The organism is Streptomyces sp. NPDC059866, assembly GCF_042731325.1.
Lineage (GTDB): Bacteria > Actinomycetota > Actinomycetes > Streptomycetales > Streptomycetaceae > Streptomyces > Streptomyces flavusporus.
In genome coordinates, this window is record NZ_JBHWJT010000003.1 from 34,924 (window position 1) to 88,778 (window position 53,855).

Genomic DNA, 53,855 nt, shown 5'->3' on the forward strand with positions numbered 1-53,855 from the left:
GTCCGAAGTGACCTCACTTCGGACAGCGCACGGCCCTGTGTGTGGAGGCCAGGAAGCGCGCCTGGTCAGGACGGGAACCACCGCTCCTCCCTCGCCTTGATGGTGTGACACGCTGCGTCGTACGGCCACCTGTCACGGGCATGGTGTGTGACGGTGTGGCCGGGCTGAGGCTGCACACGGTGTGTCGGTCGCAGGTGCCGCCCCTGGACCTTCTGCCGTATCCGCCGGGTATGCGACTTCCATGGCGAGGTGCGGCCCTGCCGCGCGTGGGCGGGGTCCAGGGGCCGCCGCCGCGGTCCTGGCCGGGCCGATGTCACAGGATCCACGTCTGTCCGGTCTGAGTTGTCGAGCGGACGAATAAGGAGAGCCGCGGCACCAGATCTGCTGAGGCCCCTCTCGAACTTCGATGAGACCGATCGCCCTGGTGGTTGTGGTGTGTGGTGGTGTGAGAGAGGGAGGATGCCGTATGGACCGTGGCGATGACGCGGTACCGATCGCGGAGCTGCTCGACGAGCGGCGGCACCTGCTCGATGTCGCCTACTGGATGCTGGGCAACAGTGTGGAGGCCGAGAGTGTCATAGACGCGACCTACCGGCGCTGGTACGCCCTGTCCGACCCGGTGCGCGCCCGGATCACGACGCCGCGCTCCTGGCTGGCGAAAGTGGCCGGCAGTATCTGCCTGGCCCGCCTGACCCTGCCCGACCGCACCGGCCAGGATCACCCGACCCGCACCGCACCGCAGGCCGCCGAAATCCCCGAGACGCTGGAGCAACAGATCAGCGGGGTGTTGCTGGACGCGCTGGATGCCCTGCCTCCCGCCGAGCGGGCGGCGTTCGTCCTCAACGACGTCTTCGGCATGGCCCCGGGCGCGGTCGCCGACATCGTGCGCCAGAGCGAACCGGAATGCGCCGAACTGGCCGACCGCGCCCGTCGCAGCCTGCGCGCCCGCCGCGCACGGCCCACCCCACCCCAGCAGCACGACGCCCTGGCCCGCGCCCTCCACCAGGCCTGCACCACCCAGGACGAAGCCCTCCTGGCCTCACTGCTCGCCCCCGACGCCACGGCCTTCTTCGACGGCGGCGGCAAGGTCAGGGCCCTGGTCAAACCCGTCCACGGCAACATCCCCGTCGCCCGCAGCCTGCTCACCCTCCTCACCCGCCACCCCCGCACCACCCTCGACACCCACTCCGTCAACGGACGCACTGGCCTCCTCGTACGGTACGACCACCAAGTCGTCGCCATCATCAGCCTCGACATCGCGGGCCCTCACATCGTCCAGGTCTGGATCATCCTCAATCCCGACAAACTCCGCGCCTGGAACCAACCCAGCGCTCCTCCCGGCCCGCCGAGGCCGCACAACGACTCGCCCGGGCAACCCGGGGACTGAGGCCACCAGCAGCGGCGCTTCCGCCACGAACGGGCCGACCGAACGCGGGGCGGCAATTCGGTACGGCAAACCTGTCACAGAGCGGGGATCCACCCGGTCAATGAAGCGGACGCGATCGGAACAGCTGTTACTCGGAGGAACGGAGACAGCAGGATCATGGATCTCGAGTCATCCCCCGCGGAAAGCACCCTGGACGATGCCGTGGCTGTCTTCGTGGAGCTCCGTCCACGCCTTTTCGGCATCGCATACCGTGTGCTGGGAAGCGCGGTCGAGGCTGAAGACGTGGTTCAGGAAGTCTGGCTGCGCTGGCAGAGAACCGACCGCTCGGTGGTGGTCAGCCCTGTGGCCTTTCTGTCGAGTACGACCACCAGGCTGGCCATCAACGTGGCTCAGTCGGCCCGTGTACGCCGCGAAACCTACATCGGCCCGTGGCTTCCCGAACCCGTGGACACGAGCACCGATCCCGAGCTGGGCGCCGAGCGGGCCGAAGCCCTGGAATTTGCGCTGCTCCTCGTACTGGAAAAGCTGACTCCCACGGAGCGGGCCGCATACGTGCTACGGGAGGCGTTCGACTACGCCTATGCCGAGATCGCGGAAATGCTCCAGCTCAGTCTCGTCAACGTCCGGAAGATCGTGAGCCGGGCCCGCAAGCATCTCGCGGCCGACCAGCGGGAGACCGTGGACACGGCGGTGCACCGACAACTTCTCGAAGCCTTCGTCTCGGCAGCGCAGACGGGGAATGTCGCCTCACTGGAGGCCCTCCTCACACCGGATGCCGTCAGCCTGTCCGACGGCAACGGCATCCGGGGCGCCGCTCGCGTCCCCGTTCTGGGCCGCGCACGCGTGGCGAACCTGGCAACGGCCACTCGGCGGTTCTGGGGCGTGGCGGACGTCCGCCCCGTGGAGGCCAACGGACGCAGCGGCGTGCTGCTCTACCGGGACGGCCGGCCCGCGACCTTCATGACGATAGCGGCCTCCCAGGAAGGCGTTCACCAGGTGATGTGGGTGTTCAACCCGAGCAAGATCGCCGCGTTCATCGACTCGCGTACCCGCCACACCACAGTGCGCGGCGCCTGATCACGAGCTGTGGCCACACGGCCTTACGCCTGCCAGCCTGCTGTCGCAGTAGCGCGCTTCTGCCACTGTCTCACGCCCGGACCATTCGGCTCCCACCGGTCGCAGAACTGCCGCAGCGCCTCGCATCTGGTCAGCATGGCGGCCCTGCGGACCGGCCAGGGCGGCACCTCCCCACCGTAGGCCCGGAAGAAGTGGCCGAGTGCATGGCGTGACTCGGGGTGGTGCATCCGCACGATCCACTCGCACCATGCCAGGTCCTCGACCGGATCCCCGAGGTGCGCGAACTCCCAGTCGACCACTGCGGTGACCTCGAAGGTGTCGGGATCGAGCAGCACGTTGTGGGGGCCGAAGTCACCGTGCACGAGCACCTTGCCCGCCCTGTGCGCGCCCACCGTCAGCACGCTCGGTGCGGTTCCGTGGATGCGGCGCAACAGCTTCCCGCAGCTCGCGAGGACCGCCGCAGGTTGACCGGCGTCCAGGAGTTCCTGGCCGGGCACGCCGGCCACGAAGCCGAGCGTAAGGGTGGCCGCGGTCGCTGCGTGTACCGGCGGCACGGGCAACCGGCCCCGGAGCCTGGTCAGCAGTGCGTGTTCGCGACGGAGCCTGAGTTCGGCATCGGGACCTTCATAGGTCTTCTCCACGAGGGCACCGTCGCCGACGGTGCGGTTGGTGTAGCCGTGCTTCAGCGGACGCATCCGCCGATCATCGGCCACAGGCAGCACTTCGGCTACGCGCTGCCGCCCATAGTCACTTGACTGATGCTTCAGGTCTCAACCGGCCCCCAGACTTCTGGCGACCCGATGTACCGGTCGGACACCGATCAGTAACCCTCGGGGCAGGAAGCGGGGAAGGGATGAATCGATGACCAGGAAAGCAGAAGCTGTCCACGGGGGGTGGGTGGACAACCAACCCGAGCTTGTGACGTGCCGGACGGTCGTGCGGCTCATCAGAGGGCAGAGGTATCTGCCGGTCGTAACAGAATTCCACTACGACAGCGTCGACCCGTATTCAGTGTGCGTGATATTCAATGCGCACACCGATATGACCGTCGAGTGGAGATTCGGGCGCGAGCTCCTGTTGTCCGGCCAGAAGCAGCTCAGTGGTGCCGGCGACGTCCAGATCTGGCCTTCCGAAATCCACGGTTCCGGCGTGGTATTCATCTCGTTGCGCTCGGGTGCAGAAATGGACGTTGTGGCCGCGCCGGCAAAGGTGATCGACGCGTTCCTCGAGCGCATCCTGGAACTTGTACCTCTGGGGGAAGAAGAACGTCACTTGGGTATCGACAGCCCTGTCAGTCAGCTGCTGGACGAAATATGACGTGACCATCTGTGTGACTCCGTGTCGTGCACGATCACTCGCCGTGCGACGAGTCGTCGTGCACCGCTCACCCGATGGCGAACACCCATCTGCTGCGAGAAATCGCCGGACGGGTAGCATGTGGCGCGAAGTAAGCCGTTTCAGAGGAACCTCCACATGCTCAGCCCACTGCCCATCGTGCCGACGACCGGACACCCGGCGAGGCCCGCACCCGCGCGATGATCGGCCGTGATGAGGAGCTGCGCAGCCTGCGCGGTCTGCTGACGGACGCGGCGGCCGGGCAGGGCGGCGCGCTGTTGGTCCACGGCACCGCCGGTGTCGGAAAGTCGGCTCTGTTGCGCACGGTCGGCGCCGAGGCGGCCGACAGCGGTTTCAGGGTGTTGCGCACATCCGGGGTGGAGACCGAGCAGTGGCTGCCGTTCGCCGCACTGCAGCTGCTGCTGCAACCGGCCGCCGACGGTATCGAGAACCTGCCGGAGCCGCAGCGGGAGGCGCTGACCGACGCGTTCAGCGCCACGGAGACCGAGCCCCAGGCATTCCGGGTCGGACTGGCCGTACTCGAACTGCTCGCCGACGCAGCCGACCAGCAGCCACTCCTGCTGCTGCTCGACGATCTGCAGTGGTTCGATTCGTCCAGCCGGGACGTGCTGAGGTTCGTCTCCCGGCGCACCCGCGACCTTCCCATCCTGGTCATCGCTGCCGCCCGGATCCACTCCACCGACGAGTTCAGCCTGGGCATGTACCCGGACCTCCATCTGGAACCGCTCGGCCGGGCGGCGGCCGCCGATCTGCTCGATGCCGGCGCGCCCGGCCTGCCCGCGCCGCTGCGAGCGCTCGTCCTGGAGCGTGCCGCAGGTAATCCGCTGGCCCTGGTCGAGCTGCCCAAGGCGGTGCAGGGCATGTCCGCGCAGTGGGACGACCTGCCGCTGACCCAGCGACTGGAGGCCGCGTTCGCCGCGCGTACCGACTCTGCGAGCCGGGAGTGCCGCACCTTCCTCCTGGCCCTGGCCGCCGAGCCGACCGCACCGCTGAGCCGGCTGCTGGAGGTGTCGAGTCGTCTCTGCGGCTCCGCGGTCTCCGTGGACGCGCTGCAGGAGGCGGTCGACGCGGGCCTGGTCACGCTGGTCGGCCGTACCGCCGAGTTCCGGCATCCGCTGATGCGCTCGGCGATCTACACCCGCGCCACGGTCGCCGACCGGCTGGCCACCCACCGCGCCCTCGCAGCGGCGTTGGCGGACACGCCCGGGCTCCAACTCGCCCACGAGGCAGCTGCCACGCTCGGCCCGGACGAGGATCTGGCCGCCCGGCTCGAGCATTTCGCCGACGCGTCGCAGGCCCGGGGCAAGGTGGCGGCGGCCGTCCCGGCCCTGCGCCAGGCGGCCGAGCTTGTGCAGGACGCGCGCCGCCGCACCGGCATCCTGGTCCGGGCAGCCGAGCTGTCCGCCGAGATCAACGACCGCGTCAACGCCCAGATGCTGCTGGACCGTGCCGACATGAGCGTGCTCGGCCCGGTGGAGCAGGCCCGCCTCATGGTGGTGTCCGACAGGACCGCATTCGAACCGGACGAGCCGCACCGACGGATCCAGGACATGGTCACCGCGGCGGCCGGAGCGATGGATGCGGGAGCCGCGGGCATCGCCGAGGACCTGCTGTGGCGGGCCGCCGCACGATGCTTCTTCCAGGACGGCGACGCACAGGTGCGCGCTCAGGCCGCAGCCGAACTCGATCGCTGGAACCCCGATCCGGACGCCCCCCACGTGCTGACGGTACGGGCATACACCGACCCGTACCGACACGGGGCCGACGTGATCGCACGGCTCCGCAGCATCGAGCCGAACCGCCAGGACGGCCGGATCCTGCACTTCCTCGGCAGCGGCGCAATGGTCGTGGGCGAGATCAGCCGCGCCGCCCGGTACCTGTCGCTGGCGGCTGCGTCCTGGCGGTCGCAGGGCAGGCTCGGGCTGCTCGCCCGTTCTCTGGCCGGCAGCTGGCCGCGGGTGTACCTCGGTCAGCTGGACCGGGCTCGAGAGGAGTCCGGCGAGGGGATCGCCCTGGCGGAGGAGACCGGTGAATGGATCGTCTGGCTGGGGGTGAAGGCGACAGCCGGCCTGGTGGCAGCGCTGCGCGGGGAGACCGAGGCCGCGGCGCGGCTGGTCTACGAACTACGCACCCACAGTCTGTTCTCCGGGATGCCGTTCGTCACGGTGATGGCGCAGCAGATCGACGGTCTGCTCGCTCTTTTCGACGGCCGCGCCACCGAGGCGTACGACATTCTCGCGCGCGCGTTCGATCCGGCCGACCCGCACTACCACTCCGTGAGCCGCTGGCTGCTCGCGCCGGACCTGGCGGACGCGGCGGTGGCCGCGGGCACCGTCGAGCAGGCCCGGGGCCTGCTCACCGAACTTCCGGAGCTGGCCGACCGGTTGCCCTCGGAAATGATGGTGGTCGCGCGGGCCTACACCGACGCGGTGCTGGCACCCGACGACACAGCTGAGGAGCGGTACGCCGCGGCGCTCACCGCGCTGCCGGCGGACTGGACGTTGGCGCGTGCCCGGCTGCATCTGCACCACGGCCGCCGGCTGCGCCGGCAGCGCCGCAACGTGGACGCCCGGCACCCGCTGCGACTGGCCCGCGACGAGTTCGAACGGGCCGGCGCGCAGCCCTGGGCGGAGATGGCCCTCGAGCAGCTGCGCGCCGCCGGTGAGTCGAGCGGTCGGCGTCACCCGTACGAGAGCGATCAGCTGTCGGCTCAGGAGATGCAGATAGCCGTGCTGGCGTCGCAGGGGCTGAGCAACCGGGAGATCGGCCAGCGGCTGTTCATCTCGCACCGCACCGTCGGGGCCCATCTGTACCGGATCTATCCACGCCTGGGCATCACCAGCCGGGGCAAGCTCGCCACCGCGCTGGCCGCCCTCCACGAAGAACCCGCGGAATGAGCCGTCGGGCTCCGGCTCGGCGCGGATGATCGCCGCGGGCGGGCGTGGAGTCCGGCGGTGACTCGCACGGGGTTGATCGCCGCACCGGGGCGTATGCCGTCCGACTAGGCGTTTTCCGGGAGTTCGTACGAGCCGTACTCCGGGCGACCCGCCAGGTCGTACGTCTGGATGGACACGCCCGCCGCGGTGATCCGGCCGCCGGTGTGCCGGAAGGCGGTCGGGACGGTTCCCTCCGCGAACAGGCGGCGGCCGGCGCCGAGCACGACCGGGAAGGTCAGCAGGTGGACCGTGTCGATCAGGCCGAGCGCGAGCAGCGACCGGGCCAGCGCTCCGCTGCCGTGCACCTGGAGCTCGCCGTCGGTGCGCTCCTTGAGGTCGGCGACCTCCTTGGCGAGGTCACCGCCGATCACGGTCGTGCCGGCCCAGTCGGGGTCGGTGAGGGTGCTGGAGGCGACGTACTTCGGCAGGGCGTTCAGCGGGCCGGCGATCGGGTCGTCGGGGTCGGTCACCTTCGGCCAGTACGCGGCGAAGATGTCGTAGGTACGGCGGCCGAGGAGGAACGCGCCGACGCGTTCGAAGACCTCGTTGACGAACCGGCCGAAGTCCTCGTCGGCGTACGGAACGGTCCAGCCGCCCTGCTCGAAGCCGTCGCGGGTGTCTTCCTGGGGGCCGCCGGGGGCCTGGTGGACGCCGTCGAGGGTGACGAAGGAGGTGAGGACGAGCTTGCCCATGACGGGTGCCTTCTTCCTGGGTCTGCGTGGGCGGATCCTGCTGTCATCAGGTCGGACCCCACCGGCGCCCGCAACTCATCGGTGAGTCGGAAGTTCCGGCCGTGCGACCTCGGTGTCCGTTCGCCGCCAGCACTCTCGTGGGGCCGTCGGTGGAATGGACGCATGACTTCTCGAGGAATCCTCCATGGCAAGGTTGCCCTGGTGACCGGGGGCAGCCGCGGTATCGGAGCGGCGACGGCGGTGCGGCTGGCGCGTGAGGGCGCCGATGTGGCGATCACCTATGTGCACGGCAAGGAGGCGGCGGACGACGTCGTACGGGCCGTCGAGACGCTGGGGCGCCGGGCCGTGGCTCTGCGGGCGGACTCCGCCGACGCGGACGAGGCTGCGGGAGCGGTGCGGCGGACGGCGGAGGCGCTCGGCGGCCTCGACGTGCTGGTGAACAACGTGGGCGTCGGGCTGCTCGGGCCACTGGACAGCATCGCGCTCGCCGATGTGGACCGAGTGCTGTCCGTGAACGTACGCGGCGTGTTCCTGGCCTCCCAGGCGGCCGCGGCGCGCATGACGGACGGCGGACGGATCATCACCGTCGGCACCTGTATGACCCAGCGGGTGCCGGGGCCCGGCGGGACGCTCTACGCGACCAGCAAGTCGGCGCTGATCGGTCTGACGAAGGCCCTGGCGAGGGAGCTGGGCGGACGCGGGATCACCGCGAACATCGTCCATCCCGGGCCGATCGACACCGACATGAACCCGGCCGACGGCCCGTACGCGGCCGGCCAGGCGGCGATGACCGCGTTGGGACGCTTCGGGACGGCCGAGGAGGTGGCGTCGACGGTCGCCCACCTGGCGGGGGCGTCGTACGTCACCGGAGCCGAGTTCTGCGTCGACGGCGGGCACGCGGCGTGAGCCACGCGGGCGCACCGGTGCGGCCCGGTGCGCCCGCGGGTCGGGTGAGGTCAGCCGCCCAGTTCCTGGTGCCGGGCCGCGAGCCGCGTCGCGCCCTCCTGCGTCAGGGAGCCGAACAGGCGCAGGCGGGAGATGCCTCCGTCCGGGAAGATGTCCACGCGCGCGTGCGTGCCGACGGCGGGCGTGGGCAGGACGAAGCGGTGGTTGGTGTCGGGCTGGAGCCGGGTGCGCGGCAGGATCTGCGTCCACTCGCCGTCCTCGCCGTCCCGTACCGACACCGACGCCCAGCCCGCGCTGTTGCCCTTCAGGTACGCGGTGTCGATCTCGATCGCGCGGATCCGGGACCGGTCGACGAGCCGGTAGCGGATCCAGTCGTTGCCCCGGTCGCGGCGGCGGCGGGTCTCCCAGCCGTCGTCCATCTTGCGGGAGCGGCCCGGCTGGATGGTGTTGGTGGCCGGCGAGTAGAACAGGTTGGAGGCATCCTCGACCTGGCCGCCGTTCTCCAGGGCCACCACGTCGAAGGTGCCCAGCACCGACAGCCACTCGGGGTCCGGGACCACCTCGCCGTACACCCGCAGGCGGGCGATGCCGCCGTCGGGGTGCTGGTTGACGCGCAGGTGGGTGAAGCGCTGCTCCACCGACACGGGGAAACCGTTCGCCGCGTGGCCGCCGACCGGGGTGCGCGGGAGAAGCGTCGTCCACTTCACGTCGTCGGCCAGCAGGTCCTGCGGGGACGGGGAGCCGGGCACCGAGGCGCCCTCGATCGAGACCGCCTGAGGGTAGTTGCCGCGGAAGTGGGCCGTGTCGACCACGATGCCCCGGACGACGCCGGGCGCGCCGAGCCGGACCAGCGCCCAGTCGTGGTCGTCGGGCGCGGGCCAGGGGTGCTCGGCGGAGACGCCGCGGCGGCGTCGGGTCTCCCAGCCGTCCATGATCTTGCCCTTGTGCCCGAAGTGTTCGGGGTCGAACTCGGCGCGCTCGGGCACCAGCAGGTTCTCGCGCTGGGCGAAGAACTCGTCGTTGGCGGCGATGACTCCGGCACCGAGGCGGCGGTCGGCGAGGTTGGCGTACTGGGTGAAGGGGAAGTCGGCGGTGCGGTAGTCCGCGTAGGGGTCGCCGCCGGCGTAGGGATTCGCGTCGCCGGTGAAGGTCGCCAAAGGGAATTGATGCTGCGCCGTCACGGTGATCAGGGCTTCCTTTCGAGAGTGGGGATTCAGGGGGTGCGGGTGAGCAGGCACCCCTTCGGTGCGGTGAACTCGCCGTCCGCCACGATGCGTTCGCCGCGCAGCCAGGTGGACTTCACGACGCCGCTGAGGGTCTTGCCGGCGTACGCCGTGACGCGGTTGCGGTGCTGGAGGGCCGCGGGGTCCACGGTGAAGGTCTCGTCGGGTGCGAGGACGGCGAAGTCGGCGTCCCGGCCGGCCTCGATGGCGCCCTTGTGCCCCAGTCCGACCAGTTCCGCCGTCCGCGTGGACATCCAGCGGACGACGTCCTCCAGGGTGTGCCCGCGCTTGCGGGCCTCGGTCCACACCGCCGCCAGGCTGAGCTGGAGGCCGGAGATGCCGCCCCAGGCGGTGGCGAAGTCGTCGGTCTTGAGGTCGGCGGTCGACGGCGAGTGGTCGGTGACCACGCAGTCGATGGTGCCGTCGGCCAGCGCCTGCCAGAGCAGGTCCTGGTTGGCGGCCTCGCGGATGGGCGGACAGCACTTGAACTCGCTGGCCCCGTCCGGGACTTCCTCGGCCGTCAGGGTCAGGTAGTGGGGGCACGTCTCGACGGTGAGCCGGACGCCCTCGGCGCGGGCCTCGGCGATCAGCGGCAGTGCGTCGCTGGAGGAGAGGTGCAGCACGTGCACGCGCGCGTGGAGGCGCTTGGCCTGCGCGATGAGGTGGGCGATCGCGGTGTCCTCGGCGTCGCGGGGCCGCGAGGCGAGGAAGTGGGCGTACTTCGGTCCGCCCTGCTGCGGGGCGGCGGCGAGATGGTGCGGGTCCTCGGCGTGCACGATCAGCAGGCCGTCGAAGGCGGCGATCTCGGCCAGGGACCGGGCGAGTTGCTCATGGTCGAGGTGGGGGAACTCGTCCACACCGGACGGCGACAGGAAGGCCTTGAAGCCGAAGACGCCGGCGTCGTGCAGCGGGCGGAGGTCCTTGACGTTGCCGGGCAGGGCGCCGCCCCAGAAGCCGACGTCGATGTGGGCCTTGTCGGCGGCGGCCTTCTGTTTCGTACGGAGGTTCTCGACCGTGGTCGTCGGCGGGAGGGAGTTGAGCGGCATGTCGACGAGGGTGGTGATGCCACCGGCCGCCGCCGCGCGCGTGGCGGTCCAGAAGCCCTCCCACTCGGTGCGGCCGGGGTCGTTGACGTGCACGTGGGTGTCGACCAGGCCGGGCAGCAGGACGTGGTCGCCGACATCCTCCACGCGGACGCCCCCGACGGGAGCGTCGTACGGCAGTACGGCTGCGATCCTGCCCCCGGCGACCGCGACCGACGCGGCGCGCGTTCCCTCGGGTGTGATGACGCGCGTCGAGCGCAGCACCAGTTCAGCGTCGGACACCCGGACCCCTCTCTGCCGCCGTTGACTTCCGCGTAACGGAATTCAACTTTCTGTTGAAGGAGTCTTCACCCCCGTTCCTGCGCCGTCAAGGGCACACTTCTCCACGGTGCACCCGACGCCCGCTCTCTGGACGTTTCCACAAAGCGGAATTAGCATTCCAACACGCAGAACGTAGCTACGCACAAGCGGGGAGTCGACCGACTGCCGGGTAGGCTGCTGCCTTTCCCGCCCGTTCTGCCTGTGCCGAAAGGAACGCGCCGTGCCGACGTCCAGCGCCAGCACCACCGACTCCGCCAAGCCCGCAGGCGGCGGCGGTGTCCAGTCCCTCGAGCGCGCCTTCGATCTGCTGGAGCGGATGGCGGACGCGGGCGGTGAGGTCGGCCTGAGCGAGCTCTCCGCGAGCAGCGGGCTGCCGCTGCCCACCATCCACCGCCTCATGCGGACGCTCGTTGCGTGCGGTTACGTCCGCCAGCAGCCCAACCGCCGCTACGCGCTCGGCCCGCGGCTGATCCGCCTCGGCGAGTCCGCCTCCCGGCTGCTCGGCACCTGGGCCCGCCCCTACCTCGCCCGACTGGTCGAGGAGACCGGCGAGACGGCCAACATGGCACTGCTCGACGGCGACGAGATCGTCTATGTGGCCCAGGTGCCGTCCAAGCACTCGATGCGCATGTTCACCGAGGTCGGCCGGCGCGTCCTGCCGCACTCCACGGGCGTCGGCAAGGCGCTGCTCGCCGGTTTCCCGGACGACGAGGTGCGCTCCCTGCTCTCCCGCACCGGGATGCCCGCCGCGACGGAGAAGACGATCATCACGCCGGACGGCTTTCTCGCCGCGCTCGACGACGTGCGCCGCCTCGGCTACGCCGTCGACGACAACGAGCAGGAGATCGGTGTGCGCTGCCTGGCGGTGTCGGTGCCCGACTCCCCCACCGCCGCCGCGATCTCGATCTCGGGCCCGGCGGGGCGGGTGACGGAGGCGGCGACGGACCGGATCGTGCCGGTGCTCCAGCAGGTGGCGACGGAACTGTCCCAGGCGTTGGCGAGTTCCGGCGCCTGAGTCCGCCGACGGGTACGGGTCAGCGGCGCGGCGGCGGGCCGAACAGCTCCACCGCGCTGCGTACGTCCGACAGCCCTCGCGACAGCGCGCTCACGGAGCCGATCGCGCCGGCGATCAGCAGCAGGGAGCGGCGCAGCCGGGGGATCTCGGGGGTGCCGTCGGAGGTCATCGCGGCGAGCGCCGCAAGCTCGTCCTCGGCAACGGCCCGGTCGGGGAACTCGGCAGGGTGCGCGGCGAGTTCGCGACGCAGCCGGGACACGGCGGTCCGCAGTTCCGCCACTCTCGGATCCTCGTCGCTGCCGGTCACTGACCTCTGCCCCAAGCTCCGCAACACAGCTCTCCCCCCTGGCACGCCGTTGTGCGCAGTGATGTCCGATCCCGCCGTGCGGCCCCGTGGCGTTGGGCGGGCGCCGGGGGACGCGGGCCAGTAAACGCCACCCGGTACGGATGCGCCACCGCGGGGACCGAAATTCAGTCCGTGGAGACCGCCGAGTCCACCCGGGGTCAGGTATGCAGGACCCATGACGGATCGCAACGAACAGCCCGTCGCGGGACTGCTCCTCGCCGCGGGCGGTGGACGCCGGCTCGGCGGACGGCCCAAGGCACTGCTCGAACACCGGGGCCGACCGCTGGTCGAACACGCGGTGGCGGTGCTGCGCGCGGCCGGGTGCACCCGCGTGCATGTGGTCCTGGGGGCCGGCGCGGACGCCGTACGGGAGCGGGCGGAGCTGCCCGGCTGTGTGCTCGTGGACAACCCGCGCTGGAAGCAGGGCATGGGCACCTCACTGTGCGCCGGGCTGGACTCGCTCGCCGGGACGACGGCGCGGGCCGCGCTGGTCTCGCTGGTCGACCAGCCCGGCATCGGCCCCGAAGCGGTGGCCCGGGTGCTCGCCGCCCACCGGGGCGAGTCGTCGCTGGCGTCGGCCGCATACGACGGGGTGCGCGGTCACCCGGTCCTCCTGGGCGCCGTCCACTGGGCGGGCATCGCCGCGACTGCGACCGGCGACCGGGGGGCACGCGCCTATCTGAAGGCCCATGAGCAGGAGATCACGCTCGTCGAGTGCGGGGACGTGGCCCGCGCCTTCGACATCGACACCGAGGCCGACCTGGTCCACCTTGAGTGAGCGGGGTGGCACCGAGCGCCACCTTGCCTCGACCCGGAGAATCTCGACATCAACAAACCATTGAACTTCCACCATGAGGAAACTAGTATCCACTGACCAGAAGCGCCCGAGCCGTCCTACGGGCGTCCACCGCCCCCTTCGTGCCCCTGGCACCCGGTGCCACGGCACGGCGGTGATGCACGTGGTTCGCTGAAGTAGCTCGCTGAAGGAAGTGACAGCTCATGTCCGCACCAGCGCCGTCTCCGCTGGCCATCGTCGACGCCGAGCCCCTGCCCCGGCAGGAGGAGGTCCTCACCGACGCGGCGCTCGCCTTCGTGGCCGAGCTGCACCGCCGGTTCACGCCCCGGCGTGACGAACTCCTCGCCCGCCGCGCGGAACGCCGCGCCGAGATCGCCCGCACCTCCACGCTCGACTTCCTCCCGGAGACCGCACAGATCCGCGAGGACCCCACCTGGCGCGTCGCGCCCGCCCCGGCCGCGCTGAACGACCGCCGGGTCGAGATCACCGGCCCCACCGACCGCAAGATGACCATCAACGCCCTGAACTCGGGCGCCAGGGTCTGGCTTGCGGACTTCGAGGACGCATCTGCCCCGACCTGGGAGAACGTCGTCCTCGGCCAGCTCAACCTGATCGACGCCTACACCCGCAGCATCGACTTCACGGACCCGGCGTCGGGCAAGTCGTATGCACTCAAGGCCGATGAGGAGCTGGCGACCGTCGTCATGCGGCCCCGCGGCTGGCACCTGAACGAGCGGCACCTCACCGACCCGGACGGCCGTCCCGTCCCCGGCGCCCTCGTCGACTTCGGCCTGTACTTCTTCCACAACGCCCAGCGCCTGCTCGACCTCGGCAAGGGCCCGTACTTCTACCTCCCGAAGACGGAGTCGCACCTGGAGGCCCGCCTCTGGAACGACGTCTTCGTCTTCGCGCAGGACTACGTCGGCATCCCCCAGGGCACCGTCCGCGCGACCGTCCTGATCGAGACGATCACGGCGGCGTACGAGATGGAGGAGATCCTCTACGAACTCCGCGACCACGCCTCCGGGTTGAACGCCGGCCGCTGGGACTACCTGTTCTCCATCGTCAAGAACTTCCGGGACGGCGGCCCCAGGTTCGTCCTGCCGGACCGCAACGCGGTGACGATGACCGCCCCCTTCATGCGCGCGTACACCGAACTCCTCGTCCGCACCTGCCACAAGCGCGGTGCGCACGCGATCGGCGGCATGGCGGCGTTCATCCCGTCCCGCCGGGACGCCGAGGTCAACAAAGTCGCCTTCGAGAAGGTCCGCGCCGACAAGGACCGCGAGGCGGGTGACGGCTTCGACGGCTCCTGGGTCGCCCACCCCGACCTGGTCCCCCTCGCCATGGAGTCCTTCGACCGGGTGCTCGGCGACAAGCCCCACCAGAAGGACCGCCTGCGCGAGGACGTCGACGTCAAGGCGGAAGACCTCATCGCCATCGACTCCCTCGACGCCAAGCCCAGCTACGCGGGACTGGTCAACGCCGTGCAGGTCGGCATCCGCTACATCGAGGCCTGGCTGCGCGGCCTGGGCGCGGTCGCGATCTTCAACCTCATGGAGGACGCGGCCACCGCGGAGATCTCCCGCTCGCAGATCTGGCAGTGGATCAACGCGGGCGTCGTCCTCGACAACGGCGAGCAGGTCACCGCCGCCCTCGCCCGCAAGGTCGCCGCCGAGGAGCTCGCGAACATCCGCGCCGAGATCGGCGAGGAGGCCTTCACGGCCGGCAACTGGCAGCAGGCCCACGACCTGCTGCTGAAGGTCGCCCTCGACGAGGACTACGCGGACTTCCTGACACTGCCCGCGTACGAGCAGCTCAAGGGCTGAGGCTCACGCGTCACGCCGTTTTGTCCGAGTGGCCCAGGGACTTCTCCGGGGCCACTCGGTCGCGTACGAGCCGCTTGACCGCCGTCGGCTCGGGGAAGCCCTGCTCGCGGCGGTCCCACACCACCTCGTCGTTCACCCGCACGACGAAGACCCCGCCGGTGCCCGGCTTCAGCGACAGCTCGGTCAGCTCGGCCTCGAACGTCGTCAGCAGCTCCTGCGCCAGCCAGGCGGCGCGGGGCAGCCACCGGCACTGGGTGCAGTACTCGATCTGGACTCGGTGGGTCATCCCAGGTGCACCGACCAATCCTGTTCCGCCGCCGGTTTGCCGTGCAGGTCGGGGACCCGCTTGAGCCACTCCGGGCGGCCCTGCTGTGTCCTCGCCGCGCGCAGCGCCTGCTCGGCGGCGAGTTCCTCCCGGGTGGGGAAGTCCGTGGGCAGCCAGGCCTCGGACGCCGCCACGCGCGCGTGCAGATAGTCCACGTACGCGCGGCGCGCCTCGTCGGGCGTCGCGAAGCCGGGCTCGTCCGCCAGCCAGGCGTCCGGCACCTCCGCCAGCACCTCGCGCAGCAGCTCCTCGGTCACCCGGGGCGCCAGTTCGGCGTCGGCGGCCCGTACGTCGGGCCCGTAGTGACCGAGGGCGTGGTGGCGGAAGTCGTACGCCTTGTCGGGCGCGGAGGTGTCCCAGCGGTGGTGGAAGACCAGGGCGGCGCCGTGGTCGATCAGCCACAGGCGTGGGGGTGCGATGCCGAGCGTGGGCCAGACCATCAGGTTGGAGCTGTGCACCGTGCGGTCGACGTTCACGGTGAGCGCGTCGAGCCAGACGATCCGGCCGGCCTCCAGCGGGTCGACCGGGAAGGTCCCGGCGAGCTCCGGCGTGAAGTCCTTCGCGCCCGGCAGGTAGTCCATGCCCAGGTTGACGCCGGCGCTGGCCGAGTGCAGGTTGCGTACCTCCTGGTGCGGCTCGTGATCGGCGATGGCCGGGTCGAAGTGCACCAGGACCAGTTCGGGGAAGCGCAGGCCGAGGGCGCGGGCCAGTTCACCGACGATCACCTCGGCGACCAGCGCCTTGCGGCCCTGTGCGGAGCCGGTGAACTTCACGACGTACGTCCCCAGGTCGTCGGCCTCGACGACTCCGGGCACGGAGCCGCCGGACCTCAGCGGGGTCACGTATCGAACGGCAGTCACGTCGCGCAGCACACCGGCCAGCGTACGGCAGGTGGCTTCCTTGCCGATCGGCAATTACGCGCTGACCAGCGGGTTGGGCAGCGGCCGGTAGCGGGCGGCGGCGCCGTCCGCGCCGGTCCAGCGCAGCAGCAGGTTGGTCTTGGCGGGGAGCGTGGGCGAGGTGAGCAGGCTGCTGACCTCCGGGAGGTCGTGCCGGGACAGTTCGCGGCGGGCGGCCGGCCACGGGTCGAGGCCGGCGTGGCGCTCGGCGAGGGCCTCGGCGAGCTCCACCAGATGGTTGACGACCAGGCAGTACACCAGCCGCTCCCAGCCGGCTGCCCGTGACACGTCCGGCAGCAGCTTCACGCCCTCGGCGTCCCGGAACAGTGCCTGCACCGGGGTGCCGTCGGCGGCGCAGGCGACCAGCGAGTTCTGCAGGTGCGCCTCCAGTACGACGCCATGGTCGGCGAAGGCCGACAGGACCGGGGGCACGACCTGGCGCAGATACGCCTCCCACCAGCCGGCCGGGTCGACCGGACCGTCCAGCGGGCTGCCCGCGAAGCCCTCCACGAGCCCGGCGGCCAGGAACGGGGTCGCGCCGGGCAGGACATGGCTGCGCACTCCGTCACGGACGAGGACGGCGAGCTCCTCGAAGGCGAAGCCGGCGGTGCGGTAGCCGCGGTCGGTCAGCCAGGCCGCCGGGCCGCCCGCGAAGGCCCTGGTCACCGCGGTGTCGATACGGTGCAGCTTCAGCAGGTCGTGCCGCCACAGCCGCCGTACGTCGTTGGTGATCCGCACATCGAGGCTGAACTTCAGGAACAGGTCGCGCTCGGGGGCGTACACCGTGCGGATCGCGGCCGTCGGCCAGGCGGGCCACTCGGTGGTGCCGAGGCGGATCAGACGGCCGTCGGCGAAGGCCGGGGCGAGGTCGCGGGCGGTGAGGTCGAGCTGCCAGGGGTGGGCGGGCAGCAGCCGGTAGCCGGGCGGGGCCTGCCCGAGTGCGTCGAGCGCCGCGGTGTCGCCCTCCTCGACGACGGTGTCCTCGCGCAGCCCGAGCAGGACCAGCGGAAAACGGGCGTGCGCCTCGGGCGCGTACGGCAGCCAGCCGGCCACCGGGCCGCCGCCGCGGGCCTTGGGGGCGGGGTGGTGGGGGTGGCCGGTGACGAGGGACTGCTCGGAGCGCAGATAGGGGTCGTCGGGCGGGGTGGCGCGGGCGCGGGCGGCGAGCAGGGCGGCGACGGCGTTGCGGCTGTCGAGCATCTCCGCGGGCAGCTCGTGGTTGGGCAGACCCGTGTGGCGGTGCAGTTCCTCGGCCACGAGCTTGACGAGTTCGGTGTGGTCGAGGCGATGCCAGCGGCCGGCCGCGTACAGCTCCGGTTCCACGGGCCGCCGCCCGCCGTGCACCCGCAGCAGCCGGTCCACGCCGGGCAGCCGGTGGACCCCCGGCCGGCCCGGAAGCGGCAGCGCCACCTCGCGCAGCAGGCAGTTGAGCAGCGGCGCCGCCGCATACGCGTCGGCCCGGTCGGCGACGTCGTCACGTGCTGGGGCGGCTGCGCCGACGGGCGGGAGGATGGGGTCCACGCGTTCCACTCGTTCCCTACGGTTCATATGTGCGGAGACGATCAGTATCGCTGTCGTCACAGCCCGCCGTGACCGCCCTGTCCGCGCCCGAGCCGTTTCGAGGAGCCCGCCCGTGCACCGTCCCCCCACCGCCGAGGCCGAGGTCGCCGACGAGCTGTCCGTCCTGCGCCCGGACCTCGCCGCGCGGTACGCGGCCGAGCTGCCCGGCGCCCGGGCGGCCGTGCTGACCCGGCTGTGGCGTGCGCTGACTCATGAGCCGCTGCCCTGGGTCGAGGACCGCACCCCCGACCGGGACGGCCTCACCCTGCGCCTTCGGGACGGCCGCCGGCTGCACGGACCGGCCCCGGATCCGTACGCGACCGCCGCGTACGTCACCGCCGTACGGCTGGACGACGTGACGTACGAGCGTCCGGCACGGCTGATGACGGACCTCGCGGTACCGCACGGCGCGGACCTCGTGGCCGAACTCGACCACAGTGCCGCGTCGTTGGCGCTGTCGCGGGCCGGGCGGCCCTCGCACCCGAAAGAGTGGCCCGCGAGTGACTGGGAGTGGGAGCAGCGGGTGGTGGACGGTCATCCGTTCCATCCCAACTGCCGTTCCCGGCCGGGTTTCTCGGTGGCCGAGCAGCTCGCCTACGCGCCCGAGCACGGGCCGCACGTGGGGCTGGGTCTGGTGCCGGTCCCGGCTCAGGCGTGCCTGGTCACCGGTGAGTGGCCGGACGCCCTGCGGGACGGGCGACGGGTGCTGGTCCCGGTGCACCCGTGGCAGGCGGCACATGTGCTGAAGCGGCCGTGCGAGGCACGGCTCACCGGACACCCGCTGATGTCGCTGCGCACGCTCGCCCTGGACGGCGGACCGCACGTCAAGACCGCGCTGAGCGCCCGCCTGACGTCCTCGGTGCGGGACATCTCGGTCGGGTCGATCGCCGCCTCCATGACGCTGTCCGCGTTCGCCAAGGACATGGCGGCGCACGCGGACGGCCTGCTGCACGTCACCCGCACGCTCGGCGCGGTCACGGACGGGTCGCCCGATCTCGGGGCCGTCCTGCGCGAGTCGCCGCAGGAGTACGCCGGGCCGGGCGAGCAGGTGCTGCCGGTGGCCGCCCTGGCGACCACCGAGCTGCCGGAATCCGCCGCCTGGCTCGGCGAGTTCACCCGGCTGGCCGTCACGGTCGGGCTGCGGCTGCTGGAGCTGGGCATGGCCCTGGAGGCGCACGGCCAGAACCTCCTGGTCGTCCTGTCCGCGACGGGCGCCCCGCTGCGGCTGGTGTACCGCGACCTCGCCGACATCCGGGTCAGCCCGGCCCGGCTGGCCCGGCACGGCATCCCGGTCCCGGAACTGCCCGCCCGGATCCTCACGGACGACGTGCCGGCCCTGCGCCGCAAGCTGTTCGGGTCGCTGGTGGCGGGCGCGCTGGCCGGGACGGCGGGGTCCGGGCCAGCCCTGCGGGCCGCGCTGGAGACCGCCGTACGGGATCTGCCGCGCACCCCGGATCTCGTCGCACTGTGCGAGGAACCCCTGCCCGCGAAGGCGTTGACTCTGATGCGGCTGTCGCCGGGCCTGCCCGGCGACCAGTGGGCCGAGCTGCCCAATCCCCTTCTGTGATCTTCCGTTTTGGTGCGGGACACCACTGCTCCATAAGATCCGCCGATGATCACAAGACAACGGCGGGCGGCAGGAGTCTGCGTCCTGTTCGCCGCGCTGACGGCCGGGATCGCTCTCCCGACCGCGGCGCTCGCCGACGAGACCACGGCCGCCGCGCCCAAGGTCAACCTGGTACTGGACGTCAGCGGTTCGATGCGGGAGCGGGACATCGACGGGCAGTCGCGGATGGCCGCGGCGAAGCAGGCGTTCAACGAGGTGCTGGACGCCACGCCCGAGGACGTACAGCTCGGCATCCGCACGCTCGGCGCCAACTATCCGGGCGACAACCAGAAGACGGGCTGCAAGGACACCGCGCAGCTCTACCCGGTCGGCCCGCTGGACCGCACCGAGGCCAAGGCGGCCGTGGCCACCCTGGCGCCGACCGGGTGGACCCCGATCGGGCCGGCGCTGCTGAAGGCGGCCGACGACCTCGACGGCGGAACCGGCTCCAAGCGCATCGTGCTGATCAGCGACGGCGAGGACACCTGCGCCCCGCTCGACCCGTGCGAGGTGGCCCGCGAGATCGCGGCCAAGGGCATCGGTCTCACCATCGACACCCTGGGCCTGGTGCCCAACACCAAGATGCGGCAGCAGCTCAGCTGCATCGCCGAGGCGACCGGCGGCACGTACACCTCGGTGGAGCACGCCGACGAACTCACCGACCGGGTCAACCAGTTGGTGGACCGCGCCGCCGATCCGGTGGTGACGCCGGTGGCGATGGAGGGCGCCGCGGAATGCGCGAAGGCGCCGGCGCTGGAGTCCGGCCTGTACACCGACCGCGCGGAGTTCGGGCAGCAGCGCTGGTACCGGGTGGACGTACTGCCGGGCCGGGAGCTGCGTGCCTCGGTGAGCCTGTCGGCGGACCGGGACGTGAATCCCGGCTACGGGGTGCTGTTGCGTGCGGTCACGGTGCACGGCCGGGAGATCGTGCGCGGCGAGGCGGCGGGCAACGGCCGTACGGATGTGATCTCGACAGGACTTCGCTACCCGAAGGGGGAGGGCGACGACGATGACGCCGACAAGCCCGCCGCCGAGACCGTGTGCCTCCAGGTCACCCACTCCTTCTCGGCGGCCGTCGGCGTCAAGACCACGCCGGGTCTGCCGCTGGAGCTGACGATCGACGTGGTGGACGAACCGTCGCCGTCGAGCGACGTGGCCGCCTTCGGCCTCGGGCGCGGCTGGTGGCTGCTCGGCATCCTGGTGCTGACCGGCTTCGCCGGGGGTCTGCTGTGGGGCTGGCTGTCGCGCTGGCGGGTCGCGGTCTGGAGGACCAACTGATGCGTACTACGAGGATGTTGGGTGCGAAGATGTGGGGCGCAGCCCTGCTGACGCTCGGGCTGGCCGCGGGCCCCGCGGTGGCCGATGCCACGCCGTCCCCTTCGGGCGAGAGCTCGGCCCCGACCGAGGCGGGCACGTCGTTCCGTACGGCGACCGAGGTCGACCAGGGCCAGACCGCGACGGCGAACGCCTCAGCAGGCGACTACCTGTACTGGTCGTTCCCAGCGGACGCCGGACAGCGCCCGACCGTCAAGGCCACGGTGAAACTGCCGGACACGCACGCCGCCGAGACCTGGCAGATCGACGTGTACGACGGGCTGCGCCGCCGCCAGGCCTGCCAGTACGGCCCACAGACGCGCACCGCCGCATCGGGGGCGGCCTCCGTCGATCTGGCGTGCACGCTGCGCACGATCCGCGCCTGGTCCGAGCCGTGGGCCAACGACCCGCTGCCGGGCACGTACTACATCCGCCTCACCGCGGTGGGCCTGCCCACGTCCGACCTGGGTCTGCCGGTGAGCGCCGAGGTGCGGGTGGACGCCAAGGACATAGGCGGGTCGGCGGCGGTGGACGGCTCGCTGGCCGAGCCGCTGGTGCCCGGGGCCGCCGCCCGGTCCGAGGAGGATGCGTCGGCGTCGGCCGTTCTGTCGAGCATCGAGCCGGAGGACGGCTGGGCGTCGGGCTGGTGGTCCGACCGGTGGGTGTGGACGGCGGTGGGCGGTGCGCTGGCCGCGCTCGCGGGCGTCGGCGGGTATGCGCTGACGCGCGGGTCGGGGCGGCCGCCGAGGGTCTGACCCATGACGTCGAGGCCCGCTGCACCCACCTCGGTGCGGCGGGCGTTTCGCTACACGTCGCGCAATGCCTTGGCGAGCGTCCCGTCGCCGGTCACGGTGATACGGCCGTCCCGCACCGCGTCGGCCACGCTCAACTCCCCCCGCGCCACGGCCGTACAGGTGTCGGTGTTCAGCACCAGCCGCACGTCGGGCTCGGCGGGGGCGGGCCCGTCACCGTACACGGGACCGTCCACGGCACCGGCGTACACATGGAAGTCCCCCTCCTTCAGCCGCACTTCGACGAGCCCCTCACCCTCCAGAGCCCGCAGCAGGGGCAGCGCGAACCAGTGCGCCCGCACCGCGTCCGTCGGCCGCCGCTCCCCCAGCTCGGCCTGCCCCCACACGCCCAGCGCCTGCAGCACCGGCAGCAACTCACGCCCCCGGCCGGTGAGTTCGTACACATAGGCCGCACCGGGCGGCGGCAGCCGACGGCGCGTCGACAGCCCGTCCCGTTCCATGTCCTTCAGCCGCGAGGCGAGTACGTCCGTGCTGACGCCGGGCAGATCCGCGTGCAGGTCCGTGTAGCGGCGGGGGCCGGCGAGGAGTTCGCGGACGATCAGCAGGGTCCAGCGGTCGCCCACGACGTCGAGCGCGCGGGCTGCGGAACAGTACTGGTCGTAGCTTCGGCGAGGTGACATGCGACGCAGTCTAGACATGTCGTTGGACTTTCCAAGCTGAAACTTGGTAAAACCAAGCAACACCAGATACCGGAGGGGCGCATGGAGTTCCGGCAGTCGAGCAAGCTCAGCGAGGTCTGTTACGAGATCCGCGGCCCGGTGATCGAGCAGGCCGACGCGCTGGAGGAAGCGGGCCACAGCGTGCTGCGCCTCAACACCGGCAACCCCGCCGTCTTCGGCTTCGAGGCTCCGGAGGAGATCCTCCAGGACATGATCCGGATGCTCCCGCAGGCGCACGGCTACACCGACTCGCGCGGCATCCTCTCCGCCCGCCGGGCCGTGGCCCAGCGCTACCAGACCCTGGGCCTGGAGGTCGGCGTCGACGACGTCTTCCTCGGCAACGGCGTCTCCGAGCTGGTCTCCATGGCCGTACAGGCACTGGTGGAGGACGGCGACGAAGTCCTCATCCCGGCCCCGGACTTCCCGCTGTGGACGGCGGTGACGACCCTCGCGGGCGGCAAGGCGGTCCACTACCTGTGCGACGAGCAGGCCGACTGGTACCCCGACCTGGACGACATGGCGGCGAAGATCACCGACCGCACCAAGGCCGTCGTCATCATCAACCCCAACAACCCCACCGGCGCGGTCTACCCGAAGGAGATCATCCAGGGCATCCTCGACCTCGCCCGCCGGCACGGACTGATGGTGTTCGCCGACGAGATCTACGACCAGATCCTGTACGACGACGCCGTGCACCACTCGACCGCCGCGCTCGCGCCCGACCTGGTGGTCCTGACCTTCTGCGGACTGTCGAAGACGTACCGGGTGGCGGGCTTCCGCTCCGGCTGGCTGGTGGTGACGGGCCCGAAGCAGCACGCGCGCGACTACCTGGAGGGTCTGACCATGCTGGCCTCCATGCGCCTGTGCGCCAACGCGCCCGCCCAGTACGCCATCCAGGCCGCGCTCGGCGGCCGCCAGTCCATCCGCGAACTGACCGCACCGGGCGGACGGCTGCGCGAACAACGCGACGTGGCCTGGGAGAAGCTCAACGAGATCCCCGGCGTGTCGTGCGTGAAACCCAAGGGTGCGCTGTACGCGTTCCCGCGCATCGATCCCAAGGTGCACAAGATCCACGACGACGAGAAGTTCGTCCTGGACCTGCTGCTGCGGGAGAAGATCCAGGTCGTACAGGGCACGGGCTTCAACTGGCCGACGCCGGATCACTTCCGGATCCTGACGTTGCCGCACGCGGATGATCTGGAGGCGGCGATCGGGCGGATCGGGCGGTTTTTGAGCGGCTATCGGCAGTAGCAGGCTCCTAGCCTGTGCCGCATGGGTGATCTCTTTCTCGTCCGGCACGGGGAGACCGAGTGGTCGCGGTCCGGGCGGCATACCGGGCGGACCGATGTGCCGCTGACCGAGCACGGGCGGGACGAGGCGCGCGCGCTGGTGCCGCTGATCCGCTCGCACCGGATCGGGGCCGCGTTCGTCAGCCCGCTGCAGCGGGCCCGGGAGACGGCGGAGCTGATCGGGCTGCACGGCCCACGGGTCGATGCGGATCTCGCGGAGTGGGACTACGGCGGCTACGAGGGGATCACCACCGTCGAGATCCAGCGTGACCGGCCCGGCTGGTTCCTGTTCGCGGACGGGGTGCTGCCCGGGCCGCCGGAGCATCCCGGCGAGAGCGTGGAACAGGTCGGGGAGCGTGCCGACCGGATGCTGGCCAAGGTGGACGCCGCGCTCGCCAACACCGAGGGGTGTGTGGTGCTGGTGTCGCACGGGCACTTCCTGCGGGTGCTGACGGCGCGGCGGCTGGGGCTGTCTCCGGCGGCCGGCGCGCTGTTCCAGCTGGCGACGGGCACGCTGTGCCGGCTGAGCACGGAGCACGGGCGGCCGGTGATCGCCGGGTGGAATGTCAGACCGCCGTCGTAGCCTTCGAAGCGATGGGAACAGTGGCCGGCGCCGGGAAGGAGCATGCCGTGACACGACCGCCCACCGCCGCCCAGCGGCGTGTCATCGACGCCGCCGATCCGGTCACCGGGCGGCTGCGCGGTACGGAGGCACAGCTCGCGGCGCTGGTGAAGCGGGGGCTCGCCTTCCGGCATCCGCGGCCGCCGCACGATCACTTTCTGACGCCGGCGGGGCATCGAATACGGGAGGCGGCGCCCGAAGCCCCCGAGCCTGCGGTGGAGGCTCCCGCCGCCTCCGGTGTGTTCGCCGCCCGTATCGGCGGTGAGGAGGGCGCCCCGGAGATGGGTCCGGCCCGCGTCCGGGAGGTGCACAGCGCCTGGCAGGGGCTGCTGGAGCTGCGCCGGATGACCAATCCGGACGGTGCCATGGACCGGCCGTGCGGGTGGGAGCGTAAGCATCTGGTGCAGGCCGCCGCGCTCGCCCTGGAGGCGGCCGGTCACCTCCCGGCCGGGCCGGAGCCGGATGCCGCGGGCTACCGGGTTCGGGCGACCCCGCAGCCGGAGGCGGTGGCCGTCCGCGAACCGGATCCCGAGGGGCTGCGGGCCTGCGCGGCCACACTGGAGAAGGCGGGCTGGCAGGTCGGCGAGTACACGGAGCCGCGGACGAGGGCGCGCTATCTCCTGGCTTCTCCGCGACGGATGTAGGGGGCACATGTCAGGATCGGTTGAACCACCGACCGCGGCAGGAGAAGGGGAAGTCGTGACCGAGCCGTTTTCCGTTCCGGTGACCGTCCGTGGGTACGAAACGGATGTGCAGGGGCACCTCAACCAGGCCGTGTACCTCAACTACGCGGAGCATGCCCGCTGGTCGCTGCTGCAGGCCGCCGGCATCAGTCAGGCCGGTCTCATCGGCAAGGGCGTGGGCCCGGTGGCCCTGGAGACGACGATCCGCTACAAGCGGGAGCTGCTCGCGGGCGACGAGGTCGAGGTGACGTGCGCCTTCGACTGGGGCAGCGGCAAGACGTTCCGCATCGAGCAGACGATCCGCAAGACGGACGGCACGGTGGCGGCCGAGATCACGGCGGTCGGCGGCCTCCTCAACCTCGAGGAGCGCAGGCTGGTCACCGATCCCCGGGAGGTCTTCAAAGAGCTGGCGTCGGACCCTAGCCTGTTCGGGCTCTAGGGGCGTATTTCGAAAGTGCTGGTCACAGCCACTCGTTGATGGCTGCGACCAGTACGGTCGCCTCGTAGCGGACGGCGAGCTGGAGTGCACGTCGGTACATCGGGCTGCAGCACCACCCGGCCACGTCCAGGGCGTTCGCAACAACGCGGACTCCGCGAGGGGCGCGGGCTGCTTGGCGGCGATGCGCCACCGGTGGTCAGGGCAACTGCCTGCGGCGGGCCCGGGAGGCCCGCAGATTGACGGCGTTGCCGCAGACGCGTACGTCGTGCCAGACCCCGCTGTTGTTCCGCGAGCGGTCGTAGAAGGCCACAGCGCACTTCTCGGATCGGCAGATCTTCAGTCGCCGCCAGGTGTCGTTCTGCTGCGCGTCGTAGATCTCGCCGAGCAGAGACGAGGTGATCCATCGGGCGCCCCGTCCTTCCGGGTGCACCTCGATCCGACCGTCGGAGGTCAGGGCGAGGCGTAGTGAGCCGGTCGGCTCCGGGCCGGGCCGGGTCGGTTCGGCGTCGGACGGGTTCTGGTGGTTCAGTCCTGCTCGCAGTCGGTCCCGGAGCGCACGCAGCCGGGGCAGGTCCCGCTCCGTGAGCGCGATGTCCGGCGGCCGGCCGGCTCCGGTCGCCTCCGCCCACCGCTCCAGCGCAGCGTTCAGCCACTCCTGCGCAGGTCGCACCTCCTGCAGCAGGTCCGGGTGGCTCGGTCCCCCCACGCCGATGGTGTTGAGCAGGTCTTGCACCAGGGCGAGCCCGCCGGGGGCCGACTCCATCCCAAAGCGTTCAGTGGCCGTATAGGACATACCCAAAGCATAGTCGGTTATGTTGAGACTCACCTTGCTCGACATAGGTGAAAAGCTTACGGTTATGTCTGATGCAGAATCGGGCCAGCAGCGGCGTGAGCCTGGACGGCTTCGGCCTCGCCTGCTGTGGGGGACCTGCCGCTCCGTGCCTACTTCAACGGATACGCGTTGTGGACCTACTGACCACACCGTTCTTCACCTGCGATGCGAAGGAATGACGACACAATGAGTGCTACAGCGGGAACCGCCCTGATCACCGGCGCCTCCTCCGGCATCGGCGCGGTGTACGCCGACCGACTGGCCCGGCGCGGCCACGACCTGATCCTGGTGGCACGCAACCGGGAAAGGCTGGACGCGGTGGCCGAGCGGATCACGACCCGGACCGGCCGCTCGGTGGAGGTCCTGACCGCAGACCTCGGGCAAGCCGAGGATCTGCGCCGCGTCGAACAGGTCCTGCATTCGAACGCGGACATCTCGGTGCTGGTGAACAACGCCGGTTTCGGTGCGGTGTCCACGCTCGTGGACTCGGACGTGGACGCGATGGAATCCATGATCACCCTCAACGCGACCGCACTGACCCGGCTCACCTATGCGTTCACCCCTGGTGCGGTGTCCCGAGGCGGCGGCACCGTGATCAACATCGGATCGATCGTCGCCGTCGTCCCCGAGCTGCTCAACGGCGTCTACGGCGCCTCCAAAGCGTTCGTGCTGGCACTGAGTCAGTCGCTGCGGCACGAGCTGGGCGAGAAGGGACTGCGGGTGCAGGTAGTGCTGCCCGGAGCCACCGCGACGGACTTCTGGGAGATCGCCGGCACCCCGGTGGAGAACCTGCCCCAGGAATGGGTGATGACCGTCGACGACATGGTCGACGCCGCACTCGCGGGGCTCGACGGCGGCGAGTTCGTGACCATCCCGGCACTGCCCGACGCCGAGTTGTGGGATGCCTACCAGGCCGCGCGCCAGGCTCTGAGCGGCAGCCTCTCCGGCTCTCAGCCCGCCGCACGGTACCGGCGCACCTCCACCACGCGATGAGACCGTGTCCTACGGTCACACCAACTCCGGTGCGCGCTCCTCGGCCCCGTCGGATGGACCGTGCGGGTGACGAGGCCGTCGCGCTCGAGATTGCGCAGGGCGAGGGTCAGCATCCGGCGGCTGATCCCCTCGATGCTCCGCTCCAACTCGGTGCTGGGCATGCTGGTCGCGCTCTTCCCTGAGCCACGGGAACAGGCCCGCTCCATCGCGGCGTTCAGCGCGGTCGGCGCGGCGGGCGGAGCCCTCGGCACGTTCCTCGGCGGGGCGCTGACGGAGGCTCTGAACTGGCACTGGATCTTCCTGATCAACCTGCCCATCGGGCTCCCGCCGTTGCTCCTGCTCGCCGGTGACGCCGATCCGGTGGCGGCCACGGCGGAGGTTACCAACTGGCATACCAGGCAGGGACGTTGATGGCGGCGGGGGCGCTGGTGCCGGCGGCCGCGGTGCTGCGGAAGCGGTAGAACTGAGCACAACCATTCGCATACCCCGTGGGTCACACCATGCGGGAACAACCACCTCCAATGGAGACCAGGGGGAAATATGCGATACGCGCGTTCTGTCCTGTCCGCTGCCGCGTTGGCGGCCCTGACGGTGGGCACCACGGCCGCCCTGACGGCGCCCGCCTCCGCCGCACCCAACACCACACCGCAGAAGGTCTGCGGAAGCGGCTACAAGACCGTGAACTCGGCACCCGTCGGCTCGCTGGGCACCGTCTACCTGACGTACAACGCCTCCAACGGCAAGAACTGCGTGGCGACCATCCGCAACAACCCGGGCACCGCCGTGGACATGTCCGCGTGGATCTACGTCCCCGACACCGAGGAATACGGCGAGGACTACGGGCGGTACACGTCGTACGCCGGACCGACCTACGTCTACGGCAAGGCCCACTGCGTCGACTGGGGCGGTCACATCAACAACGTGTATGTACAGGTGACGGGCTCCAACTGCGGTGCCCTGAAGGAGCACCGGGTGACCTTCACCCGCTGACCCGGCACAGTGGCACGGCTCGCCCCGGCAGGACTCGCGGAGTTCTGCCGGGGCGAGCGCGTGTCGCGGTGCGGCGCCCAGGGCCTGTCCGGCGGATCTTGTGACTGATACGAGGCCGGGGCTTGGTTCAGGGCGAGGAGCTCAGGCCGTACGTCGCCGAAAACCTGGCGACAGTCGGAGACCGGACCCGGTAGCGTCCGCAGGCATGTCTCCTTCACTTGAACGTCCCCCGTTTCAGGCCGACGAGCGCACCGCGCTCATTGGCTGGCTGGACCTTCAGCGGCAGATCCTGCGATGGAAGTGCGAGGGCCTCAGCGAGGCGGATGCGCACCGCTCCGTCATCCCGACCTCGCCGGCGATGACGATGGCTGGGCTCATCAGCCATATGCGGTGGGTCGAGCACACCTGGCTGGAGGTGCTGTTCCTTGGTGGAGACGAGACGCAGAACCCGTCCTTCGACGAGACGGACGAGGACGCCGACTGGCGCACCGACGGCGTCACACTGAAGCAGCTGCTCGCGGATTACGAGACCCAGTGCGCCCGAAGCAACGAGATCGTGGCCGCAGCCTCTCTGGACGACGTCGGTCGCCACCATGGCTACCGCTCCGGCAAGGCCAACCTCCGCTGGATGCTCATCCACCTCATCGAGGAGACCGGACGGCATGCCGGACATGCGGACATCGTGCGGGAGCTGCTCGACGGGGCGAAGGGGTACTACTAGCTCTATCCGGCATATCGAGACCTGAGCCAGAGCCGGATCGAGGCCACGGTGACGGTGCCGTGGAAGACGTAGGCGCATTTGTCGAGCCGCGTCGCCACTGCCCGGAAGTCCTTGAGAGCGCTGATCGTCCGACCGGACAGGCCCTAGCCCCGCGGAGAAGGTCCCGGGGCGTGCAGCTCACCGGATGCCGTCTCCAGGACAGCTTTTCCGGAGATCCGACGACCGCGAAGCGCCTCGGCCGCCTCGTCGAAGCGGTCCCAAGATCCTTGCCAGCCGATCTCGACGGTGAGGGCCCCCTCAGCGGCCAGCTCGGTGAGAATGGCCAGGTCAGCGCCGGCGTCGCCCTCGATGACGAAAGAGGTCAGCGACTTGGCCGGGCCGACGGTCGCATACGGCGGAAAGACCGCCGGTTCCCCGGAGGTCCAGCCGACGCTCTGCACGCTGCCCCCGGGAGCGAGCAGGTTCCAGGCCGCGACCAGCTGGGGGCCGCCGACGCTGTCGATGACCACGTCGACCGGTCGCTCGAGTCCCTCCAGGCCGATCAGCACCTCGTCCGCGCCGGCCTCGGCCAACCCCTCTCCGCGGCCTGTCGAGCCCACGGACGCGATGACGTGAGCACCGGCCCGCGCCGCCAACTGGACGGCGAACCGGCCGACTCCCCCGGAGGCACCGGTGACCAGCACCCTCTTGTCCGGACCGAGCCCGGCGGCCCGCAGCGAGCGCAGTGCCGCCACTCCGGCGACCGGCAGAGCAACCGCCTGCGCCAGGTCCAAGCCCTTCGGCACCTTGGCGAGCGCACCCACGTCGATCGCGACGCGCTCAGCGAACGCCCCCGAGGTCAGGGCCACCACCCGGGTGCCCACCACCGGGCCGGTTCCTTCGGCGGCGGCTTGAACCACCACCCCGGCAGCGTCCGAACCGAGCACCGCACCCACGGGGACCCGCCCGGAGCGGGCGTCGTTGAGGTCGCCGTAGTTCAACGAGGCGTGGGAGACGTCCACCAGGACCTCGTTCGGCCCGGGCACGGGGTCAGGCACCTCGGCGAGACGGACGGCGGCGGGTGCGGACGGGTCGACGACGAGAGCACGAACAGGCATGTTTTCCCCCTTGGTTCACGACTTGTAACAGCAGTCATCATCGATAACTCTGCTGCTCATCGGAAGGAGGCACTTTCATGTCACGCAGTCACACCCGTGTTACTGACGCGCTGAGGGACGAAGCCTGCCCGGTCACTGAGGTGCTCGACCGCGTGGCGGGCAAATGGAGCATCGGGATCCTGATCGCCGCCGCCCACGGCCCGGTCCGCTTCACCGAACTCGAACGCTCCATCAACGGCATCAGCCGACGAATGCTCACCCTCAACCTGCGCAGGCTGGAGCGGGACGGACTGCTCGTTCGCACGGTGTATCCGACCGTGCCGCCCAAGGTCGAGTACAGCCTCACTCCCATGGCCCGAGAACTCCACGCCTCGCTGACCGGGCTGGTGGGCTGGGCCGAGCGTCACCGGGCCGCCATCGCCGAGGCCCGGGCCGCCTATGACACCGCGGCGGAGCAGGAACCCCACGCCGGCTGAACGGGCCCGGACCGGCTCTCGGGCTTCCGCGATTCAACGACAGCCAGCGGGGAGCGAAGGGCCCACTCTGGCGTCAAGAGACCTGCATGATCGCAAGGACAGGTCCTGGATGATCTCGATGGGGCGTACGGCGGCGGGATCCGCTCCCCGCCGTACGCCCGTCCACGCGAACGCCGTTACGTGGTCCTCGGTCCTCTCCCGGTACGTCCGCGTCAACCGGCCTCCGTGACGGCGAGGGCATGGCCAGCAGTCCGCCGATGGCCACCGTGGACCACACCACCGCCCCCCCCCCCCAGCACGAGAGCGGTCATCGCCTTGAAGGCCTGGGTGTCCCGGTACGGCGAAGTACGGTCGACTCGACGGTGTACGTCTCCTGCACGTCGTGCGCCTTGCCGTGGAGGACCTTGGGCACCGTGCGGGTGCGGATCTCCTGCTCGATCTTCATCGGTCTGCCTCCGGGGCGGTGGGTGTGCGAGCCCGTACAGAACCCAACTTGAGCTGGGCGGGCCGACGATTGAGCCAAACCGCCGGCGAGGACGATCCGGCCCGTCCCGCGCAACGAAGAGCCCCGGGCGGGAGGGCCAAGGGCTCGTCTGCGGGTGTCAGTTCCGCTGGGCGAGCCAGCGGCGTGTTCCTCCCCTTGGCGGAGCGCAGGCGGCGGGGTCGGCGCAGACGACGATGCACACGTCGGCCACCGACGCTCGGGGGATCCAGTGGGCGACGCCGTCATCCGTCCAGCGACCGCAGTGGGCACAGCGGCCAAAGGCTCGCGGATTGACCATGTCCCAGCACGGCGGGCTCACCGGATGCCCCAGGGGCGGGTCCGGCAGCGCGGGCACTCGCACGGGGGAAACTCCAGGGAGTACACCGGCGCATCGGAAGGAGCAAACGTGACGGACCGTACGGGCGTCCGCTCCAGGGTCTCCGGGTTGATGCGGTACACCTCGATGGTCAGACCGGGATGCGTGGACTCACTGTCTGTAGTTGGCATGTGACTTACCATCGGGCTCACCGGCCCCAGAGCGCGGCGACGAGGGAGGCGTCATTCCGGCGGCGGACGGGGCGTCATTTCGGTGTCGTTAGCCAGCCTTGGCGGGTAGCGTGATCCGTATGAGCACACCGAACGCAACGCTCCGAGCCGTACGGCTCGGTTTACTGATGAGCCAGGATGAGTTCGCCAGGGCGGTGCGCGACGCCGGACAGCGCGCGGGCCAGCCGAACGATGCTACGAAGCGGCTGGTGCAACGCTGGGAGAGCGGTGAGACGGCCACACCCCGGCCGGTGTATGCCCGGGCGCTGGAGATGGTGACTGGCCTGCCGATCGAGTCCCTGGGCTTCGCGGCCCCGGTGCCGCAGGTCCGCGTGACCGGCGACGGCCACGGCGGGCACGACCTACAGGACTCCCCGGTGGGCATCCCGGCTGCCAGCGGCCAGCCCACGTCCCAAGCCTCACCTCGGGGTAACTATTCCGGCATCTGGCTGAGCACATACGAGTACTTCTCCAGCGGCCGGGACTCGACCTTCATGGGCAAGCACTACGTGGTGCTGCTCCAGCACGGCAACCGGCTGACGGGCCGCAGCCTGCCCCAGGGCTCGCTGAACCCGGACAGTCCGCTGACGCTGGACCTCCAGGTGGACGGCAGCATCATCACCGGCACGTGGACCGAGCAGACCGCGAGCGAGGGCTACTACCGAGGCGCGCGGTACTTCGGTGCGCTGCAGATGCTGGTGGAGCCGACCGGCCGCCGCATGGCGGGCAAGTGGGTCGGATTCGGCAAGGAGTTCGACGTGAACACGGGTCCGTGGGAGCTGCAGTTCATGGACGCCGACACCAGCAAGGCCACCATCGCCAAGTACAACAAGGCGCCTGAATGAGCCGGGACCGAGCAGCCCTGAGCGCCTGCCGGGTTGTCAGGTCGCACCGCCCACGGCGCTGATCCCTTACCTGGACGTGGCAGTGGCGGTGGCGTCGCCAGGGATCGCGAACATGGTCCCGGCCTGGGTGGCCAGCGCGGCGATCGCGGCGACGGCGAAGGCCATCAGGCCGAGTGAGGGCAGTGCGAGGGCGAGGGCGAGGAAGAAGACGGCGGGGGCGGCCAGGCCCATGATCAGGCCGTCGAGGACGGCGACGGCGGCGTTCGGGCCGTGGGTGCGGTGGGTGAAGACGGCCATCACGACGCCGAACACCGGGAACGGGGACAGGAGTCCGGCCAGATGCGGGCCGATGATCGGGGCGAGGCCGATGATGCCCATCACCACGCCGGTGGCCACGATCATGCGCAGCGGGAGGTCCCAGCCGGGCGGGTTCGCTGGCTCGACCGGTTCGTCGGTGGTGCGGCCGGCGCGGCGGGTGATCGCGAACCCGGCGACGAGTGCCGCCAACACGAGCAGGAACGTGGGTACCGCGGGCCAGTTCAGGTAGGCCAGGACCGTGGTGGCCGCGGCGAACGTCACGCAGCCGGTGACGAACGCGGCGGTCATACCGTGGTGGGCGAGGGCTCGGTAGGCGAGGGCGAAGGCGAGTTGGGAGATGGTCCCGGCGAGCATGCCGATGGCGGCGTGTCCGGCGAAGGCGTTTCCGTGGTCGGTGGCGAGGAAGAACGCGACGGGACCGGAGGTCAGCGGCAGGGCGACGAGCCAGCCGCCGACCTGGTGGCCCCAGCGGCGCCCGGCCAGGCTGGCACCACCGATCAGCAGCGGGGTGACCACGACCTTGACCGCGACGTTTTGCACGGGAATCTCTCCTACTCTCTGGGGGCAGGCACCGCGGGTGCCCGCGTTGAAGGTGTGGGGCTCATGCAACGCAACAAGCCCGCCAGGCGAAGCTCCGCGCCGGTCAGGGCGCGAAGAAGGTGCTGGACAGGGCGACGCAGACGGCGGTTCCCGCGAAGACGCTGAGCAGCGCGTTGCGGCGCCACAGGTGCAGTCCGACGGTGACCGCGAGCCCGGCCAGCGGGGCGAGCGCCCGGGTCTCGGTGAGCGGGAGGGTGCGCAGGGTGTAGAGGCTGAGGATCACCATCACGCCGGCGGGCATGCGGGTGCTGAGGTACTGGATGGCCTTGCTGGAACGCAGCGGTTCCAGGGCGGTGAAGGGCAGCGCGCGCAGCCCCCACGTGATGGCACAGCAGACGCCGGCGACAGCGATCAGGTAGCGGGTGTCAGGCATGGGCGGGCCCCCGGCGGGTGGCGAAGTGGCGGGCCAGCAGGGCGGCGGTGAACAGGCAGAACGCGGTGAGCAGCATCTGGCCGGGGGTGATCAGGCGGGCGATCAGCGCGGCGAGTGCGGCCAGGAGCGGGATGGGCAGGTCGTGGCGGCGCTCGCGGATGGCGTCCAGGGCCAGGACGACGAGCAGGGCGGTCATGGCGAAGTCGAGGCCGGTGATGCGCGGCGGGAGCAGCGAGCCGACCAGGGCGCCGGTGAGTGAACCGGCCACGCAGTACAGGTGGTTGAACGCCTGAAAGGACACGATGCGCGGGCTCGACCAGTCGCGGGCCTGGCCACCGGTGGTCATGGCGTACGCCTCATCGCTCAGCGCGAAGGTGCTGTAGAGCTTGGCCAGGCGGCCGTTGACGCGGTGCAGGGGGAAGGACAGCGCGTAGAACGCGTGGCGGCCGTTGACCAGCAGTGTGGTCAGCCCCACGGTGACCAGCGGCGTGGCTGCCAGAAGCATCGGGACCAGCAGGAACTCCAGCGTGCCGGTGTACATGACGGCGGAGAACATGGGCCCCGACCACCACGGCAGTCCGGAGTGGGTGATCAGCATTCCGAAGGCCAGGCCCATCGGGACCAGGCCCAGGCCCACGGAGGCAGAGTCCTTGAGCGCGGCCGTCATCTCGGTGCGTATGCGGGCCCGGGGCGGAGCGAGGGCAGACCGAAGCTGGTCGGCCACGGAGACCTGAGGTGTTCCCATGCTGCAATGTTAGGAAGAACTGCGCCTTATTTGGTTGCCGATAATTGGCCTATAATGCCGCTGTGCGCAATGAAATTAGAATCGATGCGATCGACAGTCAAATTTTGTTTCACCTGCGTCAGGACGGTCGGCTGACGAACGTCGAGGTCGCGAAGCGGGTCGGCCTCACGCCACCATCGTGCCTCCGGCGGGTCAAGCGCCTGGAGGAGGTCGGCATCATCGCCGGCTACCGGGCCGTCATCGATCCCGACGCGATGGGCCGCGGCATGGAGGTCCTCGTCGACGTCGAGATCTACGCCCAAGACCGCAAGACCATCGAGGAGTTCGAGGCCACCATCGCCTCCTACGACGAAGTCGTCGAGTTCCGCCGCCTGTACGGCAGCCCCCACTACTTCGTCCGCGTCGCCGTCGCCAACAACGCTGCCTACGAGACCTTCCTCATGGACAAGCTCACCGGCCACCCCGCCGTGCAACGCCTCGAATCCCACCTCACCATGAAAACGATCAAGGCCGAAGGCTGATCCGGACGAGGACCCGCACCAGCCCGACTGCCTCCACGGCCGGGGCCGAACGTCTGCGGCTCCCTCATCCGTTCACTGCGAGGCCGCACTGACCTGCGGTGTCAACTAACTCGACCAAGTGTCATCTACCTCGAAAAGTCGCAGCTCAATACGTCGGTAGCTGTGCGCCCCTCTGTTGTCGGCGGCGGCTGTCACACTTTCGTGCATCGCATCTGCTCAAGGGAAGAGGTCCTCCTGCATGGCCGTCATCCACCACACCGTCCTCAAGCCGACCAAGCTGGAACTGCTCACCTCCTGGCTGCCCTCCCGCCCGTGGTATCGCGGTGGCGCGGGCGAACCGAAGTTGGCGAAGGCCGGCGGCTTCCGGCTGGACGACCCGCAAGGCGAGGTCGGCATCGAGTTCATCGTGGTCACCGACGCCTCCGGCCCTCACCTGATCACCTACCTGGTGCCGCTCACCTATCGCGGCGCCCCGCTCGACAGGGCGGAGCACGCCCTCGTCGGCACCATGGAGCACGGCGTGCTGGGGCAGCGCTGGGCCTACGACGGCTGCCAGGACCCCGTGCTGGTCGCCCAGTTGCTGGCCCTGATCGAGGGGCGGGTGCAGGCCCAGGACCAAAACATCAGCGACGTCCCCGACCGGGAGGTCGTCGCTTCCTACACCAGTGAAGGCTCCATCTCCACGGACGTCACCGTCACCGACGATCAAGAAGGCACCGGACTGACCACGCCGCACGGCACGACCCTCCGCTTGCACCGGGTCCTGCAGCCCGCCCCGGACGGCCCGTTTCCTCCTCCACAGGGAGCAACCGGCCACGTCAGCGGCTCCTGGCAGCTGCCGAACGGCTCCCGCGCCCGGGGGGTGTTCGCCGTCTTGCACACCGGCACCCGGGCGTAGCCGCAACATCTTCGTTCACCACCGGAGCCAGATGAGGAGCGCGGCGGCGGTCACTGCGCCGAGGGAGACGCATCCGACCGCCCGCTCGACGGTGTTGCGCTTCTTGTACCGCTCGGCATCAAAGCCCGGCGGCCGTCCACCCCGCGAGCGCCGGCGCGGCGGTCCAGCCGCCTGCACCACTAGGCCGCCGCCCGCCAGATCGTCATGTCCCCGGTCACGAAAGCGATGTGGGGCAGCGCCGTCGACTTCGTCTGGATCACGAGCAGCGCGATGTCCCCGGAGGAGTGTTTGACGCAGATCTCGCTGCCGTTCGCCGCCGCGGCCAGCGGAAGGCGCTGGCCTTCAGGGTCGGAGAGGGCGATACGACACGAGTCGAGGCTCGCCCCGGGCTTCGTGTACAGCAAGGCGAACTCGCTGGTGTCGCTCTCCAGCGCGCAAGTCTGCCCGCACACAAGGCGGATGTCGCCCTTGCGGTCCTTGCGCGGGACTTGGGGGTCGTCGAAACTCACCGAGGTCTTCCCGTCCAGCCAGACGAGGGGGTACGGGGTGGCTTGCAGCGACTTGGACGCGGTCGGGGAGGGCCGCGACTCCTGTGCCCCGCCACCAGTCCATGAACTCTCGGCACCGGGCCCCGACGTCGGCGCGGATGCCGATGACGACGCCGACGACCGTGCGGACTCCGAAGAACCAGGCGTCGACGGTGCGCCGGCGACCCAGTCGCGGAACCTCTCCCCCGCGTCCGCTACCGTCCACGCCAAGCCCATCATCAGCAGCACGCCGGCCGTCACGGTCGCGGTCGTGATCAGCGCGGTACGCCGTCTTCGCGCCTGGCGCTCCTCCGGCCCCGTCGGCTGCGGCCGCGTGACGAACGGCAGCGTGTGCACCGGTGTGGGATCGGGGACCAGGGACGGAACCGTCACCTCCGGCCCTATGACCTCCCGCCAGACGGCCGGCCCCGCGCCCGCGTCGGCGTCCCCGCCCAGCCGCTGCCGACACCACTCGACGACCTCCGCCGGAGTGGCCCGCTCCTCCGGATCGGCGGCCAGGCAGCGGGCGATCAGCGGACGGAGCGGCTCGGACAGCCGGGACAGGTCGGGTTCTTCGTGCACGATCCGGTAGAGCACGCTGGGCGCGGGGCCGTCCCCGTACAGCGGCTCACCCAGCGCCGCGAACGCCGCCGTCTGGCCCAGTGCGAAGATGTCGGTCGCCGCGGTGACCTCACCCGCGGTCGCCTGCTCGGGGGCCATGAACTGGGGCGTACCGACGGCGGAGCCCGTGGCGGTGTGCGAGCTGAGGTCAGCGGCCAGCGAGATGCCGAAGTCGATCACACGTGGACCGTCGGCGGCCAGCAGCACGTTCGACGGCTTGAGGTCCCGGTGGACGATTCCCGCGGCGTGGATGGCCTGCAGCGCCTCGGCCACCCCCGCCATCAGCCACAGCACCGCGGGCACCGGCAGCGGTCCGCGCCTGGCGACGGCCTCGGCCAGGGAGGGCCCCGGCACGTACAGCGTGGCCGACCAGGGCGGTACGCCGTCCGCGTCGGCGTCGATCAGCTCGGCGGTGTACGCGCCCCGGACCCGCCGGGCCGCCTCCACCTCCCGGCGGAACCGCCGTCGGAAGGCCGGATCGTCGGCCAGCTCCGGCCGTACCACCTTGATCGCCACCGGCCGTCCGCCCTGCGTGTGCGACAGGTAGACCCGGCCCATGCCACCCGCGCCGAGCCGGGCGACGAGGCGGTAGCCGGCCACGACGGGCGGATCGTCCGCCTGTAGTGGCTGGAACACCTGGGTGGCGTTGTTCATCGGCCCGCTTCCCCCTGATCCCCTGCATCCCTGGTCAACCGTGAGTTGACCGAGGCAAAAGCCTAAACGGAATTCGGCTGCGGGAAGCTCCGGCATGATCCGCCGGACAGGCCCTAACTGCCCACGGCGGTGCTGGTGTTGCCGGAGTCGCGCGCCGTGGAGGTCGACGGCCGAGGCCGGGATCACGGTAGATCCCGACATCAACAGCCAGCCGGCCACGACCTCGAAGGTCCGCGATCAGTCATGGGTGTCCAGGCCGTTGCGATCGAGTGCTGCTCGGATCTGGCTGAGCCACTCTGTGCCCAGCTGGCGCCCGTTGGGGAGTTGGTCGCCTCGATCCCAGCGCCACGTTGTGATCATCGCCAGCATGAGGATCCGGCACTCGCGGAGCAGGTCTTGATCGACACCCGGATAGTGCTCGCTGACTTCTTCGGGCGCATGGGCGAGGTCGAATTCGACGGGCCCGCGGCAACACGTCTCAAGGTCTATGAACAGCAGCCCGTTCTTCGTGGTGAGCATGTTGCCCGGGTGCGGCTCGCCGTGCAGCAGCTGCTCGGCGCCGCCGCGCTCGCCGATCACTCGTCTCAGGTTTCGTAACGTGTCGCCGAGCAGCTCCCGGTCCGCGTCGGCGAGCGCCGGAGTGCGGTCGCGGTTCGCCACGAGTTGTTGAGCCTGCTCGACTCGATCCGTGAAGTGCGGCGTCGGGACATCGAGCTTGCGCATGCCGGCATGCAGCCGCTCGAGTGCATGGGCGTAGTCGGCTGGTGAGACCTCTCGAGGTGTCACGGGTTCGTAGTAGGTCCATAGCGTGACCACGAAGCCATCACGCTCATAGACGCGTGGCTCCACTCGAGGCTCGAGAGCAGCCACAGGGCACCCGGATTCGGCGAGCCGCTGCGCAAGCTCGACTTCGAACTGTGCGACCTGATGCGCTACAGGTGCCACCCGGGCCAGGACGTCACAAGGCAGCAGACGCAGAATGAGCTTGTTCGAGTCATGAAGAACGATCGCGTCGTCGACTGTCAGGTCAAGTGATGAGGCGGTCGACATGGCCGCGGCCACCGCACGCGGGACCTCTGACGCCTGCATCGTCGTCTGGCCCCTCTCCCTTGAGCGCTGCCACAACTCTCCAAGCGGTGCAACCTGCGCACCCTACCAAGTCGTCGAGAGAGAGCCGCGGTAGGGCGAAGGGCTGGACGCGACTGAATCGGCGATCTGCCCCTTCGGCTGCTCAGCCGACAACCGTCGAACAACGCAAACGATTCCGTGAGGCGGCGAGGACGAGCGGTGTACGGTCCGGAGAATGTGACACTTTCGCGGAGAGTGTCACATTCCCGCGGCTGACTACCTGGCCGCAGCGGATTCGCCAACAGCGTCGTGATGCTGCCCGGTGGGGCGTTGTCGTCTGCGGCCGACTCTGTACGCCACGAAGGCGGGCCTGCCCCTGCGGGCGGTGGCCAAGGGGACGATGCCGTGCGAGCTGCTGTCGAGGCGTCGCCACACGCACCACGCGCTGGACGACGCCGTCGAGCAGGCCGAGCTGTTCGTCAACCTCATGAAGTGGCCGGGGCCCGGGTCGTCGCCGCCCCGGTGATCTCCTCCCCCGCCTCCATCGGATGGGTCACGTCCTGCGCATCCCGGCCTTTGCCCAGGTGGTTGAAGACCAGGTTCAGCAGGACGGCCGCCACACACCCCGTCGAGATGCCCGAGTCCAGGACGATCGTCGCCGTCTCCGGGAAGGCGTGGTAGAACTCCGGGGCCGTGATCGGGATGATGCCGACGGCCAGCGACACGGCGACGATCAGGACGTTGTTGTCCTTGTCCAGGCCGGCCCGGACCAGGGTCTGGATGCCGCTGGCGGCCACCGAGCCGAACAGGACCACGCCCGCGCCGCCGAGCACCGGGCGTGGTACGACCGCGATGAGCGAGGCGGCCATCGGGCACAGGCCCATCAGGACGAGGAAGGCGCCGCCCGTGGCGACGACGTACCTGCTGCGGATCTTCGTCATCGCCACCAGGCCGATGTTCTGGGCGAAGGCGCTGCACATGAAGCCGTTGAAGAGGGGGCTGATCGCCGAGCCGAGCGTGTCGGCGCGCAGGCCCGCTGCGATGGTCTTCTCGTCGGCCGGGCGCTCGACGATCTCGCCCAACGCCAGCATGTCGGCCGTCGATTCGGTCATCGACACCACCATCACCACGCACAGCGAGATGATCGCGGCGAGCTGGAACTGCGGGGCGCCGAAGTGGAACGGGGTCGGGAAGCCGATGACGTCCGCGTCCGCCACCGGGCCGAAGTCCGTGACGCCGAACGGGATGGCGACCAGCGTGCCGGCGACCAGGCCGAGCAGCACGGCGATCTGCTTGACGAAGCCCCGGGTGAAGCGGCGCAGGAGCAGCACGATCAGCAGGGTCCCGGCCGCCAGGCCCAGGTTCGTCGCCGAACCGTAGTCGTCCGCCGCCGGGTTGGGGCCCTGCGCCCAGCCGAAGGCGACGGGGAGGAGGGAGATGCCGATCAGCGTGATGACCGTGCCGGTGACCACCGGGGGGAAGAAGCGGACCATCTTGCTGAAGAAGGGGGCGGCCAGGAAGCCGAGGAGTCCCGCCACGATCACCGCGCCGAAGATGATCGGCAGCGCGTCGGACTTGTCCTCGGTGGACGCGACGATCGCGGTCATCGGGGCGACGCCCGCGAAGGTGACGCCGTTGACGAACGGCAGCCGGGCGCCGATGTTCCAGATGCCGAGGGTTTGGAGGAAGGTGGCCAGGCCCGCGGTGAACAGGCAGGCGCCGGTGAGGAAGGTCAGGTCGGTGGCGGTCAGGCCTATGGCCGCGCCGACGATCAGGGGTGGGGCGACGACGCCCGCGTACATGGCGGCCACGTGCTGCAGGCCGGTGGTCGCCATTTTCAGGGCGGGGAGTTTCTCGTCGACGGGGTGGGTCGCGTCGACTGGCTGATCGGACACGGCGGCTCCTCCGAGCGGCTGACACGTCGGCGTTGACGTGGGTTTCATGGAGGTGATGCGTGTGGTCGTGCGGGACCAGGACGGACCCGTTCTCAGGGAGGGGAACGGTGACCGTTCCGGGGCGCACGCGTCCGACGCGCGCCCCGGAGACGGCCGCCATGGACCCCGCTCGGGTCCACGGCTGCCGGCCGGGAGCCGTCCCTCCCGTCCGGAGATCAAGTGCCGTATGCAGTAAGGAGATTCAGTACGGCGATCAGGCCTGCGCCGAGATCTGCGCCAGGCGCTGCGCTTCCGCCCGCGTCGAGCGCGCGATCGTGTCCTCGTCGACGTGCAGCAGGCGGTTGTCCTCGACGATCTGACGGCCGTTGACGAAGGAGGCCGTGACCGGGGCGGCGGCCCCGAAGACCAGCGCCGTCACCGGGTCGGCGATCGAGGCGTGGGCCAGCGTGTCCAGCTTCCACAACACCAGGTCGGCCAGCTTGCCCGGCTCCAGGGAGCCGATCTCCGCGGCACGGCCCAGGACTTGGGCGCCGCCGTACGTCCCGAGCCGCAGCGCCTGCCGGGCGTTCAGGGCGGCCTCGCGATGGGCGCCGAGGCGGTTGATGAGCAGCGCGTTGCGCAGCTCGGTGTGCAGCTCGCCGGACTCGTTGGACGCGGTGCCGTCGACGCCGAGGCCGACCGGGACGCCGGCCGCCAGCATGTCGGGGACGCGGGCGATGCCGGCCGCGAGGCGTGCGTTGGACGACGGGCAGTGGGCGACACCCGTCTTCGTGCGGGCGAAGGCGGCGATGTCGGAGTCGTTCATGTGGACGCAGTGCGCCATCCACACGTCCTCGCCGAGCCAGCCGGTGGACTCGAAGTAGTCGGTCGGGCCCATGCCGAACAGCTCGTGGCAGAACTTCTCCTCCTCGACCGTCTCCGAACCGTGGGTGTGCAGCCGTACGCCGAGACGGCGGGCCAGCTCGGCGCCCTCCCGGAGAAGTTCGGTGGAGACGGAGAACGGTGAGCAGGGCGCGACGGCCACCTGGGTCATGGCGTCGAAGGAGGCGTCGTGGTGCTTGTTGACGGTCTCCTCGGTCGCGGCCAGCGCGCCCTCGAGGGTCTCGACGGCGAAGTCCGGCGGCAGCCCGCCGTCCTTCTCGCTGCGGTCCATGGAGCCGCGGGCCAGGGTGAAGCGGACGCCCGTCTCGCGGGCGGCGCGGATGATCGCGCCGGACAGGTCGCCGGAGTCGTGCGGGTAGACGTAGTGGTGGTCCATGGCGGTGGTGACGCCGCCGCGGGCCATCATCGCGAGCGAGCCCTGGGCCGCCGCGTACACCATCGGCTCGTCGATGCGTGCCCAGGTCGGGTAGAGGGCGACGAGCCAGTTGAAGAGGTTGTGGTCCGTGGCCAGGCCCCGGGTGATCCACTGGTAGAAGTGGTGGTGGGTGTTGACCAGGCCGGGGGTGACCAGGTGCCCGGTGGCGTCGATACGGCGTACGACGTTCTCCAGGCCCTCGGGGGCCTTGCCCGCGCCGACCGCCTCGATGCGGTTGCCGGCGACGACGACGTGACCGTTCGCGTACTCGGTGTCGTTCGTGTCGACGGTCGCGATCGCACAGTTCTCGATGACGATGCGCCGGTCTGCTGCCATGGTTCGTCCTTTGCGCTGATGTGGAGAGGGCACGGCAGGACCCTGGGAGTTTTGAGTGCCGCGGCCGGGAGCCTTCCGAGATCCGTGTCCCCCGGCCGCGGGTGCCGAAATATGGAGTTGATCAGAGGTTGGTGAGGTCCACCGGGATCCTCGCCTCACAGCCGTCCCGCAGGATCGTGCCCTCGATCAGGCCGTACGGACGGTCGGCGGCGAAGTACACCTCGTTGTCGTTCTTCAGCCCGAACGGCTCCAGGTCGACGAGGAAGTGGTGCTTGTTCGGGAGGGAGAAGCGGACCTCGTCGATCTCGCTGCGGTTGTCGATGATGCGCGCGCCCATCTGGTACAGGGTCTGCTGCAGCGACAGTGAGTACGTCTCGGCGAAGGCCTGGAGCAGGTGCGTCCTGGCCTCCTCGTAGGACGTGTCCCAGTCGGGCATCTCCTGCTCGTCGGCCGACCAGTTGAAGCGCCAGCGGGCGGAGACGGACGTGGCCAGGATGCGGTCGTACGCCTCGGGGAGGGTCGTGTACTTGTCCTTGACGTAACCCCAGAACTCGGAGTCGGTCGAGTTCATGACGGTCAGGTCCTTGAGACCGGAGACGACCTCCCACGACGAGCCGTCGAACGTGATCTGGGTGAGCCGGGTCTCCTGGCCCTTGCGGACGAACGAGTGCTCTCCCTTCCCGGAGTTGTCGATCCGCTCCCAGGCGTACTCCTCGATGCGGATACGGGCCGTCCTGATCGGCTCCTGCGAGGTCACGAAGTGCCGGGCCAGGTGGATGCCGAACTGCTCGGCGGACTCGATGCCGTGCTCCTTGGCGAAGGCGTACACCGTGTTCTTGGTGGTGTCCGTCGGCAGGACGTTGGCGTTCGAGCCGGAGTAGTGGACCTCGTCCATGTCGCCGGAGAGCGACACGGACACGTTCAGGTCCCTGATGTGGTGGGTGGCGCCGTCCCGCGTGATCTTGACGACTCGGTTCTCGGCCTTGCCGTACTGGTTCTGTCCCAGAATCACAGGGCGGGCAGGGCGGGAAATGTCGGTCATGGTGTCTGCTAGCTCCCTCGGTATACGGAGTAGCCGAACGGGTTGAGCAGCAGCGGTACGTGGTAGTGCTCGCCGGCCTTCACGGCGAAGGTGATGATCACCTCCGGAAAGAACACGGCACCGCTGTCCCGATTCGCGGGGGCGTCCTGCTGCGCATCGGCTTGCTTCTTCGCGAACTTCTCGAAGTACGGTTCGACGGCGAAGTCGAGCCGCACATGTGTAGTGCCCTCCGGCAGCGCCGGCAGGTCCTTGCACCGCCCGTCCACGTCGGTCGCGGAGCCGCCGAGCGCCTGCCAGTCCGCTTCCCGGCCGCTACGGGCGGAGAGGTGCACGGCGACACCCTCGGCGGGGCGGCCGATGCTGGTGTCCAGGATGTGCGTGGACACGGAGGCGGTGGTGCTCGTGCTCATGTCTGATCTTCCTCTACGAGGTTGGCCAGTCGGATGCGGTTGATCTTCCCCAGCTCGGTGCGGACGATCTCCCGCTCCCGCTCCGGCGAGTTGCCGGTCCGCTCCTTGACCGCGTCCCGCATCTGCTCACCGGTCCGGCCGGTCGCGCAGATCAGGAAGACATGGCCGAACTTCTCCTGGTAGGCCAGGTTCAGTTCGAGCATCTCCGCCTTGAGCTCGTCGGAGGCGCCGGCCATGCCGCGCTGCTCCCGGGCCGAGGTCGGGTCGCCCGGCTCAGGGCGGCCGATCGGCGGGTGCCCGGCCATCGCCTCTTCCAGGTCCACGGCGGTCAGCTCGGCCATCGCGGCGTCGCTGGTGGCGTAGAGGTCGCCGGAGGTGGCGTAGGGGCGGGCGGCGAGCAGCCGCTTGGCCCATGCGGTGGAGGCGCACGCCTCGTGGAGAACGGCGTAGGCCGCGTGCTCCTCCAGGGCATTGAACCGAGCCAGGCCCGGGGGCGTGGAATTCGACGTCACGGGAGCCTCCGTGGCCGCGAAGGGCCTTCGTACTGAACGGGCGTGCCGACAGCTAACGCCCTGCGACGACGAGACGTCAACAGTTTGTTGAAAATTCGCGGTAACGGAACCCGTGCAGGCTGCCTCAGACGTTCTTCTCGCGGTTCAGGTAGTTGTAGACCGTGAAGCGGCTCACCCCGAGCGCGCTCGCCACGGTCTCCACACCGTGCCGCACGGAGAAGGCGCCCCGCGCCTCCAGTATCCGTACGACCTCCTGCTTGGACTTGCGGTCCAGCTCGGCCAGCGGCTTGCCCTTCTTGCGCTCCATGGCGGCAAGGATGTGATCGAGGGAGTCGGCGAGCTGCGGGAGGCGTACGGCGACGACATCGGCACCCTCCCAGGAGAGCACGACGTCGTCGGGGCCGGCCTCGTCCGGCGGGAGCATCTCGCCGCCCATCGCGTCGACCAGCGGTTTCACGGCCGTGATGAAGGGTTCGTCCCCGCTCACTTCTCGCCCTCCGCGATCACGTTGACCTGGAGCGAGACCCGGGTGGCGCCCGCCTCCAGAGTCTTGCGCAGCAGCGCGTCCACGGCGGTGAGCACGGCGTCGGCCCCGCCCTCCGCGGTGTTGCCGAACGGACCGACGTCCACCGCGTCCAGCTCCGCCGCCTCCACCACCTCACGGGCCACCAGCGCGTGCGCGGGTGCCTCGTCGAGGTCGAAGGGCTCGGTCGTGAATTCCACTCTCAGTCGCACTGTGCCCCCAGAAAATGCCTCTGACCTGCACTTTTACCCAGATCACCCACCGTGAGGGCACATCAGGGCACAAGGAGGATGCATCAGTCGGCTCCTTCACAGCCGCGACGCACCCCAGGCCAATCAATTTCACCGGGACGGAGCCGCTTCGTCCGCCACGAGGCGACCCTAACCGACCATGGCCTCCTTCCGCCCTGCACGTGACCAGCCGCCCGCGCAGCGCCATGGCCCACAGGCTGGTCGTCTCGAATCCTGCGTCCACGGCCGCGCCCCGATCCGTCGCCTCCGAGCGCCTGTCTGAGATCTTGCGCGGATACGGAAGGCCGCGTCTGCAGTGACGGCTGCGCGAGCCTCGTCGTCAGCGTTGCGGCGTGCCGTGCGGTAGGCCGCCTCACGAACGGCCGGGTCGCAATAGGGGGTCAGCGCGAGGATGGCGTCGTAGAGGACCGTCTTCCGTCCGGTCAGGAGCACGGCGCCGAGGGGGGCGCCACCACGGCAGCGGGGCGCGGATGGCTCCGGGGCGGGGATGTCTTGAAGGGCGCCAGAGCGGGCTGGCTGCCACAGCTGCCGGACGGGTGTATGGCGCCGGGTTCAGCTCCCATCAGCGGCTCCGTGAACGGACCAGGTGGGGCTACGGTCCTACAGAAGCAGGGACAGGACTGCGGCCGTGAACAGCAAGCCGACTCCGGCCTGAATGAAGTTGACCCCATGCTGCAGTCGCCGGAACTTGTCCCTCACCAGGCGAGCCAGAGCGGCGACTCTCTTGGCCCGCAGATCCGCCCGCATGTGCTCACCCAGCGCATCCGGTTCCAACGTGGCCCAGCGCGTCCAGTCCTCCAGTTCAGGATTGTCGATCTGCACGGGACGGACAGTCATCAGCAGAAGCACGGTGGCGATCAGCAGGCAGGCGGTCCCAGCAGCGCCCACTGCCAGGACGGCGGGCGGTTGGGCGTCGTAGCCACCACGTGTGGCGAGGAAGACCAGGCCTAAGCTGGTCAGCGCGAGAACGGTGTTGGCCTTGGCATCCGCTCGAACGAGTTCGCTCATGAGTGTGGCTAACGCGTCGTCCAGATTCTTCGACATACGATCATTGCTGTTACTCGGCTCCTGCGTCATAAGGCCTCCGTCCCAGAAGGCAAGACGCCAAGAAGTAGCCGACGGTTTCCCTGAGGTGCCCCGAGTCGGACCCCGGCTCCGCCGACCGCACAGACCACGCAGAACTCGCCTCCTCGCACGCGCTCAGCCCTGCACGGATTTTCGGGCAGCCCTCGCTGGCGCCGGATTCCCGCGACGGACCCTGCTTCCTGCCCCGTAGAGCAGACGAGAAGAAACCGCAGGGAGGGGACCGAGACGTGGCAGGGCACAGGGTCAGAGGTATCAGGGGTACGGCACTCGCGGCGGCGGCCATGGCGGCGCTGACCGCGTCCCAGGCGCCTGGGACGACATCGGCGCGGGCGGCGGCGCCCGCGGAACCGGCCGCCGGGCGCGGGCCCAGCGTGTCCGGGGACACGCCGTTCCGTATGGAACTCCCTCCGCTGCGGGTGCGGAAGGCCGAGACAGCACCGGCGGGTGGCACGCTCCCGGCGAGCGTGTTCGCCGCCTACCGGCGGGCCGAGACACGGCTCGCGCACTCCGCGCCCGGCTGCCGGCTGCGGTGGCAGCTGCTGGCCGCCATCGGGCAGGTGGAGTCCGGGCAGGCGGGCGGCGGACGGGTGGACGCGGAGGGTAGGACCCTGACGCCGATCCGCGGCCCCCGGCTGGACGGCGTCGGCTTCGCCCTCATCCGGGACAGCGACGGGGGGGCGTACGACGGGGACACGGTGTACGACCGCGCGGTCGGCCCGATGCAGTTCATCCCGTCGACCTGGGCGGTCTGGGGCGTCGACGGCAACGGGGACGGCCGGGCCGACCCGCACAACGTCTTCGACGCGGCGCTCGCCGCCGGGCGCTACCTGTGCGCCGGCGGACGCGACCTGTCCGTGCCGGGCGACCTGGACGCGGCGATCCTCGGCTACAACCACTCCGGGGCCTATCTGCGGACGGTGCGGGCGTGGTTCGCGTACTTCCTGGAGGGGCACCGGGTGGTGCCGGACGCGGTGGCGGCGGGCGGCGCGAGCCCGGAGCCCGAGGCCGGCCGGCCGGTGCGGCGCGAGCCGTCGCCGAGTGCCCGCCCGGCGGGCGATGGTTCCGGTACGCCGTCCCCCTCCCCGACCCCGTCCGAGCCACGGCCGACGCACAGCACCCCGTCCGCCGAACCGTCGGCGGCTCCCTTGGTACCGCTCCCCGACCCCGAACTCGCCCCGCCCGCCGAGGACATGCTGCCCAGCACGGCTCTGCTCCCCGGCAACGAGAAGAACCCCATGGTCGCCGCCCCCTCCACAACCGCGACTACCGGGCGGTAATGTCGCCCCCCGCCGGGCGCACATGACCGGCGGGTGAGCGCAAAGGGGCCCTGATGGCGACGACGGACATGCCCGCGGAGATACAGGCGGCCCACGACCGGTGGGAACGTATGTGGAGCCACCGCGAGCACCTGCTCAAGGTGGCCCGCCGCAGATCGATGTCCCTGGAGGACGCCGAGGACGCCGTGCACGAGGCGATGCTGCGCGCGGCCGAGCGCCCCGACCTGGACGACGAGCGGCTGGCCGGCTGGCTGACGACGGTGACGATCCGGCTGTGCGTGGACCGGTACCGGCAGGTCAACCGCGAGGCCGAGGTGCGCACCAGCCCGACGCTGATCGCCCCCGGTCCGGTGCCGGTCGAGGAGGCGGTGTGCGACCGGGCCGAGGCCAGGTGGCTGGCCGTGCGCAGCAGTGAGCTGCCCGCGCGCCAGGCGGAGGCGCTCCGGCTGAAGTCCGAGGACCTGGATGTCGGCCAGGTCGCCGTGCGGATGGGCCTGAGCTACCGGACGGTCGAGTCGCTGCTGGCCCGGGCCCGCCGGACACTGCGCAACTCGCTGGCCGGCACGCTCGGTCTCGCCCTGTTCCTGTGGGGCCGGGGCAGGCCGCGCGGGGCCTCGCACGCGCAGGCCGTGGCCGTGGCCGGGACGGCGGCGACGCTGGCGGTGGCGGGGTTCGTCCTGCCGTACGTCCACGACTGGGACGGGCAGGGCACGGCGCCGCGGCCCTCCGTCTCCCCGGTCCCGGAGGCGTGGCAGCGGGCGGACAGCGAGGGCGGGGAGACGTCCCCGGACGCGCGTGAAGTGCCGGCCGCTTCAAGGACCGGCGCCCCTGAGGCAACGCGGACCCCCGGCGACCGGCCGCTGCTGCCGCTGTCCGTGCCGTCCCCGCCGGAGGTCCCCCTCTCCTCGGGGCCTCAGCTGCCGGAACCCGCGGTGCCCTCGGTGCCTGACGTACCCGACGTGCCCGACGTGCCCGAACTGCCGAGCATCTCCGCGGCCCCGGAGGTGCAGGACCTCCCGCCCGCCGTGCCGGAACTTCCCGAGGTGCCGGACGATCCCACTGCTTCAGCCACGCTCGAAGCACCCGTGGACCCTCTGCCGTAACCCTTCTCAAACCCGTCCGCAAAAAAATTCGCTTCCGCCGCGACGGACGCCCCGCCCCTCCCCGTAGAGCAGATGTCGGAGCTGCTCCACGGTGACTTCACGGGCGAAGGGTGGACCGGATGGGTGTCGAGATCTGTGTGGAAGGGCTGACCAAGTCCTTCGGTCACCAGGTCATCTGGCAGGACGTCTCGCTGACGCTGCCCGCCGGGGAGGTCTCGGTCATGCTCGGCCCGTCGGGCACGGGCAAGTCGGTGTTCCTCAAGACGCTCGTCGGACTGCTCAGGCCGGACCGCGGCTCGGTCCGGGTGGCCGGCCGGGACATCACCAAGCTGCGTGAGCACGAGCTGTACGAGGTGCGGAAGCTGTTCGGCGTGCTGTTCCAGGACGGCGCGCTGTTCGGCTCGATGAACCTGTACGACAACATCGCCTTTCCGCTGCGCGAGCACACCCGCAAGCCGGAGAGCGAGATCCGGCGGATCGTCCTCGAGAAGATGGACATGGTCGGTCTGATCGGGGCCGAGGAGAAGCTGCCCGGGGAGATCTCCGGCGGTATGCGCAAACGCGCCGGGCTGGCGCGGGCGCTGGTCCTCGACCCGGAGATCATCCTGTTCGACGAGCCGGACTCGGGGCTCGATCCGGTGCGCGTCGCGTATCTCAACCAGCTGATCGTCGACCTCAACGCCCAGATCGACGCAACCTTCCTGATCGTCACCCATGACATCGCCTCGGCCCGCCAGGTCCCGGACAACATCGGGCTGCTGTTCCGCCGCGAGCTGGTGATGTTCGGACCCCGCGACCAACTGCTGACCAGCGACGAACCCGTCGTACGGCAGTTCCTGAACGGCCGGATGCAGGGGCCCATCGGTATGGCGGAGGAGAAGGACGCCGCCCAGGTCGAGCAGGAACTGGCCCAGATCGGCGAGACCACCGACCCCGAGCACCTCACTCCCCGGCTGCTGCCCAGCCCCGGCATCTCCCGGCCGCCCCGCTGGCAGGCCATCGCCAAGCGGGAGGAGAAGGTGGCACGCGCATGAGCCTCAACCCCGTCGGCGCGCTGCGCCACTCCGGCAGCCTCTTCGCGATGGCCCTGGACGTCCTGCGGACCGTCCCCAAACGGCCGTTCCAGGTGCGGGAGTTCATCCAGCAGGCCTGGTTCATCGCCAGCGTCACGATCCTGCCGACCGCCCTGGTCTCCATCCCCTTCGGCGCGGTCATCGCCCTGCAGATCGGCAGCCTGACCCGGCAGTTGGGCGCGCAGTCGTTCTCGGGCGCGGCCTCCGTCCTCGCGGTGCTGCGCGAGGCCTCGCCGATCGTCACGGCACTGCTGATCGCGGGCGCCGGCGGGACGGCGATCTGCGCGGACCTCGGGGCGCGGAAGATCCGGGAGGAGATCGACGCGATGCAGGTGCTGGGCATCGACCCCATCCACCGGCTGGTCGTGCCGCGGGTGCTGGCCTCGATGCTGGTGGCGGTGCTGCTCAACGGCCTGGTGTCGGTGGTCGGGGTGGCGGGCGGCTACTTCTTCAACGTCGTCCTGCAGGACGGCACACCGGGCGCGTATCTGGCCTCCTTCACCACCCTCGCCCAGCTGTCCGACCTGTGGGCGGCCGAGATCAAGGCACTCGTCTTCGGCGCGATCGCGGCGATCGTCGCCTCGTACAAGGGACTCACCGCGAAGGGCGGCCCGAAGGGCGTGGGCGACGCGGTGAACCAGTCGGTGGTGATCACCTTCATGTTGCTGTTCGTGACGAACTTCGTGATGACCGCGGTGTACTTCCAGGTCGTTCCGCAGAGGGGCTAGCCGATGAGACTTCTCGACCGCCCCCTGAAGTCCCTCGAGGACCTGGGCGCTCAGCTCTCCTTCTACGGCCGCTCGCTGGCGTGGACGGGCCGGACCCTGCGCCGCTACAAGAAGGAGATCCTGCGGCTGCTCGCCGAGGTCAGCTTCGGCCGGGGCGCGCTCGCCGTGGTGGGCGGCACGGTCGGTGTGATCGCCTTCCTGTCGTTCTTCACCGGCACCGAGGTGGGACTGCAGGGGTACGCCGCGCTCAACCAGCTCGGCACCTCCAACTTCGTGGCGTTCCTGTCGGCGTACTTCAACACCCGTGAGATCGCCCCGCTGGTGGCCGGGCTCGCACTGTCCGCGACGGTCGGCGCCGGGTTCACCGCACAGCTCGGCGCGATGCGGATCAGCGAGGAGACCGACGCCCTGGAGGTCATGGGGGTGCCGTCGCTGCCGTTCCTGGTGACCACCCGGATGATCGCCGGGTTCGTCGCCGTGATCCCGCTGTACGTGGTCGGGCTGCTGTCCTCGTACCTCGCCGCCCGCACCATCACCACCGGCTACTACGGGCAGTCGGCGGGCACCTACGACCACTACTTCCAGCAGTACCTGCCCCCGGTCGACGTGCTCTGGTCCTTCGGCAAGGTGCTGGTCTTCGCCGTCGTGATCATCCTTGTGCACTGCTTCTACGGCTACTACGCGAGCGGCGGCCCGGCGGGCGTCGGCGTCGCGGTGGGGCGGGCCGTGCGGACCTCGATCGTGGCGATCAACGTCCTGGACTTCTTCCTGAGCCTCGCGATCTGGGGCGCCAACACGACCGTACGGATAGCGGGGTGAGCGCGGTGAGCCGGGTGAGAGTGGTGAGACTGCGGGTGTACGGCGTGGTGTTCCTCGCCGTGCTGGCCCTGCTGTTGTCCCTGTCCGTCGCCGTCTACCGGCAGGCGTTCACGCCGGTGGTGCGGATCACGCTGGAGGCGGACAGCCTGGGCAACCAGCTCGACCGGCGTGCCGACGTCAAGCTGCGCGGGCTGCTGGTCGGCGAGGTGCGTGAGGTGCGCGCGGACGGGACGAAGGCGACCCTCGACATCGCGCTCAAGCCGGAGCACGTCGCGTACATCCCCGCCGATGTGCACGCACGGCTGCTGCCCAAGACGCTGTTCGGCGAGAAGTACGTCGATCTGGTCGTGCCCGCCGGCTCGTCCGCCCGGGCGATCCGCGCCGGGGACGTCATCACCCAGGACCGCACCCGTGTCGGCATCGAGCTCCAGCAGCTGATGAACGACCTGCTGCCGCTGCTGCGCACCGTGAAGCCGGGCGAACTCAACGCCACGCTCTCCGCGTTCGCCACGGCCCTCGAGGGGCGCGGCGACCGGATCGGCGACAACCTCACGCGGGTGGAGGCCTATCTGCGCAGGCTCAACCCGCATCTGCCGTCCCTGAAGGAGGACATCGCGCGGTTCGCGGACGTCGCCGAGGTGTACGGCGACGCGGCGCCCGACCTGATGAAGATCCTCCGCAACACGGTCACGACCAGCCGCACTCTGGTGGAGAAGAAGGAACAGTTGGCCGCAGCGCTCACCTCGACCACGACCACCGCCCGCACGGCGGACGACTTCCTCGCCGCGAACGGCGACCGGCTGATCACCCTGGGCCGGGTCTCCCGGCCCACGCTGGAGCTGTTCGCCCGCTACTCGCCCGAGTACCCCTGCCTCCTGGACGGCCTGGTCCGGCAGGAGGAGGCCTCCGAGGAGGCGTTCCGGGGCGGGAAGATGCGCATCACGCTCGAAGTGGTGCGGCAGCAAGGGGCGTACGAACCCGGTGAGGAGCCCCGCTACGGCGAGCGGTCGGGGCCCAACTGCCGCGACATGCCCCACCCTCCGGTGCCCGGACCCAAGCCCCACCTCAACGACGGTACGACCGCGGCGAGTTCGTCCGGGGTGTCCGGTACCCGGGCGGAGCAGCGCGCCGTCGGCTCGCTCGTGGCACCCGTGCTCGGCGTGCCCGTCGACGAGGTGCCGCCGGTCACGACGCTGCTGTTCGGGCCGATGGCACGCGGGACGGCGGTGAGCGTCGCATGAGCAGCGGCACGACGAAGGCGCGCCGGACCGCCGGACCGCTGATCAGGTTCAGCCTCTTCGCGCTGGTGACGATCCTGGCGACGGCCCTGCTGGCCGCCACCATCGGCAACCTCTCCTTCACGCCCAAGGACACGTATCGCGCGGTGTTCAGCGACGTCACCGGCCTGGAGGAGGGCGACGACATCCGGGTGGCCGGGGTGCGGGTCGGTGAGGTCGAGGGCATCCGGATCAAGGACCGGACCCGGGCGGAGGTCACCTTCACGGTGACCGAGAAACGCCCGCTGCTGACCGGCACCGGCGCGGTCATCCGCTACCGGAACCTCGTCGGGCAGCGGTACGTCGCCCTGACCGAGGGTGCGGGCGACGGCACCCGGCTGCGGCCCGGCGCCACGATCCCGCTGTCGCGGACGCAGCCCGCGCTGGACCTGAACGCGCTGCTGAACGGCTTCAAGCCGCTGTTCGCCGCACTCAGCCCCCAGGACGTCAACCAGCTCGCCACCGAGATCATCAAGACCCTTCAGGGCGAGGGCGGCACGGTCAACAGCCTGCTCGCGCACACGGCGTCGCTCACCACCACACTCGCCGGCCGCGACCAGCTGATCGGTTCCGTGATCGACAACCTCAACACCGTGCTGGAGACGCTCGACAAGCGCGGCGCCCGCTTCTCCGGGCTGCTCAAGCAGTTGCGCCGGGTGATCTCGGGGCTGTCCGCCGACCGCAAGCCCATCGGGAAGTCGCTGGTGAGCATCGGCGACCTGACGGAGGCGACGTCGGGACTCCTCGCGGACGCCCGCCCGCCGCTCAAGGACGACATCGCCGAGCTGACCGAGCTCACCGGAACGCTGAACAGGAACGAGAAGACCGTGGAGGGCGTGCTGAAGCGGCTGCCGAACAAGCTGGGCGAGCTGACCGGGACGGCGTCCTACGGCTCGTGGTTCAACTTCTACCTCTGCGACTTCGACGGCCGGATCGTGCTGCCGAAGACACGTGAGGTGCTCACTCCGGAGCTGCATGTGGCGAGGGCGAGGTGCGCCGGATGATCCGCCCCCTGCGAAGGAAGCCAAGGCCCCAGCCGCTGGTCAAGGTGCGCATCGACCCGCCGCGGCTGCCGCGCATCCGGCTTCCGCACCTGCCTCCCTTCCGTGAACGCAACCCCGTGACGATCGGCGCCGTCGGTCTGACCACCCTCGCGCTGCTGACCGTGGCGGCGTTCAACGCCGACTCCCTTCCGGTGATCGGCGGCGGCGAGCGGTACAGCGCGGCGTTCGCGGAGGCGGGCGGTCTCAAGCCCGGCGACGAGGTGCGGATCGCCGGGGTCAAGGTCGGCAAGGTCGAGGAGGTCGACCTGGACGGCGACCATGTCAAGGTCACCTTCAAGGTCAAGGGCGACCCGGACTTCGGCACCGCGACCGGGGCCTCGATCCGGGTGCAGACGATCCTCGGCGCCAAGTACCTGGCGCTGCACCCCAAGGGGCCGGGTCAGCTGGCGCCCGGCAGTGAGATCCCGCTGACGCGGACCGTCCCGGCGTACGACGTGGTGCAGGCGTTCAGTGATCTGACCACCACGACCGAGGAGGTCGACACCGACCGGCTGGCGACGGCCCTGGACACCATCTCGACCACCTTCCAGGACTCGCCCGCCGAGGTGCGGGCGTCCGTCAAGGGCCTGTCGAAGATCTCCCGGACGGTCGCCTCGCGCGACAGGGCGCTGCGTGAGCTCCTCGACCACGCCAACGGGGTCACCGGCGTACTGGCCGAACGCTCCGAGGACTTCACCGCCCTGGTCGACGACGGCGACAAGCTGTTCAAGGAGATCAG

Annotated in this window: 58 protein-coding genes and 2 pseudogenes (1 of these 60 running past the window's edge); 32 read left to right on the plus strand and 28 right to left on the minus strand. The window is 70.3% G+C overall.

What is annotated here, in order from left to right; all coding sequences use genetic code 11:
- Positions 1–466: 466 nt before the first annotated feature.
- On the plus strand, positions 467–1,387 hold the full coding sequence (locus ACFV7R_RS04575; RefSeq protein WP_385259830.1) for an RNA polymerase subunit sigma: 921 nt from the start codon (positions 467–469) through the stop codon (positions 1,385–1,387).
- Positions 1,388–1,543: 156 nt separating this feature from the next.
- Positions 1,544–2,464, plus strand: a complete 921-nt coding sequence (locus tag ACFV7R_RS04580; RefSeq protein WP_385259833.1) for an RNA polymerase sigma-70 factor — start codon at positions 1,544–1,546, stop codon at positions 2,462–2,464.
- 23 nt (positions 2,465–2,487) lie between these two features.
- On the opposite strand, the gene ACFV7R_RS04585 is transcribed toward ACFV7R_RS04580, so the two are convergent.
- Positions 2,488–3,159, minus strand: coding sequence for a phosphotransferase family protein (locus ACFV7R_RS04585; RefSeq protein WP_385259834.1), 672 nt, complete (start codon positions 3,157–3,159; stop codon positions 2,488–2,490).
- 166 nt (positions 3,160–3,325) lie between these two features.
- On the opposite strand from ACFV7R_RS04585, the gene ACFV7R_RS04590 reads away from it, so the two are divergent.
- A complete protein-coding gene (locus ACFV7R_RS04590; RefSeq protein WP_385259835.1) occupies positions 3,326–3,781 on the plus strand; it encodes an SsgA family sporulation/cell division regulator in 456 nt (151 codons plus the stop codon).
- Positions 3,782–3,999: 218 nt separating this feature from the next.
- Positions 4,000–6,717 carry an AAA family ATPase gene (locus tag ACFV7R_RS04595; protein ID WP_385259837.1) on the plus strand — a complete coding sequence of 906 codons (2,718 nt, stop codon included), beginning with the start codon at positions 4,000–4,002 and terminating at the stop codon, positions 6,715–6,717.
- Between the two features lie 104 nt (positions 6,718–6,821).
- On the opposite strand, the gene ACFV7R_RS04600 is transcribed toward ACFV7R_RS04595, so the two are convergent.
- On the minus strand, positions 6,822–7,448 hold the full coding sequence (locus ACFV7R_RS04600) for a dihydrofolate reductase family protein (RefSeq protein ID WP_385259840.1): 627 nt from the start codon (positions 7,446–7,448) through the stop codon (positions 6,822–6,824).
- Positions 7,449–7,610: 162 nt separating this feature from the next.
- Here ACFV7R_RS04600 and ACFV7R_RS04605 point away from each other — a divergent pair, with 162 nt between their 5' ends.
- The gene (locus ACFV7R_RS04605; RefSeq protein ID WP_385259842.1) at positions 7,611–8,354 is read left to right on the plus strand and encodes an SDR family oxidoreductase; all 744 of its coding nucleotides are present in this window, start codon (positions 7,611–7,613) and stop codon (positions 8,352–8,354) included.
- Between the two features lie 50 nt (positions 8,355–8,404).
- Here the strand turns inward: ACFV7R_RS04605 and alc are convergent, their stop codons facing one another.
- Positions 8,405–9,535: an allantoicase gene (alc, locus tag ACFV7R_RS04610; protein WP_385259845.1), complete on the minus strand. Its 1,131-nt coding sequence runs from the start codon at positions 9,533–9,535 to the stop codon at positions 8,405–8,407.
- A gap of 32 nt (positions 9,536–9,567) precedes the next feature.
- Positions 9,568–10,902: an allantoinase AllB gene (allB, locus tag ACFV7R_RS04615; protein WP_385259848.1), complete on the minus strand. Its 1,335-nt coding sequence runs from the start codon at positions 10,900–10,902 to the stop codon at positions 9,568–9,570.
- 259 nt (positions 10,903–11,161) lie between these two features.
- Here allB and ACFV7R_RS04620 point away from each other — a divergent pair, with 259 nt between their 5' ends.
- Positions 11,162–11,956 carry an IclR family transcriptional regulator gene (locus ACFV7R_RS04620; protein ID WP_385259850.1) on the plus strand — a complete coding sequence of 265 codons (795 nt, stop codon included), beginning with the start codon at positions 11,162–11,164 and terminating at the stop codon, positions 11,954–11,956.
- 19 nt (positions 11,957–11,975) lie between these two features.
- Here the strand turns inward: ACFV7R_RS04620 and ACFV7R_RS04625 are convergent, their stop codons facing one another.
- On the minus strand, positions 11,976–12,290 hold the full coding sequence (locus tag ACFV7R_RS04625; RefSeq protein ID WP_129801416.1) for a DUF5955 family protein: 315 nt from the start codon (positions 12,288–12,290) through the stop codon (positions 11,976–11,978).
- Between the two features lie 187 nt (positions 12,291–12,477).
- Here ACFV7R_RS04625 and ACFV7R_RS04630 point away from each other — a divergent pair, with 187 nt between their 5' ends.
- Together ACFV7R_RS04630 and aceB are read left to right on the plus strand one after the other, a co-directional pair.
- On the plus strand, positions 12,478–13,080 hold the full coding sequence (locus ACFV7R_RS04630; protein WP_385259853.1) for an NTP transferase domain-containing protein: 603 nt from the start codon (positions 12,478–12,480) through the stop codon (positions 13,078–13,080).
- A 221-nt stretch (positions 13,081–13,301) separates the two neighbouring features.
- Complete coding sequence (gene aceB, locus ACFV7R_RS04635) at positions 13,302–14,927, plus strand: malate synthase A (protein ID WP_385259855.1); 1,626 nt, start codon at positions 13,302–13,304, stop codon at positions 14,925–14,927.
- 10 nt (positions 14,928–14,937) lie between these two features.
- Here the strand turns inward: aceB and ACFV7R_RS04640 are convergent, their stop codons facing one another.
- Genes ACFV7R_RS04640 through ACFV7R_RS04650 form a run of 3 tightly spaced genes read right to left on the minus strand, consistent with a single transcriptional unit; the run spans position 14,938 to position 17,681 of the window.
- Positions 14,938–15,213, minus strand: a complete 276-nt coding sequence (locus ACFV7R_RS04640) for a SelT/SelW/SelH family protein (protein ID WP_129801419.1) — start codon at positions 15,211–15,213, stop codon at positions 14,938–14,940.
- Positions 15,210–16,124 (minus strand): HipA family kinase, encoded by a 915-nt coding sequence (locus ACFV7R_RS04645; RefSeq protein ID WP_385259858.1) that lies wholly within the window; start codon positions 16,122–16,124, stop codon positions 15,210–15,212. The genes ACFV7R_RS04640 and ACFV7R_RS04645 overlap by 4 nt, the downstream gene beginning before the upstream one ends.
- 42 nt (positions 16,125–16,166) lie before the next feature.
- Complete coding sequence (locus tag ACFV7R_RS04650) at positions 16,167–17,681, minus strand: IucA/IucC family protein (protein WP_385259861.1); 1,515 nt, start codon at positions 17,679–17,681, stop codon at positions 16,167–16,169.
- A gap of 103 nt (positions 17,682–17,784) precedes the next feature.
- Here ACFV7R_RS04650 and ACFV7R_RS04655 point away from each other — a divergent pair, with 103 nt between their 5' ends.
- From ACFV7R_RS04655 to ACFV7R_RS04665, 3 genes are read left to right on the plus strand one after another with little or no spacing between them, the layout of a single operon-like run.
- On the plus strand, positions 17,785–19,278 hold the full coding sequence (locus ACFV7R_RS04655) for an IucA/IucC family protein (protein WP_385259862.1): 1,494 nt from the start codon (positions 17,785–17,787) through the stop codon (positions 19,276–19,278).
- 45 nt (positions 19,279–19,323) lie between these two features.
- A complete protein-coding gene (locus tag ACFV7R_RS04660; RefSeq protein WP_385259864.1) occupies positions 19,324–20,595 on the plus strand; it encodes a VWA domain-containing protein in 1,272 nt (423 codons plus the stop codon).
- Positions 20,595–21,386, plus strand: a complete 792-nt coding sequence (locus ACFV7R_RS04665; RefSeq protein ID WP_385259866.1) for a hypothetical protein — start codon at positions 20,595–20,597, stop codon at positions 21,384–21,386. Before ACFV7R_RS04660 ends, ACFV7R_RS04665 begins: the two co-directional genes overlap by 1 nt.
- 50 nt (positions 21,387–21,436) lie before the next feature.
- On the opposite strand, the gene ACFV7R_RS04670 is transcribed toward ACFV7R_RS04665, so the two are convergent.
- Entirely contained in the window at positions 21,437–22,063 is a 627-nt protein-coding gene (locus ACFV7R_RS04670; protein WP_385259869.1) for a winged helix-turn-helix transcriptional regulator, read from the minus strand.
- 81 nt (positions 22,064–22,144) lie between these two features.
- Between ACFV7R_RS04670 and ACFV7R_RS04675 the strand changes: the two genes are divergently transcribed.
- Genes ACFV7R_RS04675 through ACFV7R_RS04690 form a run of 4 tightly spaced genes read left to right on the plus strand, consistent with a single transcriptional unit; the run spans position 22,145 to position 25,135 of the window.
- A complete protein-coding gene (locus ACFV7R_RS04675) occupies positions 22,145–23,353 on the plus strand; it encodes a pyridoxal phosphate-dependent aminotransferase (RefSeq protein ID WP_385259871.1) in 1,209 nt (402 codons plus the stop codon).
- 21 nt (positions 23,354–23,374) lie between these two features.
- A complete protein-coding gene (locus tag ACFV7R_RS04680; protein ID WP_385259873.1) occupies positions 23,375–23,974 on the plus strand; it encodes a histidine phosphatase family protein in 600 nt (199 codons plus the stop codon).
- Between the two features lie 47 nt (positions 23,975–24,021).
- On the plus strand, positions 24,022–24,657 hold the full coding sequence (locus tag ACFV7R_RS04685) for a hypothetical protein (protein ID WP_385259875.1): 636 nt from the start codon (positions 24,022–24,024) through the stop codon (positions 24,655–24,657).
- A 55-nt stretch (positions 24,658–24,712) separates the two neighbouring features.
- Positions 24,713–25,135, plus strand: a complete 423-nt coding sequence (locus tag ACFV7R_RS04690) for an acyl-CoA thioesterase (RefSeq protein ID WP_385259877.1) — start codon at positions 24,713–24,715, stop codon at positions 25,133–25,135.
- Between the two features lie 196 nt (positions 25,136–25,331).
- On the opposite strand, the gene ACFV7R_RS04695 is transcribed toward ACFV7R_RS04690, so the two are convergent.
- On the minus strand, positions 25,332–25,928 hold the full coding sequence (locus ACFV7R_RS04695; RefSeq protein WP_385259879.1) for a CGNR zinc finger domain-containing protein: 597 nt from the start codon (positions 25,926–25,928) through the stop codon (positions 25,332–25,334).
- A 225-nt stretch (positions 25,929–26,153) separates the two neighbouring features.
- Between ACFV7R_RS04695 and ACFV7R_RS04700 the strand changes: the two genes are divergently transcribed.
- Positions 26,154–26,960, plus strand: coding sequence for an SDR family NAD(P)-dependent oxidoreductase (locus tag ACFV7R_RS04700; protein ID WP_385259882.1), 807 nt, complete (start codon positions 26,154–26,156; stop codon positions 26,958–26,960).
- A gap of 41 nt (positions 26,961–27,001) precedes the next feature.
- Here the strand turns inward: ACFV7R_RS04700 and ACFV7R_RS04705 are convergent.
- Positions 27,002–27,166 (minus strand): annotated as a pseudogene (locus ACFV7R_RS04705) (winged helix-turn-helix transcriptional regulator); the annotation flags it as partial.
- Here ACFV7R_RS04705 and ACFV7R_RS04710 point away from each other — a divergent pair.
- The 3 genes and pseudogenes from ACFV7R_RS04710 to ACFV7R_RS04720 form a co-directional block, all read left to right on the plus strand.
- Positions 27,102–27,284: pseudogene (locus ACFV7R_RS04710) on the plus strand (MFS transporter); the annotation flags it as partial. The pseudogenes ACFV7R_RS04705 and ACFV7R_RS04710 overlap by 65 nt on opposite strands.
- A gap of 216 nt (positions 27,285–27,500) precedes the next feature.
- On the plus strand, positions 27,501–27,950 hold the full coding sequence (locus ACFV7R_RS04715; protein WP_385259885.1) for a spore-associated protein: 450 nt from the start codon (positions 27,501–27,503) through the stop codon (positions 27,948–27,950).
- A 205-nt stretch (positions 27,951–28,155) separates the two neighbouring features.
- Positions 28,156–28,671: a DinB family protein gene (locus ACFV7R_RS04720; protein WP_224737080.1), complete on the plus strand. Its 516-nt coding sequence runs from the start codon at positions 28,156–28,158 to the stop codon at positions 28,669–28,671.
- 143 nt (positions 28,672–28,814) lie between these two features.
- Here the strand turns inward: ACFV7R_RS04720 and ACFV7R_RS04725 are convergent, their stop codons facing one another.
- Positions 28,815–29,768, minus strand: coding sequence for a zinc-binding dehydrogenase (locus ACFV7R_RS04725; RefSeq protein WP_385259888.1), 954 nt, complete (start codon positions 29,766–29,768; stop codon positions 28,815–28,817).
- A 77-nt stretch (positions 29,769–29,845) separates the two neighbouring features.
- Here ACFV7R_RS04725 and ACFV7R_RS04730 point away from each other — a divergent pair, with 77 nt between their 5' ends.
- Complete coding sequence (locus tag ACFV7R_RS04730; RefSeq protein ID WP_385259891.1) at positions 29,846–30,244, plus strand: winged helix-turn-helix transcriptional regulator; 399 nt, start codon at positions 29,846–29,848, stop codon at positions 30,242–30,244.
- A 307-nt stretch (positions 30,245–30,551) separates the two neighbouring features.
- On the opposite strand, the gene ACFV7R_RS04735 is transcribed toward ACFV7R_RS04730, so the two are convergent.
- Both ACFV7R_RS04735 and ACFV7R_RS04740 read right to left on the minus strand, forming a co-directional pair.
- The gene (locus ACFV7R_RS04735; protein ID WP_385259893.1) at positions 30,552–30,689 is read right to left on the minus strand and encodes a hypothetical protein; all 138 of its coding nucleotides are present in this window, start codon (positions 30,687–30,689) and stop codon (positions 30,552–30,554) included.
- A gap of 354 nt (positions 30,690–31,043) precedes the next feature.
- Positions 31,044–31,235, minus strand: a complete 192-nt coding sequence (locus ACFV7R_RS04740; RefSeq protein WP_385259895.1) for a hypothetical protein — start codon at positions 31,233–31,235, stop codon at positions 31,044–31,046.
- Positions 31,236–31,354: 119 nt separating this feature from the next.
- Here ACFV7R_RS04740 and ACFV7R_RS04745 point away from each other — a divergent pair, with 119 nt between their 5' ends.
- Positions 31,355–32,119, plus strand: a complete 765-nt coding sequence (locus ACFV7R_RS04745) for a helix-turn-helix domain-containing protein (protein ID WP_385259898.1) — start codon at positions 31,355–31,357, stop codon at positions 32,117–32,119.
- 66 nt (positions 32,120–32,185) lie between these two features.
- On the opposite strand, the gene ACFV7R_RS04750 is transcribed toward ACFV7R_RS04745, so the two are convergent.
- The 3 genes from ACFV7R_RS04750 to ACFV7R_RS04760 all read right to left on the minus strand — a co-directional run bounded on the left by ACFV7R_RS04750 (position 32,186) and on the right by ACFV7R_RS04760 (position 34,155).
- On the minus strand, positions 32,186–32,977 hold the full coding sequence (locus ACFV7R_RS04750) for a hypothetical protein (RefSeq protein ID WP_385259900.1): 792 nt from the start codon (positions 32,975–32,977) through the stop codon (positions 32,186–32,188).
- 103 nt (positions 32,978–33,080) lie between these two features.
- On the minus strand, positions 33,081–33,410 hold the full coding sequence (locus ACFV7R_RS04755; protein ID WP_385259903.1) for a branched-chain amino acid transporter permease: 330 nt from the start codon (positions 33,408–33,410) through the stop codon (positions 33,081–33,083).
- Positions 33,403–34,155 carry an AzlC family ABC transporter permease gene (locus ACFV7R_RS04760; RefSeq protein WP_385259905.1) on the minus strand — a complete coding sequence of 251 codons (753 nt, stop codon included), beginning with the start codon at positions 34,153–34,155 and terminating at the stop codon, positions 33,403–33,405. The genes ACFV7R_RS04755 and ACFV7R_RS04760 overlap by 8 nt, the downstream gene beginning before the upstream one ends.
- 80 nt (positions 34,156–34,235) lie before the next feature.
- Here ACFV7R_RS04760 and ACFV7R_RS04765 point away from each other — a divergent pair, with 80 nt between their 5' ends.
- Positions 34,236–34,676 (plus strand): Lrp/AsnC family transcriptional regulator, encoded by a 441-nt coding sequence (locus ACFV7R_RS04765; RefSeq protein ID WP_385260557.1) that lies wholly within the window; start codon positions 34,236–34,238, stop codon positions 34,674–34,676.
- 238 nt (positions 34,677–34,914) lie between these two features.
- Positions 34,915–35,574 carry a 1,4-alpha-glucan branching protein gene (locus ACFV7R_RS04770; RefSeq protein WP_385259908.1) on the plus strand — a complete coding sequence of 220 codons (660 nt, stop codon included), beginning with the start codon at positions 34,915–34,917 and terminating at the stop codon, positions 35,572–35,574.
- Between the two features lie 179 nt (positions 35,575–35,753).
- Here the strand turns inward: ACFV7R_RS04770 and ACFV7R_RS04775 are convergent, their stop codons facing one another.
- Both ACFV7R_RS04775 and ACFV7R_RS04780 read right to left on the minus strand, forming a co-directional pair.
- On the minus strand, positions 35,754–37,376 hold the full coding sequence (locus ACFV7R_RS04775; RefSeq protein WP_385259910.1) for a serine/threonine-protein kinase: 1,623 nt from the start codon (positions 37,374–37,376) through the stop codon (positions 35,754–35,756).
- Between the two features lie 237 nt (positions 37,377–37,613).
- Positions 37,614–38,465, minus strand: a complete 852-nt coding sequence (locus ACFV7R_RS04780) for a phosphotransferase enzyme family protein (protein WP_385259913.1) — start codon at positions 38,463–38,465, stop codon at positions 37,614–37,616.
- A gap of 301 nt (positions 38,466–38,766) precedes the next feature.
- On the opposite strand from ACFV7R_RS04780, the gene ACFV7R_RS04785 reads away from it, so the two are divergent.
- On the plus strand, positions 38,767–38,970 hold the full coding sequence (locus ACFV7R_RS04785; RefSeq protein WP_385259916.1) for a hypothetical protein: 204 nt from the start codon (positions 38,767–38,769) through the stop codon (positions 38,968–38,970).
- Here ACFV7R_RS04785 and ACFV7R_RS04790 read toward each other — a convergent pair.
- The 9 genes from ACFV7R_RS04790 to ACFV7R_RS04830 all read right to left on the minus strand — a co-directional run bounded on the left by ACFV7R_RS04790 (position 38,930) and on the right by ACFV7R_RS04830 (position 45,754).
- The gene (locus ACFV7R_RS04790) at positions 38,930–40,387 is read right to left on the minus strand and encodes a nucleobase:cation symporter-2 family protein (protein WP_385259918.1); all 1,458 of its coding nucleotides are present in this window, start codon (positions 40,385–40,387) and stop codon (positions 38,930–38,932) included. The two genes, ACFV7R_RS04785 and ACFV7R_RS04790, sit on opposite strands and share 41 nt — an antisense overlap.
- 205 nt (positions 40,388–40,592) lie before the next feature.
- On the minus strand, positions 40,593–41,972 hold the full coding sequence (locus ACFV7R_RS04795) for an 8-oxoguanine deaminase (protein WP_385259921.1): 1,380 nt from the start codon (positions 41,970–41,972) through the stop codon (positions 40,593–40,595).
- Positions 41,973–42,093: 121 nt separating this feature from the next.
- On the minus strand, positions 42,094–43,014 hold the full coding sequence (pucL, locus tag ACFV7R_RS04800; RefSeq protein ID WP_385259924.1) for a factor-independent urate hydroxylase: 921 nt from the start codon (positions 43,012–43,014) through the stop codon (positions 42,094–42,096).
- Positions 43,015–43,022: 8 nt separating this feature from the next.
- Entirely contained in the window at positions 43,023–43,424 is a 402-nt protein-coding gene (gene uraH / locus ACFV7R_RS04805; RefSeq protein WP_385259926.1) for a hydroxyisourate hydrolase, read from the minus strand.
- Positions 43,421–43,936, minus strand: coding sequence for a 2-oxo-4-hydroxy-4-carboxy-5-ureidoimidazoline decarboxylase (gene uraD, locus ACFV7R_RS04810; protein WP_385259928.1), 516 nt, complete (start codon positions 43,934–43,936; stop codon positions 43,421–43,423). Before uraD ends, uraH begins: the two co-directional genes overlap by 4 nt.
- Before the next feature lie 124 nt (positions 43,937–44,060).
- Positions 44,061–44,372: a helix-turn-helix domain-containing protein gene (locus ACFV7R_RS04815; RefSeq protein WP_129801528.1), complete on the minus strand. Its 312-nt coding sequence runs from the start codon at positions 44,370–44,372 to the stop codon at positions 44,061–44,063.
- 47 nt (positions 44,373–44,419) lie between these two features.
- On the minus strand, positions 44,420–44,671 hold the full coding sequence (locus tag ACFV7R_RS04820) for a hypothetical protein (RefSeq protein ID WP_385259930.1): 252 nt from the start codon (positions 44,669–44,671) through the stop codon (positions 44,420–44,422).
- A gap of 168 nt (positions 44,672–44,839) precedes the next feature.
- On the minus strand, positions 44,840–45,142 hold the full coding sequence (locus ACFV7R_RS04825; RefSeq protein ID WP_385259932.1) for a DUF6545 domain-containing protein: 303 nt from the start codon (positions 45,140–45,142) through the stop codon (positions 44,840–44,842).
- A gap of 168 nt (positions 45,143–45,310) precedes the next feature.
- Complete coding sequence (locus tag ACFV7R_RS04830) at positions 45,311–45,754, minus strand: Pycsar system effector family protein (protein ID WP_385259933.1); 444 nt, start codon at positions 45,752–45,754, stop codon at positions 45,311–45,313.
- 437 nt (positions 45,755–46,191) lie between these two features.
- On the opposite strand from ACFV7R_RS04830, the gene ACFV7R_RS04835 reads away from it, so the two are divergent.
- The 8 genes from ACFV7R_RS04835 to ACFV7R_RS04870 all read left to right on the plus strand — a co-directional run.
- Complete coding sequence (locus ACFV7R_RS04835; protein WP_385259934.1) at positions 46,192–47,073, plus strand: lytic transglycosylase domain-containing protein; 882 nt, start codon at positions 46,192–46,194, stop codon at positions 47,071–47,073.
- Positions 47,074–47,126: 53 nt separating this feature from the next.
- Positions 47,127–48,176, plus strand: coding sequence for a sigma-70 family RNA polymerase sigma factor (locus ACFV7R_RS04840; protein WP_385259936.1), 1,050 nt, complete (start codon positions 47,127–47,129; stop codon positions 48,174–48,176).
- Positions 48,177–48,295: 119 nt separating this feature from the next.
- Positions 48,296–49,210 carry an ABC transporter ATP-binding protein gene (locus tag ACFV7R_RS04845; protein ID WP_385259939.1) on the plus strand — a complete coding sequence of 305 codons (915 nt, stop codon included), beginning with the start codon at positions 48,296–48,298 and terminating at the stop codon, positions 49,208–49,210.
- Entirely contained in the window at positions 49,207–49,977 is a 771-nt protein-coding gene (locus ACFV7R_RS04850; RefSeq protein WP_385259940.1) for an MlaE family ABC transporter permease, read from the plus strand. Before ACFV7R_RS04845 ends, ACFV7R_RS04850 begins: the two co-directional genes overlap by 4 nt.
- 3 nt (positions 49,978–49,980) lie before the next feature.
- Entirely contained in the window at positions 49,981–50,796 is an 816-nt protein-coding gene (locus tag ACFV7R_RS04855) for an ABC transporter permease (protein ID WP_224739830.1), read from the plus strand.
- A gap of 14 nt (positions 50,797–50,810) precedes the next feature.
- Positions 50,811–52,037, plus strand: a complete 1,227-nt coding sequence (locus ACFV7R_RS04860; protein WP_385260560.1) for an MCE family protein — start codon at positions 50,811–50,813, stop codon at positions 52,035–52,037.
- Positions 52,034–53,077 carry an MCE family protein gene (locus ACFV7R_RS04865; RefSeq protein ID WP_385259943.1) on the plus strand — a complete coding sequence of 348 codons (1,044 nt, stop codon included), beginning with the start codon at positions 52,034–52,036 and terminating at the stop codon, positions 53,075–53,077. The genes ACFV7R_RS04860 and ACFV7R_RS04865 overlap by 4 nt, the downstream gene beginning before the upstream one ends.
- Before the next feature lie 89 nt (positions 53,078–53,166).
- Positions 53,167–53,855: the 5' portion of an MCE family protein gene (locus tag ACFV7R_RS04870; RefSeq protein WP_385260562.1), read on the plus strand. The gene runs 289 nt beyond the window's last position; the window shows 689 of its 978 coding nt (coding positions 1–689); it begins with the start codon at positions 53,167–53,169; its stop codon lies off the right edge, out of view.

What these genes read in the sequence shown, in the direction of transcription:
- ACFV7R_RS04575 (WP_385259830.1), top strand. Translation starts at nt 467, where the DNA reads ATGGACCGTGGCGATGACGCGGTACCGATCGCGGAGCTGCTCGACGAG.
- ACFV7R_RS04580 (WP_385259833.1), top strand. Translation starts at nt 1,544, where the DNA reads ATGGATCTCGAGTCATCCCCCGCGGAAAGCACCCTGGACGATGCCGTG.
- ACFV7R_RS04585 (WP_385259834.1), bottom strand. Translation starts at nt 3,159, where the DNA reads ATGCGTCCGCTGAAGCACGGCTACACCAACCGCACCGTCGGCGACGGT.
- ACFV7R_RS04590 (WP_385259835.1), top strand. Translation starts at nt 3,326, where the DNA reads ATGACCAGGAAAGCAGAAGCTGTCCACGGGGGGTGGGTGGACAACCAA.
- ACFV7R_RS04595 (WP_385259837.1), top strand. Translation starts at nt 4,000, where the DNA reads ATGATCGGCCGTGATGAGGAGCTGCGCAGCCTGCGCGGTCTGCTGACG.
- ACFV7R_RS04600 (WP_385259840.1), bottom strand. Translation starts at nt 7,448, where the DNA reads ATGGGCAAGCTCGTCCTCACCTCCTTCGTCACCCTCGACGGCGTCCAC.
- ACFV7R_RS04605 (WP_385259842.1), top strand. Translation starts at nt 7,611, where the DNA reads ATGACTTCTCGAGGAATCCTCCATGGCAAGGTTGCCCTGGTGACCGGG.
- ACFV7R_RS04630 (WP_385259853.1), top strand. Translation starts at nt 12,478, where the DNA reads ATGACGGATCGCAACGAACAGCCCGTCGCGGGACTGCTCCTCGCCGCG.
- aceB (WP_385259855.1), top strand. Translation starts at nt 13,302, where the DNA reads ATGTCCGCACCAGCGCCGTCTCCGCTGGCCATCGTCGACGCCGAGCCC.
- ACFV7R_RS04640 (WP_129801419.1), bottom strand. Translation starts at nt 15,213, where the DNA reads ATGACCCACCGAGTCCAGATCGAGTACTGCACCCAGTGCCGGTGGCTG.
- ACFV7R_RS04660 (WP_385259864.1), top strand. Translation starts at nt 19,324, where the DNA reads ATGATCACAAGACAACGGCGGGCGGCAGGAGTCTGCGTCCTGTTCGCC.
- ACFV7R_RS04665 (WP_385259866.1), top strand. Translation starts at nt 20,595, where the DNA reads ATGCGTACTACGAGGATGTTGGGTGCGAAGATGTGGGGCGCAGCCCTG.
- ACFV7R_RS04670 (WP_385259869.1), bottom strand. Translation starts at nt 22,063, where the DNA reads ATGTCACCTCGCCGAAGCTACGACCAGTACTGTTCCGCAGCCCGCGCG.
- ACFV7R_RS04675 (WP_385259871.1), top strand. Translation starts at nt 22,145, where the DNA reads ATGGAGTTCCGGCAGTCGAGCAAGCTCAGCGAGGTCTGTTACGAGATC.
- ACFV7R_RS04680 (WP_385259873.1), top strand. Translation starts at nt 23,375, where the DNA reads ATGGGTGATCTCTTTCTCGTCCGGCACGGGGAGACCGAGTGGTCGCGG.
- ACFV7R_RS04695 (WP_385259879.1), bottom strand. Translation starts at nt 25,928, where the DNA reads ATGTCCTATACGGCCACTGAACGCTTTGGGATGGAGTCGGCCCCCGGC.
- ACFV7R_RS04700 (WP_385259882.1), top strand. Translation starts at nt 26,154, where the DNA reads ATGAGTGCTACAGCGGGAACCGCCCTGATCACCGGCGCCTCCTCCGGC.
- ACFV7R_RS04715 (WP_385259885.1), top strand. Translation starts at nt 27,501, where the DNA reads ATGCGATACGCGCGTTCTGTCCTGTCCGCTGCCGCGTTGGCGGCCCTG.
- ACFV7R_RS04720 (WP_224737080.1), top strand. Translation starts at nt 28,156, where the DNA reads ATGTCTCCTTCACTTGAACGTCCCCCGTTTCAGGCCGACGAGCGCACC.
- ACFV7R_RS04725 (WP_385259888.1), bottom strand. Translation starts at nt 29,768, where the DNA reads ATGCCTGTTCGTGCTCTCGTCGTCGACCCGTCCGCACCCGCCGCCGTC.
- ACFV7R_RS04730 (WP_385259891.1), top strand. Translation starts at nt 29,846, where the DNA reads ATGTCACGCAGTCACACCCGTGTTACTGACGCGCTGAGGGACGAAGCC.
- ACFV7R_RS04735 (WP_385259893.1), bottom strand. Translation starts at nt 30,689, where the DNA reads ATGAAGATCGAGCAGGAGATCCGCACCCGCACGGTGCCCAAGGTCCTC.
- ACFV7R_RS04740 (WP_385259895.1), bottom strand. Translation starts at nt 31,235, where the DNA reads ATGCCAACTACAGACAGTGAGTCCACGCATCCCGGTCTGACCATCGAG.
- ACFV7R_RS04745 (WP_385259898.1), top strand. Translation starts at nt 31,355, where the DNA reads ATGAGCACACCGAACGCAACGCTCCGAGCCGTACGGCTCGGTTTACTG.
- ACFV7R_RS04755 (WP_385259903.1), bottom strand. Translation starts at nt 33,410, where the DNA reads ATGCCTGACACCCGCTACCTGATCGCTGTCGCCGGCGTCTGCTGTGCC.
- ACFV7R_RS04760 (WP_385259905.1), bottom strand. Translation starts at nt 34,155, where the DNA reads ATGGGAACACCTCAGGTCTCCGTGGCCGACCAGCTTCGGTCTGCCCTC.
- ACFV7R_RS04770 (WP_385259908.1), top strand. Translation starts at nt 34,915, where the DNA reads ATGGCCGTCATCCACCACACCGTCCTCAAGCCGACCAAGCTGGAACTG.
- ACFV7R_RS04775 (WP_385259910.1), bottom strand. Translation starts at nt 37,376, where the DNA reads ATGAACAACGCCACCCAGGTGTTCCAGCCACTACAGGCGGACGATCCG.
- ACFV7R_RS04780 (WP_385259913.1), bottom strand. Translation starts at nt 38,465, where the DNA reads ATGCAGGCGTCAGAGGTCCCGCGTGCGGTGGCCGCGGCCATGTCGACC.
- ACFV7R_RS04790 (WP_385259918.1), bottom strand. Translation starts at nt 40,387, where the DNA reads ATGAAACCCACGTCAACGCCGACGTGTCAGCCGCTCGGAGGAGCCGCC.
- ACFV7R_RS04795 (WP_385259921.1), bottom strand. Translation starts at nt 41,972, where the DNA reads ATGGCAGCAGACCGGCGCATCGTCATCGAGAACTGTGCGATCGCGACC.
- pucL (WP_385259924.1), bottom strand. Translation starts at nt 43,014, where the DNA reads ATGACCGACATTTCCCGCCCTGCCCGCCCTGTGATTCTGGGACAGAAC.
- uraH (WP_385259926.1), bottom strand. Translation starts at nt 43,424, where the DNA reads ATGAGCACGAGCACCACCGCCTCCGTGTCCACGCACATCCTGGACACC.
- ACFV7R_RS04815 (WP_129801528.1), bottom strand. Translation starts at nt 44,372, where the DNA reads ATGGGCGGCGAGATGCTCCCGCCGGACGAGGCCGGCCCCGACGACGTC.
- ACFV7R_RS04830 (WP_385259933.1), bottom strand. Translation starts at nt 45,754, where the DNA reads ATGTCGAAGAATCTGGACGACGCGTTAGCCACACTCATGAGCGAACTC.
- ACFV7R_RS04835 (WP_385259934.1), top strand. Translation starts at nt 46,192, where the DNA reads ATGGAACTCCCTCCGCTGCGGGTGCGGAAGGCCGAGACAGCACCGGCG.
- ACFV7R_RS04840 (WP_385259936.1), top strand. Translation starts at nt 47,127, where the DNA reads ATGGCGACGACGGACATGCCCGCGGAGATACAGGCGGCCCACGACCGG.
- ACFV7R_RS04845 (WP_385259939.1), top strand. Translation starts at nt 48,296, where the DNA reads ATGGGTGTCGAGATCTGTGTGGAAGGGCTGACCAAGTCCTTCGGTCAC.
- ACFV7R_RS04850 (WP_385259940.1), top strand. Translation starts at nt 49,207, where the DNA reads ATGAGCCTCAACCCCGTCGGCGCGCTGCGCCACTCCGGCAGCCTCTTC.
- ACFV7R_RS04855 (WP_224739830.1), top strand. Translation starts at nt 49,981, where the DNA reads ATGAGACTTCTCGACCGCCCCCTGAAGTCCCTCGAGGACCTGGGCGCT.
- ACFV7R_RS04865 (WP_385259943.1), top strand. Translation starts at nt 52,034, where the DNA reads ATGAGCAGCGGCACGACGAAGGCGCGCCGGACCGCCGGACCGCTGATC.